The 45,749-nt window shown below is 71.0% G+C and carries 39 protein-coding genes and 1 pseudogene; 26 read left to right on the top strand and 14 right to left on the bottom strand.

Annotated features, from left to right (window positions below):
• From AB0H52_RS25070 to AB0H52_RS25050, 5 genes and pseudogenes are all read right to left on the bottom strand, one after another.
• Positions 1-238, bottom strand: a pseudogene (locus tag AB0H52_RS25070) (hypothetical protein); the annotation flags it as partial.
• Positions 235-1,488, bottom strand: coding sequence for a hypothetical protein (locus tag AB0H52_RS25065; RefSeq protein WP_357950436.1), 1,254 nt, complete (start codon positions 1,486-1,488; stop codon positions 235-237). The gene AB0H52_RS25065 and the pseudogene AB0H52_RS25070, both read right to left, overlap by 4 nt.
• Positions 1,488-2,225, bottom strand: a complete 738-nt coding sequence (locus AB0H52_RS25060; protein WP_357950433.1) for a hypothetical protein — start codon at positions 2,223-2,225, stop codon at positions 1,488-1,490. The genes AB0H52_RS25065 and AB0H52_RS25060 overlap by 1 nt, the downstream gene beginning before the upstream one ends.
• 15 nt (positions 2,226-2,240) lie before the next feature.
• Positions 2,241-2,561, bottom strand: a complete 321-nt coding sequence (locus AB0H52_RS25055) for a hypothetical protein (RefSeq protein ID WP_357950430.1) — start codon at positions 2,559-2,561, stop codon at positions 2,241-2,243.
• A complete protein-coding gene (locus AB0H52_RS25050; RefSeq protein WP_357950427.1) occupies positions 2,558-3,106 on the bottom strand; it encodes a hypothetical protein in 549 nt (182 codons plus the stop codon). The genes AB0H52_RS25055 and AB0H52_RS25050 overlap by 4 nt, the downstream gene beginning before the upstream one ends.
• Before the next feature lie 488 nt (positions 3,107-3,594).
• Between AB0H52_RS25050 and AB0H52_RS25045 the strand changes: the two genes are divergently transcribed.
• Positions 3,595-3,828, top strand: coding sequence for a hypothetical protein (locus AB0H52_RS25045; RefSeq protein ID WP_357950424.1), 234 nt, complete (start codon positions 3,595-3,597; stop codon positions 3,826-3,828).
• Positions 3,825-4,964 (top strand): M23 family metallopeptidase, encoded by a 1,140-nt coding sequence (locus tag AB0H52_RS25040; protein WP_357950421.1) that lies wholly within the window; start codon positions 3,825-3,827, stop codon positions 4,962-4,964. Before AB0H52_RS25045 ends, AB0H52_RS25040 begins: the two co-directional genes overlap by 4 nt.
• A gap of 59 nt (positions 4,965-5,023) precedes the next feature.
• Here the strand turns inward: AB0H52_RS25040 and AB0H52_RS25035 are convergent, their stop codons facing one another.
• Positions 5,024-5,353: a hypothetical protein gene (locus AB0H52_RS25035; RefSeq protein ID WP_357950419.1), complete on the bottom strand. Its 330-nt coding sequence runs from the start codon at positions 5,351-5,353 to the stop codon at positions 5,024-5,026.
• A gap of 412 nt (positions 5,354-5,765) precedes the next feature.
• On the opposite strand from AB0H52_RS25035, the gene AB0H52_RS25030 reads away from it, so the two are divergent.
• From AB0H52_RS25030 to AB0H52_RS25020, 3 genes are read left to right on the top strand one after another with little or no spacing between them, the layout of a single operon-like run.
• Entirely contained in the window at positions 5,766-6,206 is a 441-nt protein-coding gene (locus AB0H52_RS25030; protein ID WP_357950416.1) for a hypothetical protein, read from the top strand.
• On the top strand, positions 6,203-7,696 hold the full coding sequence (locus AB0H52_RS25025) for a relaxase (RefSeq protein WP_357950413.1): 1,494 nt from the start codon (positions 6,203-6,205) through the stop codon (positions 7,694-7,696). Before AB0H52_RS25030 ends, AB0H52_RS25025 begins: the two co-directional genes overlap by 4 nt.
• Positions 7,697-7,712: 16 nt before the next feature.
• On the top strand, positions 7,713-8,951 hold the full coding sequence (locus tag AB0H52_RS25020; RefSeq protein WP_357950410.1) for a hypothetical protein: 1,239 nt from the start codon (positions 7,713-7,715) through the stop codon (positions 8,949-8,951).
• Between the two features lie 276 nt (positions 8,952-9,227).
• Here the strand turns inward: AB0H52_RS25020 and AB0H52_RS25015 are convergent, their stop codons facing one another.
• The 3 genes from AB0H52_RS25015 to AB0H52_RS25005 all read right to left on the bottom strand — a co-directional run bounded on the left by AB0H52_RS25015 (position 9,228) and on the right by AB0H52_RS25005 (position 19,699).
• Complete coding sequence (locus tag AB0H52_RS25015) at positions 9,228-18,824, bottom strand: helicase-related protein (RefSeq protein WP_357950407.1); 9,597 nt, start codon at positions 18,822-18,824, stop codon at positions 9,228-9,230.
• Entirely contained in the window at positions 18,824-19,000 is a 177-nt protein-coding gene (locus tag AB0H52_RS25010; RefSeq protein ID WP_165942569.1) for a hypothetical protein, read from the bottom strand. Before AB0H52_RS25010 ends, AB0H52_RS25015 begins: the two co-directional genes overlap by 1 nt.
• Before the next feature lie 426 nt (positions 19,001-19,426).
• Positions 19,427-19,699: a recombinase family protein gene (locus tag AB0H52_RS25005; protein WP_357950404.1), complete on the bottom strand. Its 273-nt coding sequence runs from the start codon at positions 19,697-19,699 to the stop codon at positions 19,427-19,429.
• 159 nt (positions 19,700-19,858) lie between these two features.
• Here AB0H52_RS25005 and AB0H52_RS25000 point away from each other — a divergent pair, with 159 nt between their 5' ends.
• The 3 genes from AB0H52_RS25000 (at position 19,859) to AB0H52_RS24990 (ending at position 22,160) form a co-directional block, all read left to right on the top strand.
• Complete coding sequence (locus AB0H52_RS25000; RefSeq protein WP_357950402.1) at positions 19,859-20,299, top strand: hypothetical protein; 441 nt, start codon at positions 19,859-19,861, stop codon at positions 20,297-20,299.
• Positions 20,300-20,376: 77 nt separating this feature from the next.
• A complete protein-coding gene (locus AB0H52_RS24995; RefSeq protein WP_357950399.1) occupies positions 20,377-20,997 on the top strand; it encodes a hypothetical protein in 621 nt (206 codons plus the stop codon).
• A 446-nt stretch (positions 20,998-21,443) separates the two neighbouring features.
• A complete protein-coding gene (locus tag AB0H52_RS24990; RefSeq protein ID WP_357950396.1) occupies positions 21,444-22,160 on the top strand; it encodes an Abi family protein in 717 nt (238 codons plus the stop codon).
• Between the two features lie 26 nt (positions 22,161-22,186).
• Here AB0H52_RS24990 and AB0H52_RS24985 read toward each other — a convergent pair whose 3' ends face one another.
• The gene (locus tag AB0H52_RS24985) at positions 22,187-23,005 is read right to left on the bottom strand and encodes a protein phosphatase 2C domain-containing protein (protein WP_357950393.1); all 819 of its coding nucleotides are present in this window, start codon (positions 23,003-23,005) and stop codon (positions 22,187-22,189) included.
• A 7-nt stretch (positions 23,006-23,012) separates the two neighbouring features.
• Positions 23,013-23,783 (bottom strand): GntR family transcriptional regulator, encoded by a 771-nt coding sequence (locus tag AB0H52_RS24980; protein WP_357950390.1) that lies wholly within the window; start codon positions 23,781-23,783, stop codon positions 23,013-23,015.
• 263 nt (positions 23,784-24,046) lie between these two features.
• Between AB0H52_RS24980 and AB0H52_RS24975 the strand changes: the two genes are divergently transcribed.
• The 15 genes from AB0H52_RS24975 (at position 24,047) to AB0H52_RS24905 (ending at position 39,675) form a co-directional block, all read left to right on the top strand.
• On the top strand, positions 24,047-24,613 hold the full coding sequence (locus AB0H52_RS24975) for a sigma-70 family RNA polymerase sigma factor (protein WP_357950387.1): 567 nt from the start codon (positions 24,047-24,049) through the stop codon (positions 24,611-24,613).
• Positions 24,610-25,191: a histone-like nucleoid-structuring protein Lsr2 gene (locus AB0H52_RS24970; protein WP_357950384.1), complete on the top strand. Its 582-nt coding sequence runs from the start codon at positions 24,610-24,612 to the stop codon at positions 25,189-25,191. The genes AB0H52_RS24975 and AB0H52_RS24970 overlap by 4 nt, the downstream gene beginning before the upstream one ends.
• Entirely contained in the window at positions 25,188-25,868 is a 681-nt protein-coding gene (locus AB0H52_RS24965) for a GGDEF domain-containing protein (protein ID WP_357950381.1), read from the top strand. The genes AB0H52_RS24970 and AB0H52_RS24965 overlap by 4 nt, the downstream gene beginning before the upstream one ends.
• Positions 25,865-26,251 carry a hypothetical protein gene (locus tag AB0H52_RS24960; RefSeq protein WP_357950378.1) on the top strand — a complete coding sequence of 129 codons (387 nt, stop codon included), beginning with the start codon at positions 25,865-25,867 and terminating at the stop codon, positions 26,249-26,251. Before AB0H52_RS24965 ends, AB0H52_RS24960 begins: the two co-directional genes overlap by 4 nt.
• Positions 26,251-26,505, top strand: coding sequence for a hypothetical protein (locus AB0H52_RS24955; protein ID WP_357950375.1), 255 nt, complete (start codon positions 26,251-26,253; stop codon positions 26,503-26,505). The genes AB0H52_RS24960 and AB0H52_RS24955 overlap by 1 nt, the downstream gene beginning before the upstream one ends.
• Complete coding sequence (locus AB0H52_RS24950; RefSeq protein ID WP_357950372.1) at positions 26,502-27,791, top strand: hypothetical protein; 1,290 nt, start codon at positions 26,502-26,504, stop codon at positions 27,789-27,791. Before AB0H52_RS24955 ends, AB0H52_RS24950 begins: the two co-directional genes overlap by 4 nt.
• Before the next feature lie 100 nt (positions 27,792-27,891).
• Entirely contained in the window at positions 27,892-28,347 is a 456-nt protein-coding gene (locus AB0H52_RS24945; RefSeq protein WP_357950369.1) for a hypothetical protein, read from the top strand.
• Between the two features lie 10 nt (positions 28,348-28,357).
• The gene (locus AB0H52_RS24940; RefSeq protein ID WP_357950366.1) at positions 28,358-28,816 is read left to right on the top strand and encodes a hypothetical protein; all 459 of its coding nucleotides are present in this window, start codon (positions 28,358-28,360) and stop codon (positions 28,814-28,816) included.
• Positions 28,813-30,810 carry a hypothetical protein gene (locus AB0H52_RS24935; RefSeq protein WP_357950363.1) on the top strand — a complete coding sequence of 666 codons (1,998 nt, stop codon included), beginning with the start codon at positions 28,813-28,815 and terminating at the stop codon, positions 30,808-30,810. Before AB0H52_RS24940 ends, AB0H52_RS24935 begins: the two co-directional genes overlap by 4 nt.
• A 96-nt stretch (positions 30,811-30,906) precedes the next feature.
• Complete coding sequence (locus AB0H52_RS24930; protein ID WP_357950360.1) at positions 30,907-32,838, top strand: ATP-binding protein; 1,932 nt, start codon at positions 30,907-30,909, stop codon at positions 32,836-32,838.
• A 106-nt stretch (positions 32,839-32,944) separates the two neighbouring features.
• The gene (locus AB0H52_RS24925) at positions 32,945-35,374 is read left to right on the top strand and encodes a DNA translocase FtsK (protein WP_357950357.1); all 2,430 of its coding nucleotides are present in this window, start codon (positions 32,945-32,947) and stop codon (positions 35,372-35,374) included.
• 28 nt (positions 35,375-35,402) lie between these two features.
• Positions 35,403-36,047: a hypothetical protein gene (locus AB0H52_RS24920; RefSeq protein ID WP_357950354.1), complete on the top strand. Its 645-nt coding sequence runs from the start codon at positions 35,403-35,405 to the stop codon at positions 36,045-36,047.
• An 85-nt stretch (positions 36,048-36,132) separates the two neighbouring features.
• The gene (locus tag AB0H52_RS24915) at positions 36,133-36,861 is read left to right on the top strand and encodes a Pycsar system effector family protein (protein ID WP_357950351.1); all 729 of its coding nucleotides are present in this window, start codon (positions 36,133-36,135) and stop codon (positions 36,859-36,861) included.
• A 5-nt stretch (positions 36,862-36,866) separates the two neighbouring features.
• Complete coding sequence (locus tag AB0H52_RS24910) at positions 36,867-37,121, top strand: hypothetical protein (protein WP_357950348.1); 255 nt, start codon at positions 36,867-36,869, stop codon at positions 37,119-37,121.
• Positions 37,122-37,698: 577 nt separating this feature from the next.
• Positions 37,699-39,675 carry a hypothetical protein gene (locus AB0H52_RS24905; protein ID WP_357950345.1) on the top strand — a complete coding sequence of 659 codons (1,977 nt, stop codon included), beginning with the start codon at positions 37,699-37,701 and terminating at the stop codon, positions 39,673-39,675.
• Positions 39,676-39,882: 207 nt separating this feature from the next.
• Here AB0H52_RS24905 and AB0H52_RS24900 read toward each other — a convergent pair whose 3' ends face one another.
• Together AB0H52_RS24900 and AB0H52_RS24895 are read right to left on the bottom strand one after the other, a co-directional pair.
• The gene (locus tag AB0H52_RS24900; RefSeq protein ID WP_357950342.1) at positions 39,883-40,782 is read right to left on the bottom strand and encodes a ParB/RepB/Spo0J family partition protein; all 900 of its coding nucleotides are present in this window, start codon (positions 40,780-40,782) and stop codon (positions 39,883-39,885) included.
• Position 40,783: 1 nt separating this feature from the next.
• Positions 40,784-41,527, bottom strand: coding sequence for a ParA family protein (locus AB0H52_RS24895; RefSeq protein ID WP_357950339.1), 744 nt, complete (start codon positions 41,525-41,527; stop codon positions 40,784-40,786).
• 239 nt (positions 41,528-41,766) lie between these two features.
• Between AB0H52_RS24895 and AB0H52_RS24890 the strand changes: the two genes are divergently transcribed.
• The 3 genes from AB0H52_RS24890 (at position 41,767) to AB0H52_RS24880 (ending at position 44,311) form a co-directional block, all read left to right on the top strand.
• The gene (locus AB0H52_RS24890; protein ID WP_357950336.1) at positions 41,767-42,081 is read left to right on the top strand and encodes a winged helix-turn-helix domain-containing protein; all 315 of its coding nucleotides are present in this window, start codon (positions 41,767-41,769) and stop codon (positions 42,079-42,081) included.
• 71 nt (positions 42,082-42,152) lie between these two features.
• Positions 42,153-44,126 (top strand): ParB/RepB/Spo0J family partition protein, encoded by a 1,974-nt coding sequence (locus tag AB0H52_RS24885; RefSeq protein ID WP_357950333.1) that lies wholly within the window; start codon positions 42,153-42,155, stop codon positions 44,124-44,126.
• Complete coding sequence (locus AB0H52_RS24880; RefSeq protein WP_357950330.1) at positions 44,126-44,311, top strand: hypothetical protein; 186 nt, start codon at positions 44,126-44,128, stop codon at positions 44,309-44,311. The genes AB0H52_RS24885 and AB0H52_RS24880 overlap by 1 nt, the downstream gene beginning before the upstream one ends.
• 90 nt (positions 44,312-44,401) lie before the next feature.
• On the opposite strand, the gene AB0H52_RS24875 is transcribed toward AB0H52_RS24880, so the two are convergent.
• Entirely contained in the window at positions 44,402-45,316 is a 915-nt protein-coding gene (locus tag AB0H52_RS24875; protein ID WP_357950327.1) for a recombinase family protein, read from the bottom strand.
• Between the last annotated feature and the right edge of the window lie 433 nt (positions 45,317-45,749).

The following is a 45,749-nucleotide window of genomic DNA, read 5'->3' as shown; positions in this document are numbered from 1 at the left end:
GGAATCCGGTGCGCCCGTTGATCCGGATCGCCAGGGGAGCGAGGACGAGCAGGCCGGTGATGGCGGTGATCAGCGCGGCCGGCGGGGAGACCGTCAGCATCGCGGCGGCGAGCACCATGACCAGGAACGCGGCGATGGTGCCGGCCGGGCCGAGCCCGAACAGCCCGGCGCCGCGACCGAGACGCCAGTTGCCGTAGGTGCGCTGCTCGCTGGTCGGTTCTCGTACTCCGGTGCTCATGAGCCCTCACCGTTCGCTGCTCCGGACGCTGTTCCGCCGATCTTGCGCACCGCCGCCGGGCCGGCCTTCGCCGCCGTGACGCCTGCGGCGGCGGCGAGTCCGGCCGGCCCACCCGCGCCTGCTCCCGCCGCGGTCGTACCGGCACTGCCGGCGGCGGTGGACGCGCCCGCTTGAGTTCCGGACGTGGCTGCACCCGCGCCGCCTGCTCCGGAGGCCGCCGGGGTGCCCGTGGCGGTCTTCGGAGAGCCTGAGCCGCCGCCGGATGGCCGTGAGGGCGGGTACGGGGGGTCGCTGGGGCCTGCCCCGGGCGGGCGTACCTGACCGCCGCCAGACTGACCGCCGCCACCGGGACTGCTGCCGGAGCCGGCCATCCGCACGGCACCGGCGGCGACCTGGCCGAGGGCGGACCCGGCGGCCACCGCGGTTCCCCCCGCGCCGCCGCTGGACAGCGTCGCCACCGCCGGGGCGATGAGCCGCATCAGGGCCGGCAGCGCCACGATGGCCATGCAGAACATCACCATGCCGGTGAGCACGTCGGTCAGGCTCTGGCCCTGGCCGAGCCAGAACACCGTGGCGTAGATCGTGGCCGCGGCCGGCTTGTAGAGCAGCAGGGCGAGCAGCCAGGTCAGGTACCGGTTGCGCACGGAGCCGCCCACGGCGGCGGCGGCCGGGAGCAGCCCGGCCAGCAGGACCAGGCCGGCGTTGCGGGCCAGCAGCAGCAGGAGCTGCACCATCGAGGACAGGAACACCATGATCGAGATTCCGATCACCACGATGGGTGGCATTCCGCCGGTGGCGACGGCGGGGGCGAGTAGAAGGAGCCGTTTGCCGAGGTCTCCGTTGGCGGAGGCGCTGAGGATCCAGTCGGCGTAGGCGTCGCCGACCTCGATGAGGATCTGCACCGCTGGCACACCGGCGCCGGCGATCACGACCAGCATCACCAGGTTCTTGCTGAGGGCGCCGGCTTCTCTGCCGTTGCGTTCCCATGCGATTTTGAGGGCGGCGATCAGGACGGTGCCGACGGCGATCGCCGCGACGGCCCAGTAGGTGTAGGCGCGGAGGTGCTGTACTGCTCCGGCGTTCTGTGACACCACCGGGGTGGGGATGGCCAGCCAGCCGGTGACCAGTGTTTTGAGCATCTCCGCGGCGGCCTGCGACGACTGCTCGGCCACCTCGTCCAGGAACCGGCCGGCGGTGTTGTCGAGGACCTGCCCGGGGATACACAGCGGGCTGACGGGGTTGCAGGCCACTACCGGGCTCCCCATTCGACGACGCCGGTGAGGTCGCTGGTCACTCGGTTGAGCGAGATCCACGCTCCACCCGGAGGGGCTTGCATACGCCAGTCGTCGTCGCGCCAGAGCAGGGTCAGCGTCAGCACGTGATAGCGCGGCATGCCTGCTGACGGAGCACGCAGCACCAGTCCGATCACGGCGGTGTCGGGGGTGTAGGACTGGTACTGGTAACCGGCGATCTGGCTCAGCTCGCCGGGCTCGGACGAGTCGTCGGGGTTGGCGCGCAGCGCGGCCAGGAGCTGCTCTCGGTCAGTGCTGGACACGAACTGGTCTTTGACGGTGGGTTCCCAGCAGTCGCGGCCTGCGGAGGGAGCGGAGCGGATCATGAGCTGCGCCGCCGCGATGAGAGCGCCGTCGGGCGTGTGCGCGTAGCCGGCGGCGGTCCCGCCGGAGACGCGGGTGGGTCCGGCCGTCGAGCTGACCGGTACGGCGGTCTGGCCGACCAGCTCCCACCGCACGCCAGCCGGCGGGGTGGTCGGCACGGTGGTGGGCAACTCCGGCGGCGTCTCGGCTTCCTCGGTGCTGGTGGTCCCCGGCGTACTGGTGGCGTCGGTGTGGTCGTCGCCGCGTGCGGTGATGGCGAGTACCACGGCGGCGATGACGATGATCAGCACGAATGCCGCGGAGGCGATGAAGCCGGGGCGCGTCCACGGCGGACGGTCGGCGAAGTCCTGGGTTGTAGACGAGCGCGGCACGGTCGTTCCTCCTAGCTAGATCAGCGCGGAGACGATCGAGAACGCGCTGCCGATGAGGATGCAGGCGGCGAACACCCAGCCGAGTTGCGAGACGTTGGTGTCGTCGCCGCGGCGGTGCGCCAGCGCCATTTTCCCTGCGCTGTAGAGCACACCGCCGACGCAGGCGGCGGTGGCGAGGTAGGCCACCCACTTCAGGATCGTGAGCACCTTGTCGCCAACGCCAGGGGGAGCTTCACCGACCCCGGGGTCCTGCAGGCCGGGCGGCGCGGAGCTCGGCTCGGGGGCCATGCCTGCCAGGAGGTGCTGGACGTGGTCCATGTAGTCGATCAGCGTCATCGGTTTCCATCCAATCGTGCCGTCTGCCAGATCGCGGTGCGCAGCGTCTCGATGTCCGGGGGAGCGCCGACGTCGCGGGGGTCATCGGCGGCGAGCAGCGCGTCGACCCAGCCGACGCGCCAGACTTGCGGGGCCCAGCCGCGCAACAGGTGCAGTCGTTCGGTAGCGATGCGCGGCGGTCGCCGCGGCGTCGCGGCGACCGCGACGACGCCGAGCAGCGTCATCGAGGCGGGCATGCCCGAGCGGCGGCGCCATTGCTCGATGGCGCCGGTCGCCGCCCAGGTGCCGGCTGCGGATGCGCGGCAGACCAGCACCACCTGGGCCGGTGGCATCGCCGGCGTCAGTGTGGGCCAACCCTTGCCGAAGTCCAGCCCGCCGACCAGTCGGGCGAGGGTGCTGACGCCGGCACCGCCGTGACATCCGACCCACCACAATGGCGGCCAGGATGGCAGGTTCGGCGGAATCAGCGTGAAGGGCAACTCCGGGGCGATCCCGGGACGCGTGCGAGACGCGACGACAGCGGCAGTCTTCACCGCCGATTCCACCGGCGCACGCCGATACTCCCCGTCATCCGATGCCTCCCCCATGTGTCAAGGTCACCGACGAGTAGCCGACAGTAGCACCGAGTTTCCGAATGGATCTATGGTGTTGGCTCTGCCGCGACGGGACGCGATCAGCACCATGGGGGAGGCGTCGAATGGCACGCAGAGCAGGTGAATTTGTGTGCGTCGATCAGGCGCTTCGGTGGGGGTGCGCGGCTGTTGGCGTGATTCTGGCGGGGCTGGTGGTGGCTGGCTGTTCACCGGCCGAGTCGGGCACACCGATGCCGCGACGCAGCGGTCCGGTGTATCCGACGGCGGTCGTGGGTGACGCGTCACCGTCGACGGCGGGGGAGCGGCCCGGGACCGACGACCACGACCATGAGGCGGGTGCGGCGCCAGCGCCAGCGCCGGCAAAGGCAGCGCCGGTCGCGGCGGCGTTCGCTGCCGCGTGGGCGCGACCGGATCTGCCGACGGACGTGTGGTGGGCAGGCGTGGCTGCGACGTGCGACGAGGGTTTTGCTCGCGCGTTGCGCAGCGTGGATCCGGCGCGGGTGCCGGCGGCCCGAGTGACGGGCCGCCCGGTGGCTACGCAGGCGCCGGCCGCCGGGGCGGCGGTGTACGAGGTGGCCACGGATACGGGCACATTGACCGTCACCCTCGCGGCCGTTGACGGCAGGTGGAGGGTCACCGGCAACGACTTCATCCGGGCGGTGAGCCAGCAGTGAACCGCCGACCGGTCGCGCTTGGTGTGGCGGTGCTGGCGGCGGTGATGCTGGTGTGCGGCGCTACGGTCGGGTTGCCGATGGTGATGTTCGGCCAGGCGGACGCGGAAGCCGCAGCGTGTGAGGTGCCATCGTTGCCCGGTTCGTCGCCGGTGCCGGGAGCGGGACGGTGGGACGGCGCCGCGACCACGAACGCGGCGAGCATCGTCGCGGTCGGCCGGCAGCGCCAGGTGCCGCCGCGCGGGTACGTGATCGCGTTGGCGACCGCCATGCAGGAGACCGCGCTGCGCAACCTGGCCAACGCCAACGTGCCCGAGTCGCTGCGCCTGCCGCATGAGGGGGTGGGCCGTGACCACGACTCGGTTGGGCTGTTCCAGCAGCGCCCGGGGTGGGGCAGCGTGCGTGAGCGGATGACGCCCACCTACGCCGCCGGGAAGTTCTACGAGGCGTTGGTCAAGGTCGACGGTTGGCAGCGGATGCGGTTGACCGACGCGGCGCAGGCCGTGCAGCGCTCCGGCCTGCCGGAGGCGTACCAGAAGTGGGAGGGCGACGCCGAGCAGCTCGCCGCGCTCGTGCTCGGCCTGCCGAACATCGACGATATCGGCGGGGGTACGCCGACGGCTCCGTGTGGCGTCGACGACCTCGGTCCGGTGCCGGTCGGTCCGGGTGGCTGGGTTCAGCCGATCCGCGCTGGGATCGTCAGCCCGTTCGGGCCACGGGGAGGCCGGCTGCACGCCGGTGTAGACCTGTCGAAGGCCGACATTCGCGGCGACGCGATCCGCGCGGCGGCGACCGGGGTGGTGGAGCAGGTCAAGTGCAACTGGTACACCACGTGCGACCGGGACGGGAACACCAGTGGGCGCGGCTGCGGCTGGTACGTCGACATCCGCCACCCTGGCAACGTCGTTACTCGTTACTGCCACATGATCCAGCGACCCGAGGTGGCCATCGGCCAGCAGATCACGGCCGGCACGGTCATCGGATTCGTGGGCAGCAGTGGCAGCAGCTCGGGCCCGCACCTGCACTTCGAGGTGCACCTCAATGTGCCGCCAGGGCCGCTTCACGCCACCGACAGCAATGCCGTCGACGCGGCCGTGTTCATGCGCCGCCAGGGCGCGCCTCTGGGGATGGCGACGTGAGCAGGCTCAGCACGACGGCCTCCCCCGCCGCAGCGAAGAAGGCCGCCAACGTGGTCCTGCTACGGCTGGGCGGGCTCACTGGCCATGGTGCCCAGCCCATCGGGCGTGGAGGGTGTCGCCGGTCGCGGTGCACGGCGACGCCGCGCCGGCGCGGGCGATGGCGCGTCCAGACCGAGCTTGGCCAGTTCGCCCTCGGTCCAGCCGCCCTGCACGGCGGCGGTGTACGTGGCCTCGTAGCGAGCCATGGCGTCGACCAGCGCTGCGGCGAGCTGGTCGCGTTCATGCCGCGCGGTGGCCGCGTCACCGACCAGGTTGGCGCGCTCGCGCAGCAGTTGCAGCGCCGCCTTCTCGGTCTCGCCGCGTATCGCCTTGACGCTCTGTTCGGCCATGGAGTCCTCTCCCGGATTACTGCGCTCTGGTGGCTGTGGACGCCGAGCTTAGCTGTCAAGATCGATCTGCGCGGTACCGCCTTTGCACCCCTGCCGCCGGCCGGTGGGGGCGCTATCAGTGCCAGCCGAGGGCGTCGACCAGGGGCAAGGATGAGCCGTAGGCCCATCGCGCAGCGACGTATCGCGTCCTTGACGCGGGGCGGTGGCCGGCTATCGTCGTCGACCCCCACTGGGTGCGCTGTTGGTGCGCACCGTCAGGTGCGCTCGGTTCGTCCAGCGACGCGCGTCGCGCACGCGCGACCATCCTCCTTCGTCGGAGCAAGTTGGAGTAAAAGTCTGACTTTTAGTCAGACGGGCCGCGCGGCGGCCGGCCGGAACGCGGCGGACGGTGCCCGTCGGGAGGGTGGTCGATGTGGCTGATTCGCCGCAGGTCGGCGTGGTCCGCTTCGGTGCCAGTGAGCGCCGGAGGCGTGCCCACAACGACGATGATCCGCGGGTGTACCGGGTGACCGTGCGGCTGTCTGAGGCGGAGCTGGCGGCGGTCGAGGCGAACGCGGCGGTGGCTCGGATGGTCACCTCGGCGTACCTGGCGGAAGCCGGGTCGGCGCCGCTCGTGCCTGCCCCGTCCGGCCCGGACGGGGGCGAGGTGGGTCCGCTGCTGGTCGAGCTGATGGGCGCGCACCGGCAGGTCCGGGGCGCGGCGCACAACCTGAACCAGGCGGTCGCCCGGCTGCATTCCACCGGTGAGCCGGCCGGGGACCTGGCCGCGACGGCGTCGTACCTGGCTCGGGTAGCGGCGCGCGTCGACGAGCTGGTGACGGCGATCGCCGCCGCGCAGACGGGTCGGCGATGATTCCCAAGGTCACCTACGGCAGCCGCGTGCGGGGGCTGCTGGAGTACCTGTGGGGACCGGGGAAAGCTGAGGAGCACCTCGACCCGCACGTGGTAGCTGGGTACGACGACGTGGCGCTGCTCGCTCCCGGCCGGCACGAACGTGACAACCAGCGGTGGTCGCTGGACGAGCTGGCAGCTCGGTTGGACGCGCCGCAGATCGCCGCCGGTGACCGTGGCGTGAAGCAGTACGTGTGGCAGTGCTCGCTGAGCCTGCCTGCGCAGGAAGGCCAGCTCGACGACGCGACGTGGGAGCGCATCGCGGGCCGGTTCGTGCAGGAGATGGGCTTTACCGGCGACGCGGACCGGGCCGGGTGCCGGTGGGTCGCGGTGCGCCACGGGCTGTCGGCGAAGGGCAACGATCACGTGCACCTGGTCGTCACCCTCGCTACCGAGGACGGGGCGCCGGTGTGGTTGCGCCAGGACAAGCGGCGCAGTCAGCAGGTCGCCGATCTCATCGAGGACGAGTTCGGGTTGGGCAAGTGGACACCCGGCCGGGCCGGGGTGACGCGGCGTCCGGAGCTGACCCGCCCGGAGGTCGATCGGGCCCGCCGTGACGACCAGGCGCCGGATCGGGAGCTGCTGCGCCGGCAGGTCCGGGCGGCGCTCGCGGGCGCGAGCAGCGAGGCCGAGTGGGTGGCGCGGATGAAGGGTGCGGGTCTGCTGGTCGGTGCTCGCACTGCGGCGACGGACCGGGACCAGGTGGTCGGGTACGCCGTGGCGCTGCGGCCTTCTGGTGCTGGTGAGCCGCGTTGGTATGCCGGTCGGAGCTTGGACGGCGACCTGAGCTTGGTGCAGGTTCGCACGCGGTGGCCCGATGCGCAGCGGCCATCGGCCGGGCAGTGGAAGGCGGCGGATTCTGCGGAATCGTCGCTGCGCGGTGAGGATCGGATGGCGGTGTGGCGGTCGTCGGCCGCCGCCCTGGAGGCGATCAGCGGGCGGCTGGCGACCGTCGCGCCCGGCTCACCGCAGTGGCCGGCGGTGGCCCGCGCCAGCGCCGAACTGCTGGCGCGGGTCGCGGTGGCCACCGAGCCGTCGGGGCGTGGCCCGGTGGCTCGGGCGGCTGACGCGCTGGCCCGTGCGGCGGCGCCACCGCGTCGCGCGCAGGCGCCGGCGGCGTCGACGATCGCCGCTGATCTCGGCCGGGTCGCCGATGCGCTGATGGTCACCGGGCATGCCCGCGACGGTGGTGAGGCGGCGGTCCTGCTCGCCGTGGTCGTCCAGGCGGCCCGGCTGGTGGTGGCGTTGGCAGAGCTGCGCGCGGCCGAGCAACAGGCGCACGCGGCAGGCGCGGCGGCCAGGGCGGCGGCACACCTGATGCCGCTGCTCGCGCAGAGTGCCCTACCTATCGAGCGGGATGTGCCGGTCCCGCGTGGCGGGCGGGGAGAGCCGGTGACGACGCGGGCGCGGGCCCGCGTTGACCCGGCGGCAGATCAGCAGACGCAGCGGTGAGGAGACGGGAGAGGTAGTGGCCGACAACGAGATAGCCGAGATCCACCAGCGGGCCACCGCGGCGATGACCGCCGCGATCCAGGCGGCCGGCCAACTGGCCCAGGTGCTTATCGACGCCCGCATCGCGCAGCTACACCGCGCCGCGAGGGCCAGCGATGAGCAGGCTCGGCAGATCCGTGCGCAGGCTCGGGCGGCCCAGCAGACCGACGCGGCGCTGTGGCGCCCGGCGATGCGGCCGGGGTGGTGGCGTAGTGCGGGAACGGAGGACATCGCCCGGGTGTGGCGTGCCGCGTCGACGTGGCAGCACGTTGACCCCCGGGCGCGGCAGGCCCGGCAGACGGTCGTCGACCACCTCGCCAAGAAGGCGGGCCGGGCACCGGAGAAGCACGAGCCGGCGCGCGAGCCGGACGATATCGAGGTGCTGTCCGATGCCGTGGATCGGGCTGCCAGCGAGGCTGCCGACCGGTCGCGGCGACCGGCGATGTCCGCCGAGGGGGTGCGGGACAGGCAGGAGCGGATGGCCGCTGAGGTACGCACGGCATGGCCGTCTGGGTCACGGGCCGACAGGGTGCTCGGGTGTGAGGCGTGGGGTGCGTTGGCGTACACGCTGGACCAGGCGCAGCAAGCTGGCCACGATGTGCAGCAGCTCCTGCGCGGGGTGCCCGGCTTCGTGGACCGGGCTCGAACCCCAGGGGCGTATGCGTGCCGGGTGGTGCAGGACCAGCTCGACGGGCGGATCGACCTCGGCACAGTACGTAGGGACCGCGGCCAGGGAAACGTCGAGGAACAGGCGACCCACACCGATCTGTTCGGCCCGGAGGTGCTGGCGGGTGCCCAGCGGGCGGGGGTTCGACACGCTGGTGGTGTCGAGGATGAGCGCCTACGCGCGGCGGCGGTCGCCTACTGGACCGAGCGGATGGCCGCTGCGCAGCAGGCCGACGGCGCATCCGGATCGCTGTGGACGGGCCCGCAGGCCACGTATGCGATCAACCAGCTCGCGTCCTACCGTGACCCGAAGGCAACCATGCGCGCGTTCGGTGGAGAGCGGCCAGCCGATCGTACGGAAATCCTGGCCCGAGTTGACCTACCAACGGAGCGCGCTGCGGCCAGCAGCGCCCCGGCTTCGATGGTCGCTCGGGCTTTTCCCGTCTCCACCCGAGACGCTGTTGTAGCGGCGCAGACCGGCAGCGCCGCAGCCGGGACGGTGCCTGCGGTGAGAGCCGTGGAGGCGGGCCTCGACTCGCCCAGCCGGTAGAGGGCTGCCGCTCACGTCGGCCACGTCAGACCGGTGGCAAGCCGACCCGGACCGCAGCGCCGGTCACGGCGCGAGGACCGGAAGCGGCGCGGCAGCACCTTCCTGAACGTGCCCACTGGCAGTGCCCGGCCCGCGTCGGGACGCTTGTCGAGCTGGTGGCCGGCGACGGTCATCCGGAACTTCTCCCCGCGGATGTCCTGGCGCTGGACGATCGTCTGGTCCAGGGCCTCAATGCGCCGCTCGGCGCGGCAGCAATTTCTCTGGGTGGGGGTTTCGCTAGCGGGCGTTGTCGTGTTCTGGCCGGGTGGGGTGGGTGCCGCGAACAGTAGCTGGTGCAGCGGTGGCTGCTGCGGATGTAGGTGATGCCGTGCTCGGGCTGACGGGGCGGAACGCCTGGGCGACGATGGCCGCGTTGTCGGCGGCAGTCGAGCGGGGTGCAGGCGTGGGTTGCGGGTCGGCGGGCGCAGTGGGCTGTTGGCGCGCGATGTGTTCCTGGATGGCCGTGCGGTATTCGCCCCAGGGTTCGAGGTGGCCGTAGAGCGGTTCGGCTTGGTCGATGATGGCGAACGTGGTGGTGGGGTCGCCGGCTTGGAGGGCCTGCATCGCGCGTTGGGACAGTGCGGTGGAGGCGGCGCGGTCGCGGGCGACGAGTTCGTCGTCGGTGAGGGGCTTACCCTCGCGCACCTGTGGGTGCTGGCGGATGTAGTCGGCGATCCAGTTCCACTCTTCGCGAGCCGCGCCTCCGGGGGCATGGACTTCTGCCACGTAGCGAGCGGGTGAGTTGAGGACTCCGTTGGTGTTGGCGGCGGTGTACCGGGGCGCGTAGTCGGTGATGGCTTTGACGAGCTGCGCGTGGCGGGCGGGGGTCATCCAGTCTGGTCGTGTGCCGTCTGCAACGCGACTGGCCGGGACAGGTGGTTGTGGAGTGGCTTCGGTGATGTCGCTGCTCGGGTCCACCGTGCTGGAGTCCGGTGGCGCGCTGTCTGGCGCGGGATGGTCGCGGTCGAAGTCGTTCAGGTGTTGTATCGCCTGGTCGACCTTGGCTTGCAGAGGTTGGCGTTCGGTGACGCGCCGGGCGATCATCTGCTGGTGTACTTCGGCGGTGGGGTACTTCTCGGGGTCGAGGTCACCGTCGTTGAGCTCGGGGATGGTGTCGCGTTCGGCGATGGTGGCGACCACGTCGTCGAGGAGATTGGCGCGTTGGCGGGCGTGGTCGATGCGGTCGGTGAAGTCCGCGGCTTCCTGCTGTTGCATGAGCAGGGTGATCTCGGTTTCCAGCCCGGGTAGCCGCTGCCGGTCGAGCGATTGGTGGTCTGGGGCCTTCTCCAGCGCGGCGGCGAGTCGTAGCAGCATCGTGCCGCCGATCTTGTCGCCGGTGAGGTCATCGACGGTGTAGATGGCTTCGCTGTGGCGTAGGTCGGGGAAGCCGACCTGAACCTGGAGCTGTCCGTCGTCGGTCATTTCCGGTCGGGCAGCGATCGGTAGTCCACCGAAGCGGCCGAGCGTTCGCCAGGCGCCGGTGCCGGGTGTTTGGTGCTGCATGAGGGTGGCGGTGACCGCGCGGCGCAGGACGGGGCCGGCGTCCTTACGCTGCCCGTACGTGGCGTTTCCGATCTTGATGGTGAAATTGTCACCACGTACGGGCGTGATCAGCGGCATGACGTCCTCGCGTCGGTCGATCGCGGTGCGGGTGGCGGTGGCTTCGACTCGTTTCTGGCCGAGTAGCTCGGCTTGCCGGAGCCGGTCGGCGGCCTGGTTGCGGCGGTCGGCTTCCAGGCCGGCGAGGTGCAGGCGTGCCTTTATGAGTTGCCCCATGTACGGGTTGCCGCCGATCTCGGCCTGCATGGTGGCGTAGTCCCAGTCGGTGTCGCCGATCTCCTGGACGCTGTCGCCGGTGTCGTCGCCGGCTTCGGGTCGTTGGATGTCGCGCAGTCCCTCGGCCTTGGAGGCGAGCAGTCCGGCCTGCCAGGAGTCCATGCTGCCCCGCAGGGCGAAGATGCCGATCTCCACTTCGGTGTTCTGGTTGCCGTAACGGACGATCCGGCCATTGCGCTGCTCGATGCCAGCCGGTGTCCAGTCCAGGTCGATGTGCGCCAGGGCCAGCGCCCGGTTCTGGATGTTGGCACCGGTGCCCATGGTGTCGGTGCTGGCCAGGATGATGGCGACTTCACCTTCGCGGCACTTGCGGAACAGCTCGGCTAGCTGTTCGGGGTTGTGGTTGTGGTCCTGGACGAAGGCGATCTTGTCAGCGGGGACATCACGTGCCACGCACAGGTCACGCAGTTCGCCGTACGCGTTGAAGTTGCCCTTGTTGCTGCCGCCGGGGGTGCCCTGGTTTAGGAAGCCGATTAGTAGAGCACCGGGGATCGGGTGGGGGGTGGGGTCGCTGGTGGAGACCGCGTAGACGCGGTCCTTGTTGGCGTGGTAGAGGGCGGAGAACCAGTCGGCGACCGCGGCGAGTTTCCCGCCGGGCGGGGCTGTCGGGTCCAGGAGGCGCGCGTCGCAGGCGATGCCGCGGCCGGCGTTGGCCACGGCCAGCATGTTGTCCTCGTCGCGGGACACCGCGCCGGCGTGGATGGCCGCGCCCCGGGCGACGAGCTTTTTCAGTCGGGCCTGCTGGTCGGCGTTGGGGTCGATGAGACGGAGCTGGGGGCCGCCGGCTGACACGGTGGGGCGTGTGATGCCGACGTCGTCGGCGGTCTTGGTGTCGGTGGTCAGCCCCCACATGGTCTTCATCGCGCTTTTGCTGATGAAGCGTGAGAACCGCTCGACGACCTTCAGCCCGGAGCCGTCCGGTGCCATCTCGACGCGTTGGACCTTCTGGCCGAAGGTGTCTGCCCACAGGTCCGGACCGGCGACCCCGTACGCCCGAAGCACCCAGGGAGAGATGAGCGCGAGCATCGTGTACTGCTCGGCGATCGAGTTGGTGAGGGGGGTGCCGGTGCCGCCGGTGACGGTCGGTCGGCCACCTTCCTGGTCCGCGCGTTGGTGCATGTGGGTGAGCTTCTGGTGCAGGTCGACCGCGCGGATCTTCGCGGTGTCGCCGCCGGCTTCCTTCGACCGGAAACCCACCCCCTTGAATCGGTGGAGTTCGTCGATGACGGCGTAGTCGAAGCCGAGGTCCTGCCAGTACAGCTCGCCGGGGGTACGCATCGGGGCGGCGTTGCGCCGGAGTCGGGCTTCCAGGGTGGCCAGCCGCTGTTCGAGCTTCATTACGGCGAGACCGTTTTCGGGTACGCCGCGTTCGCGCAGGATCTGCTCGCGCAGGTCGTCGACCTCTTGGAATTCGTACCACTCCTGGAACTCGGGGCTCATCTTCACCGACGTGAATGCGCCCTCGGTGAAGATCGTGAGGTCTGGGGTGTTGGAGCGCAGCCATTCCAGCGTGCGACGACGCTTGTCTCCAGTGAGCAGGTCGCTGGTGATCAGGCGGACGTCGGCGTTGGGGTACAGGAACTGGGCTTCGTCGAGCCACTGCTTGGCGAGGTGGCGCTGCACCACCGCGAAGGGCTTGTGGGTCTGCCCGGATGCCTTGAGTGCCTGGGTGCCCATGATCATGGTGGTGGTCTTGCCGAGCCCGACCTCGTGGGCGAGGATCACGCCCCGCTCGAACTGCATGCGGGCGGCGCCGGCCAGCTGATGGGAGTGCGGCGTGCGTTGGTCGGTGAAGCCGGCGAGGGTGGGGGCCAGGCCGTCGTAGTTGCGTACGACGTGCCCGTTCATCACGCGGTTGTAGGCGTCGGTGAGGGCCTTGACCCGGGTGCTGTCGGCGGTGAGGTACTCCTCGAAAGCCGAGCGCATCGCGTCGGCTTTCTGCCGGGCCGCGCGGCTGGCGTCTTCGTCCACCTCGTGGACGACTTTGTCGCCCCCGGCCACGGCGTTCTCGACGACCAGGGAACCGCGGCCGAGGATCGCGCGGGCGATGTGCACGGCCGAGCGGCGTTCGGTGCCCTTGAGCGCGTTGATGGCGTCGGGCACCTTGCCCGCGTACAGCGACCAGCCGTACCGCTCGTTGTGGTCGACCCGCAGCGTGGGATCGCCCAGGTACTGGCGTAGGAAGCCTTGCACGAGTGGGGCGGGAATCCAGTGCGCGCCGAGCTGGGGGGTGAACTGGCCGATGCGCTTCTCGTGGGGCTGCACCGTTTCCAGCGCGGCCACGTTCACCGCGTGGGCGGGGTCGCTGGCGGCGGCGGCGCGGGCCTCATCCAGCTTGAGGCGGACCGCGCCGGAGAGGTAGATGCCGGCGTGTTCCAGGCGGCCGGTGACGGGATTGTCGAAGACCTCGGTGCCCAGACGACGGCGAGCTTCGTCGGGGGTGGTGCCGAGCAGTTCGGCGATTCGGGTCAGGTCGACCTGGCCGGTGGCGCCCATGACGGCGGTCAGGGCCGTCTTCGGATCGTCGGTGTGTTCCAGCCGGCCGCTACGGGTGCCCGGCCGCCGGGTGAGGACTTCGGAAAGGACCGGCACGTCGTGTTTGCGGTCCCAGGACTCCAACGCGAGCACCGTGGCGGCGTCGGGGTCCTCTCGAAACCAGCCCCACGCGGTGAGGGTGCGTTCGTCCTCGCGGACCTCCCGGCCTTCGGCTCTGGCGCGCTCGCGTACCTCGGCCCCGGCCGACAGGCGGGTCTGGCGGGGCCGGGACAGGGGGCCAAGCGCCGTGGTGTAGGCCTCGTGTAGCTCCCGTAGCCGGGCCCGGAGCTGCTCTGCGCGGTCCGCCTCGTCACCGGTGCGGTCCAGCTCTTTCAGCTCGGCGGCGACGTCGCGCAACTGCATCAGCGCGAGCAACTGCCCGGTGTTGCCGTCGGAGGGGACCGCCGGGGCGGGGTCGTTGCCGTTGATGTGTTGCCAGATCCGGCCGTTCTCGTCGAGGTAGAGGCGACCGGTGTAGTCGTTGGCGTGCTTGTCCCGGGCCGTCTGTAGGTTCAGCGGCTTGCGATCGGGGCCGTCAGGGTGTGGCTCGTAGCCGCGCCCGTCGGCCGTGGCCTGCTCGGCCGCCTGCTGCAACGCGGTCCGCAGGTCGTCGACGGCTTGCGCAGGGTCGCCCTTGACAGTCACCGCAGGCCCGTACGGGCCGGACGCGGCGGTCAGCTCGCCCAGGACGTGCTCCGGGTGCGCGGTGAAGTAGGCGTTGATGGTGTGGGTGCTGCCGTTGAGCTCATGGCTGGGAGCGTCCAGCCAGGCCAGGTCGGCAGCGTCCTGTCCCTCGGGGCGGCGTCGCAGGACCAGGACGTCGACGACGACGCTGGTGCCCGTGTCGGTGAAGACTCCGGCGGGCAGCCGGTACGCGGCGACCATGTCGCCGTAGCGGGCCATCTGGCGGCGCGCGGCGGTGTCCTCGGCGTCGAGCGTCCAGCGGGAGGTTACGGCCACGACCATGCCGCCCGGCCGGACCAGGGCCAGTTCCTTGATGAGGAACCCGTTGTGCAGGCTGTGGCCCGTCGCGCCGTACCGGCGTTCGGTGAAGGGCACCTGCGCGAACGGCACGTTCCCGATCGCCGCGTCGAAGGCACCAGCGGGGGCGTCGGTGTCGGCGAAGGACTCGACCAGCACGTTCGCGTCGGGGTAGATGAACTGGGCGATCCGGGCCGTGACCGGGTCCAGCTCGACGCCGGTCAACCGCACCGTGCCGGCCGGGGCCGTGCCGAAGAAGGTGCCCGACCCGCAGCCGGCCTCCAAGACCTCACCGCCGTCGAAGCCGAAAGCGCGCAGGCCATCCCACATGGCCTGGGCGAGGGCCTGCGGGGTGTAGTGGGCCGACAGGACCGCGCGGGAAGCGGCGGCCCACGCGAACGGATCCAGCAGTTCCCGCAGCTCGTTGCGGACGGGTGAGTATTCCTCCCACCGTGTCAGGTCCTGGGCGTATCGGCCTTCGCGTTGTCCGTCCTGACCATAGACAGGGTTCTTCTCGTCCGGCTGTTCGAGGAACACCACGGGCACCGATCCCCAGCCCGACCAGCGGGCCAGGACCCGCTTGTCGTCGCGGGTGGCACTCGTGCGTGTCTGCTCCAACCGGTTCAGGACCTTGATGGCCTCCAGGTTCGCCGCAGCGCGGGCCAGCGGACCACGAGGGACGTCATCCGGATCGGGCCGGAACGGCTCTACAGCCTGTTCAGGTCCCGGCTGATCTCGTCCAGCTCGCTGCGGACCGTGCTCGGCGGCATCGACGGGTCCTGGTCGTCCTCCGGCGGCGGCAGCAACTGCGCCATCACCTGCTGCTGCGCGGTGGCCCGGATCTGGTTCAGCTGACCCACCCGCGCCTGGTAGTCCGTCTCCGGCTCCAGCGCCTCCTCCAGCGCCTCCTGCGTGTCGATCACCGCTTGCTGGATCTGGGTGCCCATCCGGGCGAAGAACGCCTCCGGGTCCTGCAACCCCGCCAGCTCCCGGGGCCGGAACCTGCTCCAGTGCTCCCGCGCCATCTCGCTGTACTGGCTGACTTTCATCGTCACCTTCCTCGACGCCGTTGTCGACGCTACCGGCCAGCGCCGCGAGTTGGGCCGCCACCTGGCCCTGATCCACCGCCCGCAGATCCGTGGTGATGCCATCGGCGGTGAGCCGGTCACGTAGCCCGATGACGTTGTGCAGGGCGGCGCCCATCGCCGGGATACGACGTTTGGCGGCCTCCCGGTCCTTGCGGGGAAGCTCGGTGTTGGCCGACCGCGTCCGCAGGTCTGCGGTCACCCGTTCCCCGACCCGGGCCAGCTCGCCGAGCAGACCCTGTTCGACCGAGTAGTGGTACGTCTGCATTGTCTCACCGGTCAGCGGGTTTCGGTCCGCCTGCCGGGTCGGCACCAGCCACATGATTTCCATGAGCCGCCGCCATTGCGGGTTGCTGTCTGCGCGGGGCTCCAGCCATTGCAGCAGTTCACCCCGCACGGCGACCGGCAGCGCGACATCACGCGGAACACCCCAGGTCCGCTGAGGGTAGGTGGCGGGGTCCGTGTCGTAGTGGCGAACCAAAGCAGCAACGGCCGCAGCCCGAGACGGGAACTCGCCAAGCCGGGTGGTGTAGTTGACCTTGGCCTGGAAGTGGGATTCGTTCCCAGGCACCGGATCGACGTGGCCGTACGCGTGCGGCATGCCGTCGATCCTCACCGCCCGGCCGCTGCGGCTGCCCTTAAGCTGGACGCGGGCGAGTTCATCGGGAAACCGCTCTGCCTCCCGGCGGTCCATCTCCGTGTCGACGACCGCCAACCGTGCCTGGCGGGCCTGATTGACGTCGCTGCGCTGGAGCAGAGCCTCCGGCTCCCGGAAACCGGAGAGTTCCGCGCTCTCCGCAGCCAGCTCCTCAAGGGCCATGCCGGCGACGTCCGGCCGCTGCTCGTAGTGTCGGATCCGGCGCAGTGCCAGTTCCGTACGCAGATCCTCACCGCGCTGTTCGAGCACGTCATACAGCTGATGGCTGGACTGCATGCGGACCCACAGGCCGTGTGTCTGTCCGTACACCGTGTTGAGGGCTTCGTCGTCCAGGCTCTGGGCAGTCGGACCCGCCAGCAGCACGGTCGCCTCTCGGCGCTGCTGCTCACCCTGAACAGCGTCGCGTCGGGCACGTACGGTCCGCGCGCCGTCTCCAGCCGTGAACGCGTTACGGACGAACGACTCGACCAGCCACCGCTGCTCCGCGGCAAGCTCGTCATCAGTCATACCGGCGGCCTCTGGTGCGTTCTCTACGCGCCGGAGGACCCGGTCCTGCCGCACCTTCTGCAAGGCATCGGCTCGGGCAGCCGCCGCGTCGTCGCGCCGGATGCCGTACCCGACCCGAGCCTCTGCCTCGCGGATGGCCGCAACCAGGTCTTCGTCACTCAACGAGTGCGGGTCGGACGCCGGACGGTCCTGTGGCTGCCGCTCGATGGTGGCTGGTGCAGGACTGGGCGCTTCGCTCTCGGGCTGGCCCGCGCCAGGGGGACGGACCAGGACAGCTCTTTCTTGTCGGGCGAACTCGCTCAGCAGGCGGGCGAGGCTGTCGTCCACGGTGCGTGCGGTCCACTGCCTGCCGCTGACACGCGCCTTTTTCTTGCCAGACCACAGGAACCGGGCGGCTTCCTTGGTGGCACGGTCATCGAGAGGATCGTCCCTGACGGTGCCATGCACCACGATGACGTGACCCGACTTCGCGGTCGGGTCACGCACGATCTCGATCGACACCCGGTCGCGCTGATCCTGAGGCAGGTTGGCGGCCTGGTGCTGGCGGGCCGCGAGTTCGGCGAAGCTACGGGCGCCGTAGATCGCAGCCCCAGTGATGCGAACGCCATCAACCTCGCCGGCCGTGATGCCGCCACCGGTCGACTTCCCGATCGCCACCACCGTGTTGTCGGGTCCGTAGACCGTCGTGACGACGTCGTCTCCACGCGTGTAGTGGTAGCCGTCGACGCCCTCCACCGGGATCGCACCGGCCAGCGGCTCCGGGACCTCTTCCGGCTCATCCGGTGACGGGTCGGGTAGAACCAGGGCGTCGTCATCCGGCGGGGAACTGCCGGCGTCGGGCTCGTCCTGCGGCTCCGGATCGCCCTCAGCGTCGATTCGAGTGGGAGTCGGGTCCGTGTCATGCACAGCCTCCCAGCTGGGGGCCTCGACGCCCACGACCGGAAGGTCAAGATGTAGCTGCTCAGGTGCCTGCTGGACGGTCTGCTCGGCGTCAACGACCGCCTCGTGCTGGACAACGGTGGAATCTGGTGCGGGGTCCGCCGCTGGCGCAGGCAGAAGGTCATCGACGCTCTCCACCGGAGGACCAGTCGTGGCGGCGGCGCCGCTGAGCATTACCGGTGCCGGCGCGTCGGCGGCGGTGTCCGGGGTCGTGGCCGTAGGTGCCGGCGGCGTGGGCATGACGGGCGCACCCAGCCGTTCAGCGGCGTACGAGGCCCACCAGTCGACGAGTTCGGCGGGCTGCCCGTCGAGCATGGCGCGGATGGAGTCGGCGGCCATCGCCCGCCCCTTCGGCGTGACGAACCCTCGGGCGGCCCGGGCGACCCGGCTGGTGACCGCAGCCTCCACCAGGGGGTGGGACTCCACGACGGCGGTGGCGCCGGGGTAGGCGTACCCGAGCGGCCCTGGCCTGCTCGGATGCCGGGCCACGGCAGGGGCGAGCAGTTGGTAGACCCGTTCGGCCTGCCGGTCGTGCTCGTTGTCGAGCACGACGGTGACGCCGGCCGCCGTGTCGGCGTGCGCGGTGAGCGCGGCGACCTGCGAGCCGGTCAGCGTGGGCCCGGCGGGCGCCACCACCAGCGGCGCGTCCTCACCCAGCTCGTCGGCGCGTTCGGCCAAGGCGATGGCCTCCAACGCGGTGCGGGCCACGACGGTACGGCCGGCCCGCTCAGGCTGCTCTGCCAGGCCGATGAGGCAGTCAGCCGGCCGGTAGACCGCCGTGGTCGGGCTGTGCAGCACCGGCGCCGCGTCGGTCGCCGCGCCGGGCGGGGCGTAGCCGACCCACCCGACGACCGGCGCCCCGGCAGCACGGTGGTCTCGCATCCCGACCATCACCCGGTTGCGGAACCGGTCGACCAACTGCCCGCCGCGGCTGGTCGCGGCCAAGCCACTGGCCACGATCTCGGCGTCGGAGAACCCACGCCGCCGCAGCTCGTTGACGACCGCCGCCGGCCGGTCCGGGGCGTATCCCACCGTCCAACGCCCGTCAGTCGGCACGCCCTGCGCGGTCAGCCATCGCGATGGCCCTGGCGCGTCGTCGAGCTGCTGGCGGTAGACCTCGGCGGCGACGGCCTGGGCAGCGAGCAACCGCTGCCGGACAGACTGGTCCACGGGCGGGGCCGGGGTGGGGCCGGCTACCTGCGCCGCCAGGGACTCCGCCCGACTCGCCAGGTCATCGACCAGGTCGACCGACGCGACGATTCGCTCGACCGTCGTGTCACGAGGCTCAGCCATCACCGGTCCTGGCCCGCGCCACCGCCATCTGGCAGCAGCCCTGCCGCACGCAGTGCCTCGAACACCCGCTGGTGATCGCCCAGCACCCGCACGATCGCGTCAATCTGGTCCTGCAACCCGGTCAACGCCGCGTCGACGTCCCGCTCTGGCGTGGCCTGGCTGTGCGGCTCGCTCACGATTCCCCCGCATGATCGTTTGAGCACATCAAGGTAGCCGGCCGGCGCATACGCCGCACCCCCGTTGCCGCGCCGCCGGCGGGCGTACCGGGGCAGCGCCCGCGCGTCGGTGTGGGTCAGTTCCCGCCGGTAGACCGGCGGTAGAACGACGCCTCCGGCGGGGCCTCTCTCGGAGATCCAGTAGGGACCACAGGCGTCAGGTGGGTGAGTGGTCACCCCCAGGGGTGGGATCTCCTCGCGCCGGCCGCCCAGAGGGCTACCAGGCCGGCTCTGGGACGGCCAGGCCAAGCCGCTTCGCGGTCGGCTACGCCGAGCCTGGCCGTCCCAGAGCCGGCCTGGTCGATCGGAGATCGGCCGACACGAGGAGATCCCACCCCACCCCCGGCACCGTGCGCGGGCAAGCCCGCCAACCCCGTCCACAAGGGCCTACACCGATCCCTGCGCCGCGTCGTGCCGGTCGAGCACGTACTTGACGCTGCTCTTGGCCCACTCGCCCTTTCCCGACGGTGTCGGCACCTGCTCGGCGTTCAACGCCACGGCGATCGCGGCCAGCGACAGCCCTTCACCACGCAACTGCACCGCCCGAGCGGCCGAAGGCGGCAACGGTGCCGGCGGCCGACCCAGCCGCACACCCCGGTCCCGGGCCGCCGCCATTCCCGCCGACACCTCGGGCCGGCGCATCTCCGATTCGCTGCTCATACCCCGCAGCGTACGGCAAAAAGGTACAGAAAAAGACCCCCCTGAAGCAGCATTTCCTATACCTTTTCCTGTACGATAGAGAGGTAAGGAACGGTCCGACCAGGTGAGCCACCACCCAGCCGGACCAGGAAGAACAACCCCTCTGCGAAAGGGAGTTCCATGACCCAGCCTACGACGATCCTCCGGGACCGGGAGATTGACCACGACAACGAGTGCATTGGCTGCGGCGCGCACTTCGCCGACCCGTGCCACCCGCTGTGCCCGTTCGAGACCGGCGAGTTCGGTCCGGCGGTCATCCTGCGGGCCGCCAATCGTCGAGTGCTCGACCACCCGGCCGGGGTCGGCTACGACATCGCCGGCGCGATCTTCGCCGCCGCCGTCGACCTGGTCGGCCGCGACCAGGCGCAGGCCCTTACCGACGCTTCTCGGCAGGCGCTGGCCGACTACCTGGTCGGCCAGTGGGGGCCGAAGGCCGAGGCGATCCACAACCAGGTGGTCTACCGGCACGGCCTGTTCGCCCACACCTACGAGATCGCGACCTCGCTGTACGGCGCGGCCGACCAGTACGACGACAACGACGTCGACCCCAACGACCGCTGACACCGGGCCGGGCCGACCTAGTGAGGGCCGGCCCGGCTCTCACCAACCCCAATCAGCACGTCGAAGGGATCGAGACCATGACCAGCATCACCCCCGCCCGGCCCGCCCAACTCGCACCGGTACGCGTCGGACGCGGCACCGCCGTGCACCTGGGCAGCCTGAGCAGCATCACCGGCCCCGACGGCAGCCCCCGCTACGTCGCGGCTTGGTGCGGGGCCAGCGGCAGCGGCGACAACGTCCGCGCCGGCGAGGCCATTACCGAACCCATCACCTGCCGCACCTGCCTGCGCACCCAGCCACGCCCGATCGAGCTGATCAACGCAAGCCTGACCGCCGAGCCCACCACCCTGCCTCACACCGGCCTCGTCGTTCCCCACACCAAGCTGCGCGTCAACAACGTTCGTCGCGTCCCCGGGACCGGCGGAACCCGCGCCCGGCTGATGCTCGGCGAGCACGTCATCGGCTACATCAGCAGCAGCGTGTACTTCCACCAGCCCATCGCCGGAAGCGGGATCGACACCACCGACCTCGCGAGGTACGCGGCAGACTGCCGCACGCCCAACGGACAGACTCTCAACGTTCGCGATGTGCTCAGCATCCTGGTTCGTGAATACGAGGCCGCCCAGCGGCACGCCGTCGCGACTGCGCAGTCCGACCACAACGGGAGCCCAGCCGGCTGTGCCGACCTGCCGCACTGAGGCCAGACCTGTGCCCCGGGCCACCACCGCCCGGGGGCACGGAGCAGCCACGGCGCGGAGTGCGCGACGTCCCACCTGACCAACACGATCACTCTCGTTTCGGCTGGTGGCACCTTCCTTACCAGCACCCCAGCATGCACTGCGGCTGGGTATGCTTGCCCTGAAGACCCCGGTTAGCCTCTGCCTCTTCGGCACGCGGCCGGGGTTTCGACCCACCACGGCGGTGAAGGTAGTAGAATCACCACGAACGCTCTGGGCGCCCTCGGGCCACCAGAGTTCTGGCTCCTAACTTTGGATGGCGCTCACCAACTTCGGTGGGCGCCATTCCGGTTTTTCGGCCCCTTCCCAGCACGTCCGCCGTGGCAGCGGCCATCAGCGCCCTACGCTGTGCTCCGGCGTCCAGCGATCCGGGCGCTGACCCTCGTTTCGGAAGTGGGACGCCGCGCGTGCCTGACGCCACCGCCCAGCTACTGCAGCAGCGATTCTCTCCTGAACGGCTGGGCCCCTACCAGGCGGCTGTCGGCGGTGACCTCGACAAGGCGGTAGCGCTGTACGAGTGGAACGCGAAGATGAGCGGCATCTTCTGGATCACGCTGGGACACGTCGAGGTGCTGATCCGCAACGCGATGCACCAGCAACTCACTAACTGGTCCAGCCAGCAACACCAGGAAACCCGCTGGTACCTCGACCCCGGCAACGTTCTCGACCCCCGGCGCCTAAAAGAGATCGCTGAGGCCCGCAGACGCGCCACCCGCGACGGCCGCCAGGAGACACCCGGCAGAGTCGTAGCCGAACTGAGCTTCGGATTCTGGCGCTACCTGCTCATCAGCTCCTACGACCGGTCCCTCTGGCCCCAACTGCGCAACGCCTGGCCCGGCAAGCTCTTGCGCCGCGAGGTTCAGGAGCCGATCACCGACCTGCACGAGTTCCGCAACCGGCTCGCCCATCACGAGCCGATCTACAATCGGCCGCTCAAGGAGCTGCACACCAAAGCGTTGAACCTTGCCTCCTGGACCTGCCCAGACACCGCGACATGGATCGCATCACGGTGCGAGGTGCTCGCCGTTCTCGATGCTCGGCCCTGGACATCACGCGCCCCGAGCGCGCCCCCGCAGCAAGGTGCCAGGCGCTACCACCCCGCCCGAACCGTGCCCAGACGGTAAGTCGGGTCGCTCACGCGGCGGACGGATCATGCCTCGTCGCCTGCGGTCGCTGTTGCCAGCATCATCCGCGCTACGACCAAGGTCGCGTCATCGTGACGCTTTCCGCGCCAGCGCCGCGGATCGGGATCGTCTCGTTCGGCCTCGCGCACCGCGCGGATGATCGACTCAGGCCCAGCGGTGCCATGCAGAGCAAAGACGTCCTGCCAGGACCATCCGTAGCGCTCTGTCAGCCGGGAGATGCCATCAGAGCAGAGTAGGACCTGATCGACTGTCTGCCGGGGAAGTGTGCCCACCAGCGCCTGGTCGGCTGCGGCGGGGATCGTGCTCAACACCCAGAAGCCGGCCGGTTGGTTTCGCACGGTGGCCACGTAAGCCGGCGAGTAGGTACGCACCTGGCCTTCGACGATCGGCGCGTTGGGAAGCCGGTCCACCCGGTCGTCGATAACGGTCGTGTAGCCGTCCGGCCCCCGATCGATGACCACGGCGCAGTCGCCGACCACCAGCCAGTCGATTCGGTCGTCGCAGAACCGGACGATTGCTCCCGTCGCCCCCGGCGAGAGGGGATCGCTGAGATCGCAGGTTGGACCATGGTCGGCCGCAGTGGCCTCGATTGCAGATCGGACGATCGCGGTGAGCGGCTGTCCAGGTTGCTCGGTCAGATGACTGCTGAGGTGGCTGCTGAGTCGAGCTACTACCCAGGTCACCGGGTGGACGCAGCCGCCTGATTCCCCGGGATACCGCCCAGCGCCGTCCAAAACCAGTGCCCACCCATCGCCCACGGCGAAGTGGTCCTCGTTGCTGCTGCCCGGCGCCGCTGTGGTGGCGGCCGTGTACGTGATGTGCATGGCCGCCCTAGTCGGGGATCTTGAAGCGATACGACATCTCGACCATATCGCCCGCGATGACGGCGAGCATGACTTCTACGGGTCGGCCGGTCGTGTCGAACGTGGTGCGTGCCAGGTCTACGACGGGAGTGCCCGCTGGTAGGCGCAACGCCGCGCTTTCGGGCCCTGTGGGCATGCGGACTGACCAGTCCTCTGCGATCTCGTCCAACTCGACGCCGAGTTCCTCGATGCGCGCGTAGCTGCCACCTGGGCCGGTGTTTTCGTTCTGGATCTGCGTGCCCTTGACCAGGCTCAACTCGAAGTACGAGTCGGCGAGTTGGTTGGGCCTGTCGTCGACGAAAGTTGTTCGCCGTCTGACCCAGACTGAGGTGCCCAGAGGGATCTTGAAACGCTCGGCGACTGCCGCAGGTGCCGGCGTTTCGGCGAGTTCTCGCAGCAGTTGCCCGGCGGTGTGGCCTTGGTCTTCCGCCTCGGCTGTCAAGATCGCCCGGCCTGATCTCCAGCGGGATTTGGCGTACCTGTCGATGCCGTGCCGTCGCGCGGAGGGCCGCTCCCGCACGAAGGTGCCCTTGCCCTGCAGAGTGATGACGAGTCCTTGCTGCTTGAGCAGGTCGATCGCTTTGCGCGCCACGGCGAGGCTGACGAGATTGTCCGCCGCCAGGTCATCGAGCGTGGGCAGTTGGTCACCCGGCCGGTGCACGCCCGTTTCGATCTTGAGTCGGATGTCGTCGGCGACACGAACCTGCATCGGGCGGGCGTCTGTGGGGCCAGTGCTCATGGCCACATCGTAGACGGTTTGAAGGTCTGCATACAGAAGTGCTTGACCTGAGGCCCATTGGAGATTTAACGTAGTCCACACGTTGATAGGTCTGCATGCAGACATGCGGACTATTCCAAAGGTCGGTGACGGCCAATGGAAATGCCTCGGCGGGGTTGCACCCCCGCCGAGGCCCAAGGCATCCAACCCCATCTCTCAAGGAGCAACAGATGCCAGTAATGAGGGTACGTGCTGCCCGGAATCATCCGCAGACTCGGCCTGGATTGACGGGTAGCGACGTCTCTGCGCTGGTGGCGCGGGCTCAGGCCGGTGACGTTGAGGCGTTCGGCTTGGTCTACGACCGCTACGTCGACGAGGTGTTCCGCTTCGTCTCTCGCAGGGTGACCGACCGGCAGATGGCCGAGGACCTGACCTCGGAGACGTTCGTGCGGGCCTTGCGCAACCTGGCCGCGTACCGCCGTCCGGGTGGCGACTTCGGCGCGTGGCTGACCACGATCGCGCGGAACCTGGTGGCCAACCACCACGCGTCGTACCGGCAGCGCATTGAGGTGCCGGTGGCGGACATCCGCGACGCGACCCAGGTCGGGCAGGTGGACGACGCCGCGCAGACGGCCATGGACCGGCTGACCCACGAGGCGCTGCTGGCTAGCGTCGAGCAGCTCGTCGAGCACCAGCGGCAGTGCATCGTCCTGCGGTTCCTGCGGGAGCTGTCGATTGAGGAGACGGCCGAGGTCATGGGCCGCACGCCGGGGGCGATCAAGGCTATCCAGCACAAGGCTCTGCGGGCCCTGCGTGGGCTGCTGCCGATGTCGGCGGTGATGCCGGCATGAGCGCCCCGACGACTACGTCGGTCAACGACATGGGCGCCCTGCGGCGGGCCGCTGCTGGCACCCCGGCACCCGCGCAGCGCGTCCCGATGGGCATCCGGGTCATCACTGGTCCCGGCGTTCCCGCCGGGCCGGCCGGGCACGCCGAGAAGACCCCGGCGCAGGCCCGGCAGCCCCGCACGCTGGAGCAGTTACTGGCCCTGGCCTGCGGCAGCGACGCCGCGCGAACCCGGCACCTGGCAGAGCGCATCGGCGGGTTGGCGGAGGAGCTGACCGGCCGGATCGAGGCCGAACAGACGCGGCGCGAACAGCGGGAGGCCGCCGAGAAGCAGCGCGCCGAGCTCGCCGAGAAGGAGTCCGCACTCGCTGCCCAGCTGGCGAAGGTGCGCCAAGAGTTGCGCAGCACCGGCCGCGATTCCGCGGCATCGCCGCGCCGAGACGCTGACAAGGACAAGTCGGAGCGGGCGGCGATCCGGAAGTGGGCCGTGGCCACCGGGTACGAGGTACGGGACCGCGGCCGGATCTCCCGCGAGATCCGCGAGGCATACGCGGCGGCGACCGGGTCGGAGGTGACCCAGTGAACGCACTGGAGATTCTGCCGCCGGCCGTTGGCGCTTTGTCGCTGGTCGGGCACGTGTGGGCCGCGAAGGCGGTCTGGTCGCAGCGGACCCGGCTGGCCGAGGCCCGTCAGGGCGCGACCACGGATCCGCTGACCGGCCTGGCGAACCGTGCCGGTCTGACCGCCGCGCTCGACGATCTGGACGGCGAGCCCGTCGACCTGGTCCTGGTGGACCTGGACAAGTTCAAGCCAGTCAACGACACCTACGGCCACGCCGCAGGCGACCGGCTGCTGGTCGAGATCGCGGCCCGGCTGCGGGTGCTGGTGGAGGACATCGACGGCGCGGTCGTCGCCCGCGTCGGTGGTGACGAGTTCGTGCTGGCGGCCCCGTCGCCGGCGCCGCTGGCGCAGATCCTCGGCGCGGAGGTCATCCAGGCCCTGGCCGAGCCGATCGAGGTCTCCGACGGCATCACGGTGACGGTGACGGCCAGCGTCGGCGCGGTCCACGCGAGCGCCGGTGAGGACCGGGCTCGGGTCATGGCGGCGGCGGACGCCGCCGCGTACGAGGTCAAAGCGCGCGGCGGGGATGGCCTGGTGGAGCACTGCGTGCTCACCGAGCTGCCGGATGTGGAGCAGCGCCCGTTGCTGCGCCTGCGGGAGCTCGCCGCCGCCATGGCCACGCTGGGGGTGACCGCATGAGCACTGTGGCCACTCCCCCGAGCGGCACCGACCGCCCGATCGTCGCCCAGCTCGTCGAGCTGGCCGACCAGGGCACCGACCCGGCCACCTCCGGTCGCCTGACGCGTGCCGCGATCGTCCTGGTCGCGGCCGGGCCGGCCGCCGCCACGGTGGCTGTCGCTCACCGGTACGCCGAGCACACCGGCGAGGTGCCGGAGCAGCTCGTCTACTCCCCCGTCGTCGCTGTCGGCCTGGTCGGCGTGGTGCTGGCTGGCCGGCGGGTTGTCCGCTGGGTCGGCGAGCGCCGTCACCCTCTCGCGGTCGATGTCGACGAGGCCGACCTCGACTCGTACGGCCGGGAGCTGCTCGCGCAGGTCCGGGCTCGCCGTGGGGCGGTGTCGTGATGGCCGCGCTGCTGGTGGTGCGAGTGCACCTCGACTGGACCGCGCCGGGCCACTACGACCACGACCGGTCGCTGCCCTGCCGGGTCTGCAGCACCACCACCAAGATGCGCGACGCCAAGGGCGCCGCGTGCCACCAGTCGTGCGCCGAGGACGAGATTGCCCGGGAGTTGCTGGGCGCTGGTCGGGCGCTGATCACCGACGAGCGGGTGCCGGCACCGGCACCGGCTCAGAACCTGTTGGAGGTGGCGCGGTGAGCGTCGACCAGGACCACCTGACGTACCCGGCCGCCCCGCCGAAGTGGCGGGCGCTGGGCTGGGACGCGGAGTTCAAGCGCCACGGCGAGCTGCTCGTGCCGGCCGACGCGGTGACTGCCGCCGTCGAGGCGCCCACGGCGTTCGCCCCGGCCGTGGTGCCGGTGCCCGCCCCGGCGATGCCCGAGCCCGACCCGGAGCCGGAGCCCGAGGTGGAGCCGGTGTTCGAGGTGGAGCCGGTGGTGGAGGTGGCTCGCCGCCGCAGGCCGCGCCGGGAGGCCGGGTCGGCCGACGAGCTGCGTGAGCAGTTGGAGGAGGCCCGCGCGGTCATCGACGTGCGGCGTGAGGACGAGCGGGACCGCCGGGAGCAGGACGTCGAGCACCGGGTGGCCCTGGCCCGGGTTCAGGAGCGGGAGCGCACCGAGGCGCGCAAGCGTCGGGAGCGCGACCGGGACGCGACCGAGGAAGTGGAGCTGGCCGAGCTGTACCGGCGGGCGAAGCGCAGCGGGGAACGGGCGCGGATCCGGGCGGAGATCGACGGGTCGGCGGAGATGCGGGCGCTGCGGGTGGCCAAGGTGCGCAAGGTCGCGCTGCTGGCCGGCATCCCGGTGTTGGCCGCGTTCGCCTGGTGGTCGACCACCGGCGTGCAGGCCGGCGTGGTGCGGCTGCTCAACCTCGACGCCGGAACCGCCTCCTGGACGGCGGCATGGGGGGTGGAGCCCGCGCTGATCACCATCGTCGGGCTGATCATCATCGGTCGGGCGGTGCTGCGCGCCTCCGGCGGCAACGTCGACTGGAAGGCGGCCGTCGCCGAGTGGTCCGCGCTGGGCCTGTCGCTGGCGCTGAACATCGTCGGCGGCTGGCACGGCGGCTGGGACGGTCTGCTGACCGCTCTGCCGCACTCCATCGGCCCGCTCGGGTGCGCCGGCACGGCTTTCCTGATCGGGCTGTTCGACTCCTACGTCACCGCGGCCCGTCCGTGGGAGGGCGCGCCGCGGCTGGCCGACCTCAAGATCACGCCGCCGTCGGCGGCGGTCTCCGACGACGTCCGTACGGCGATCAAGCGCGGAAAACGCGGCCCGGCCAACGCCTCGGCGGACGGTCTTCCGGACGACGTCCGGACGCTCCTGACCGACGTGCAGACCGCCATTGAGGACGGCGTGCTCAGCGCCGACCCGTCGGGCTACGCGATCTACAAGCACGTGATGGGCGGCAAGGGCGACCGCGCCCGAGCCTCCAAGGCAGCCGCCCTGATCGCCGGCTGGCGACCCGGACTGCGCGCGGTCTGACCCGCCCGCTCCACCGAGCCGTCCGGGAGCGGCGATGCAGGCCACCGCCGCCCCCGGACCCCACCCGAACCGTCCACTCACACCATCAGGAGGTGATCTGGTGAGCGCCCTACCCGCCGAGAACAACTACCGACCGTCACCGGTGCCGCGAACTCCATTCCGGCGCGAGGCGGAGGTGATTTCTTTGGTTTCGCCGAGGCAGGAGGCCCTTCCGGCCCCTCCCCTACCGGAATCCAACCAGGACGAAACCGCACAAACCGAGCTGCCCTTTTCCGGCCCCAACTCCGGCACCGGAATTACTCTACGTGACATTCCGGGGGACTGGGACAGCGTCACCGCCGTCTGGACCGGCTCCCCCGAGTCGCTGTCCGACCTCGTCGAGCAGGCCACCCAGGCCCGCGAGGGCCAGGACGCCCACGCGATCGCGATGGCCTGCTGGGCCGTCCTGGTCCTCATCCCCCGCGGGCTGCTGCACCTGGCCTCGTGGGTCCTGGCCCACCCCCTGCGCACCGTGGCCGTCGCCGCGGTGGCCGCCGTCTTCATCGCAACCCTGTAAGGAGCCTGTCATGACCAGCGCAGCCCTCGTGCTCCTGGGCGTCGTCTACATCGCCCTGGCGGTGTTCTTCCACTTCACCCCTCGCCTGCGGGTCCTCGCGGGCCTGATGGTCGGTGGACTGCTCGCCGGTTCCATCGTCACGCAGATCAACAAGTGGCTCGCCAGCGGCATCAGCGAGATTGCCGATCCGATCGGCGACTGGATCGGCCAGGACACCAAGCAGGTCGCCGTGGCCATCCCCAGCGCGCTGGGACTCGCCCTCGGGATCATCGTGGTGGTGTTCCTGCGCGGCAAGGGCGGCAAGGCCGGCGGCGCGGGTAAGGGCGCCGCCGGCGGCAAGGGCGCCGCTGGCGGCGGTGGCGGCGGGGGCTTCAAGAAGCACCTGCCGCACGTCGCGCTGGCCTGCGCGCTGCTGCTGCCGATGGTCATCGGCGGTCTCGGCGAGACGATCCGGGACGTGGTCCAGTGATCTATTTCGACATCCTGGTCTACCTCGCGGTGGCGAAGGTCATCGTGCTGCTGTGGGAGGACGCCTCCTACGCCGCACGGGGCAAGCAGTCCCCGCGCCGGCAGGCACGCGCCCGCCAGCAGGCCGCCGCGCAGAAGGCCACCGCAGACGGCCCGGCCGGGGCGAGCGCCCCGGCCGGCGCCGGCCGGACCGGAAGCACCGTCGCCGCTGCGGACGGCTACTTCGCCGGGCTGATCGAGGACGCCACCGAACGGGCTCGGGCCCGCCGCCGCCGCGCGGTGGCCCGCAAACGCGGCACCAAGGCCGTCGACGGGGTCGTGACCGACGCCGACGATGACGGCCGCTGGTACGCCGACTGCGACCACTGCGGGTGGGCCAGCCGCCCGTTCCGGATCGAGGCCAACGCCCAGGGCGCCGGCCGGGAACACACCCGCACCGCGCACCCCGAGCAGTACACCGGTGAGCCCGAGCCCGCCCAGGGCAGTGGTGCCGGCGCTGATTCCGTCGAATCGGCCGACGACGGTGCGGGCGAGCAGACGCCGGGCCGGCCGGTGCTGCGGGTCATCCCCGGTGGCGCCCAGGACGCGGCACCGCCGGCGGGCCAGCAGCCGGCAGCGGCGTCGCAGCCGGCGGCCAGCGCCCCGTTTCCCCCGGCACCGAAGCTGACCACGAAGGAGTGGCCGCAGCGGTTCCACCACACCAAGTGCGACCGGTGCGGGAAGACCAGCGTCACCGCCGAGATGCCGCGCCGCTGCCCGAGCTGCGGCGCTGACGACAGCCGGCTGCAGGCCGTGCCCGACCCCGCTCCGGCACCGGACGTGCCCACATTCCGGTGGCGGTGCCCGACGTGCGACGCCACCGAGACCGGGTTCGCCACCCGCCCCGCCGCCGACGCCGCAGCGGCCAAGCACACCTGCCCTCCGAAGGAGGCCCCCACCTACTACTGGCGATGCCCGAAGTGCCGCGCCTACGGGTCGGGTTTCGCCTCGAAGGCCGGCGCTGAGGCAGCGGGCGCCCAGCACACCTGCGTGACGGCGACCGACACCGCCGCGCCGACCACGCCGGCGGACGCCCCCGCCCCGACCACGCCGGCCGACACCCCCGCGCCGAGCGCCCCGGCCGATCGGGAGCGGCTGCGCACCGAGCTGTACGGCAAGTGCGCCTACCGCGAGGTCCGCGAGGGCCACCCCGACAAGTGGTGCGACAACCCGGTCGACGGCAAGGACCCGTACTGCGGCGAGCACCGCCAGACGACCACGCCGGACCCCGCCGCCACCGAGGCGAGCGCCGCGCCGGCCGCGACCCCACCGGCGGCCGAGGCGGACCAGCCGGTCGAGCAGCACTACACCCGGTGCGCGGCCTGCGGCCTCGTCAACGGGCCGACCCAGAGGTGGCCGTTCCACTGCCCCCGCTGCGGGGCCGGGGACGACCAGCTCCACCCGGCGAACGACCTCGCCGGCGACATCGAGGGCATCCGCACGGGCTTCGAGTTCGAGCTCTGCTCGTCGTGCGGCAAGGACCTCGACGCCCACGACATCGTCGTGGGCCCGTTCGGCCGCCCTCTGGCCATGTGCCGCTCGGAGGGGGTCGACGGCGACCAGGGGACGGGCATCCGGCCCAGCCCCATGACCAACAGCTACACCGATCTGAAGGAGATGACCGTGAATCTGGAAGCCACTGGCCCTGAGGAGATCCGCGCGGCGTTCACCGCGGCCGCCGAGGCCGCCGGGGAGAACGCCGAGACCGTCAGCGGGATCGCCGGGGTCATGACCGAGGCCGCCGACCGCTACGAGGGCCTGGACATGGCCGCGTCGACCGTCGGGCACCTGCGCGACGCCGCCGAGCAGTTCGCCTCCGCGGCGGCGGCGCTGAACAGCGCCCATGAGGAGCTGCAGGCCGCCCTGAGCGACTTCAACAGCAAGGACGGGGCGGTGGCCGAGGTCGTCGCCGACGCCGGCGGCAACGTCGCCAGCAAGGAAGTCCTGGTCGGCTGACCAACACCCCCCGGGCCCCGGGGCGCGCACCGCCCCGGGGCCCACCCCCACCCCCTCGAACCAACCCCCTGCCAGCCCCGCACAGAGGAGCCCGCGATGTCGACCCGGACCGCTGAAGAGATCCGCGCGGACCGCACGGCCGCGCTCGGCCGCGCCCTGACCGCCCTGCTCGCCGTCACCGCCTACGCCCTGGCGTGGATCATCAAGCGCAGCTGGCGGCGGCTGCTGCCGGTCTACTGGGTCGCCGCGGAGCTGGCCCTCGCATGGGTGGCCGGGCCCCTCGGGCTGTCGTGGCAGACCGTCGGGATCGTCGCCCTGGCCATCGCCGCCACCGCCGCCGGCTGGAAGGCCCGCTCCCGTACCGTGCGTGCGTGGCGGGCCGCGATCGCCGTGGTGCTCGGCGGGTGCGCCGTGGCGACCGTCGCTGGGGGCGGCCCGGCCGCGATGGCCGCGCACCCCACGCTGACCATCGCGGTGCCGGCCCTGCTGGGTGCGGTGCTGGGGTGGCCATGGTGGCACCACCTGCGACACCACACCCCGCCGCCCGCGCCCGCGCCGGTGCTGGCCGCCGAGCCCGCCGACGTGATCGACCCGCTGACCGCGCACTGGCAGCGCCGCTGGGAGCGCGAGGTGCTCGCCGCGAAGGTGTGCGAGGGCACGAACCTCATCCAGGCGATCGAGCCGCGCCCGGGTGTCACCGAGGCCCTGGTGCGCCTGACCCCCGGCACGAAGCCCGGCCCGCTGTTCAAGTCCGGCCCGGACGTGGAGGTCGCCCTGGACCTCAACGAGGGCGCGATCGGCTGGCGCTCCACCGGCAAGCGGGCATGGGTGCGGGTGGTCCTGGTCGAGCGGTCCTACATCGAGGGCGGCGTGACGTGGACCGGCCCCACCTACAACGGCGGCCGCTTCGAGATCGCCCGATTCGCCGACGGCTCCCCCGGCAACTGGATCGCGTCCCGGCCCAACTACGGGGTCCTCGGCGGCCTGATCGTCGGCTCCACCGGAGCCGGGAAGTCCCGCGCACTCGGCGCGCTGATCGCGAACCTGCTCGAAGGCGGCGTCCAGGTCGCCGTCGGCGACCCGCAGAACGGCCAGTCCCTGCCCGCGTGGAAGGACGCCGTGGACTACCACCCGGGCGTCGACAAGAGCGCGCTGCTGGGCCGCCGGGTGCACGCCGAGGTGATGCGCCGCGCCCAGCTGCTCGGCGACGCCGGCGTCGAGGCCTTCGACGAGAACGACCCCCGCGTCAAGGCCCTCGGCCTGCGCGCCCTCGTCGTGATTATCGACGAGTGCCAGCTGATCCTGATCCCGAACACCCCGCTGGTGGCGTTGATCGAGCAGGCTGCCGAGACGATGCGCAAGACCGGCGTCGGCATCGTTCTGGCCACCCAGCTGCCGCAGATGAAGTCCCTCGGCGGGTCGGTGCGGCTGCGTGACGCCGTGGTCGCCGGCAACGCCCTGATCCTGCGCCTGTCCAACCGAGGTAGCGGTACCACGATCCTGCCCGACGACTTCGTCGGTGACCCGTTCGCCCTGCAGGCCGAGATCGACGGGAAGACCACCGCCGGCATGGGCTACCTGCGAAACGGCGGCCGCGTCGGCATGCTCTGCCGCGTTCCGCACCTCGACGAGGCCGCCGCCGCCGCTGCCGCCCCCCGTGTGCCGGTGCGGTGGAACGTGCCCGAGGTCGACCCCAAGAGCCCCATCGTGCTGCCCGGGTACCGCGCCCCCGCCAAGACGGCCATGACCACCCCCGGCGGCGGTAGCGCCGTGGACAAGCTGCGCGCCGCGTTCGGCGCCGGCCGCAAGACCAGCACCGCAGTGGTGGAGCAGGAAGCCCCGCAGACCAGCGCCGAGTGGGTCCTGGCGTGCCTGCGCCGCGGACCCGCCTCCGCGCAGGCCCTGCTGGACCGCCCCGACTGCCCGGTCAACCAGTCGCAGCTCTACGCCCTGCTGACCCGGCTCAAGGACGCCGGCCGGATCAGCCCACCCGCCCAGCGCAACGGCCCCTGGACCATCTCGGCCTGACCGCCGCCGTGACAGCCGACCGCACCGGGGTCGGCTCTCGCGGCGGCCGCCAAGCCCACCTGAGCCCTGCCGTGCACCACCCGGTCCGGACAAGGAGAACCCCCCGATGGCCAGCACCGCCCGCCGCCCCCGCAAGAAGCAACCCGAGGTCGACCACGCCGGCGAGTTCGCCCGCTGGTGCGCTGCGGCCACCCGGGCCACCTGGCACGGCACCGCACGCGGCGCCGGCCGGCTCGCCCGCAAACTGCCCAGCCCGCACCGCACCCCCGGTGTCGACCTGCCCGGCCACGACACCGCCGGCCTCGCGCTGCTGATCACCGGCGTCATCACCGCGGCCGCCGTGTGGACCCACCCCGCCGGCCTGCCCGGCCGGATCCTGGGCATCCCGGCCGACATCACCGAGGGGCTGCTCGGCCACCTCGCCATCGCCGCACCGGCACCGCTGATCTGGCTCGCCATCCAGGCCATGCGCCACCCCGCCGGCGCGCACACCGTGCGGATTCTCGCCCAGGCCGCTGGCATCCTGCTGACCGCCACCGGCCTCGCCGGCCTGCTGGACCTGGCCGCCACCGGCGCGGGCGGGCTGCTCGGCCAGATCACCGGCGGCCTCGACGCGGTGGTCAGCGCGTGGGGCGCGATCCCGGTGCTGCTCGGCCTGGTCGCCGCCGGGCTCACCGCCACCACCGGCATCACCCCGGTCGCCGTGGTGGCCACCCTCGCCGCCGCCCGCCGCCGCCCGGCCCCGCCCGCCGACGTCGACGACGACTTCGACCGGTTCGACGACGTCGACCCCGACGACGACCTCGACGTGCCGCCCGCCCCGCGCCCGAGCACCGCAGCGGCGGCGCGACCGGCCCCGGCCCCGGTGGTCAATTCCGCGGAATCCATGCCTCGCCCGCCCCTGCCGCGCCACCAGCCCACCGTGGCCACCACAGCCGCGCCGACGGCCGCCGCAGCGCCCGTGACGACGGGCGGCTACCAACTACCGCCGCTGACCGTCCTGGCCGCCGGCGACCCGCCGCAGCGGCGCACCGTGGCCACCGACACCGTCAAGCAGGACCTGCAGGGCGTCCTGGACGACTTCAAGGTCGCGGCGAAGGTGTCCGGCGCGCGTCGCGGGCCGACCGTCACCCGCTACGAGATCACCATCGGTCCCGGCGTGAAGGTCGAGAAGGTCATCGGCCTGGCGCGCAACTTCGCCTACGTCGTCGGCCAGCCCGAGGTGCGGCTGCTCTCCCCGATCCCCGGCAAGAGTGCCGTCGGCGTGGAGGTACCCAACCCCGACCGCGAGATCGTGACCCTCGGCGACGTCATCCGCTCCCGCGCCGCCCGCGACGGGCACCGCCTGCTCGTCGGCCTGGGCACAGACATCGACGGCAAGGCCGTCACCGCGAACCTGGCGACCATGCCGCACCTGCTCCTGGGCGGCGCCACCGGCGCCGGGAAGTCGGGCTGCCTGAACACCCTGCTCGTGTCGATCCTGACCCGGGCGACGCCCGACGAGGTGCGGCTGCTGCTGATCGACCCCAAGCGCGTCGAGCTGACCGCCTACGCCGGCATCCCCCACCTGGTCACCCCGATCGTCACCAACCCGCGTAAGGCCGCCGAGGCCCTGGACTGGGTCGTGCAGGAGATGGACCTGCGCTACGACGACATGTCCCTCGCCGGCGTACGCAACATCGACGACTTCAACCGCAAAGTCCACGCCGGGCAGATCACCGCCACCGCGCCCAGCGGACGCGCCCTCAAGCCGTACCCGTACCTGGTGGTGGTCGTCGACGAGCTGGCCGACCTGATGATGGTCGCCCCCCGCGACGTCGAGGACGCGGTCGTGCGGATTACCCAGCTCGCCCGCGCCGCCGGCATCCACCTTGTCCTCGCGACCCAGCGCCCTTCGGTGGACGTGGTGACCGGGCTGATCAAGGCCAACGTGCCGTCTCGGCTCGCGTTCGCCACCAGCTCCCTGACCGACTCCCGGGTCATCCTCGACCAGCCCGGCGCGGAGAAGCTGCTCGGCAAGGGCGACGGCCTGTTCCTGCCCATGGGCGCGTCCACGCCGGTCCGGATCCAGGGCGCGTGGGTGTCCGACGCCGAGGTCACCGCCGTCGTCGAGCACTGGCGCGGCCAGGCCGCCCCCGGCGGGCAAACCGCCACGCCGGCCACCGTGGCGCCGCCGGCCGCCGAGGCCCCGGCGGGCCCGGCCGTGGACACCACGGTCATTGGCGGGCTCGACGACGACGAGCGGGCTCTGCTGCGCGAGGCCGCCGAACTGATCGTCACCAGCCAATTCGGCTCGACCTCGATGCTGCAACGCAAGCTGCGCATCGGCTTCGCCAAAGCCGGCCGGCTCATGGACCAGATGGACCAGATGCGCGTGGTCGGCCCCTCCGAAGGCTCCAAGGCCCGCGACGTGCTCGTCGCCGTCGACGAGCTGCCCGACCTGCTCGCCGCCCTCGGCGGCGACTCCCCCACCGACACCACGGACAGCACCGACGCGACGGTGCTGCCCTTCCCCCGCAGCGGCGCCCGCCGCTGATCGGTCCACGAGACGAAGGAGAGCCCCAGTGCACACCCCCACCTCCAGCGAGCAGGACCTCGCCCCCATCGACCACATCCGCGCCACCGAGGCAGGCACCGGCCGCTGGCGGGCACTGACCGACTGGTGGCGCGACAACCGCACCACGCTGTTCATCCGCGACAACTGGCCGCTCGGCGCGGTCGCCCTGGCCGCCCTCGCCCTGCTCAGCGTGCTGCTGTGGGCGATCTGGGTCATCGTCCCCAAGCTCATCGGCGGTATCGACGCCGGCCTCGACGCTACCGGCGCGTGGATTGCCGGCGGGCCGATCACCCACAGCATCTCCGACCCAATGCGCGCCTACCTCGACACCCACACCGCCGGCCTGCCCGCCACCGGCCGCGACCTGTGGATCACCTGGCTGGTCGCCCTCGGCGTGCTCTACCTCGGCGCGCTGACCGGCTCCACCTACGCCCGCATCGGCTGGGCCGCCATCGGCGCGCTCACCGCGGCCGCCGTCTACACCGGCGCACCCGCCGGAGCCGGCCCGGCCGCCGCCGGGCTGACCGCCGCGGTGTGGCTGACGCTGTCCCTGCCCGCCTACGCCGCCAGCAGCGGCCCCTCGCTCGGCGACATCCTGGACAGCCTCACCGACCGGCGGGCCCGCCGCACGGTCGCCGACACCACGTACTGACCCAACACGGCGGGCGGCCCACGCCTCCTACAGCCAGGGCCGCCCGCCAACTCCACATCCGCATCAGACGAAGGAGTTACCCCCTATGGTGCCCGATCCGGGTGACCCGACCTACCTCGGCGCGGCCTACGCCAGCGACCTTCGCGGCCAGCACCGCCACTTCCAGATCCCCACCGCCGGCGCGCACGCCGTGCTCGTGCAGATCTCCACCAGCCTCGCCGACAGCACCTCCCGGTGCACCGGCTGTGGCACCACCGACCGCGACTTCTCCGACCTGGAGATCCTCGCCCGCGCCGGCGCGCACGCCTCAGCGTGCGGCCGGGGCACCGTCACCGCCGCTCTGGACGCCGAGGTCGCCACCGTCCGCGCCGAGCTGGCCCGCATCGACCCCAAAGCCAGCGGCTACCTGCAGATGGCCGGGGTGCTGCTCGGCGCCGGCCTGGCCGTGCTCGGCGGCGCGGGAGCCGGCGGTCACCTCCCCCCGTCCGCGCTGCGGGCCGGCGCGGTCACCGCCGTGGTGGTCCTGGTTGCGGTGGCGCTGCTTCTGCTGGCCAGCCGGCCGCGCTTGGGTGGTGATTTCGGATTCGTGGCCTACGCCGATGCCGACACCGCCCAGGACGTCCTGGCCCGCATCGCGGGCGGCGACGCCGACCAGGTCCCGCAGATGACGCCGCTGACCCGCGCCCGCGAGCTGTGGTGGCTCTCCCGCGCCACACGGGCCAAGTACAACGCGATCGCTCACGCGGTACCGCTGCTGCTTGCCGGATACGTCGGCGCGGCCGTCACCGCCGCCTTGGCGATCTGGGGCCGGTGAACACGATGATCCGCCCACAGTTCGCCACCGCCGTCCTCGGTACCACCGACGAGTACCGGCTCGACATCGTCACCGACCCAGAACCGGACAACCCCCAGGCCGTCAGCTACTTCACCGCCAGCGACCCCGAGACGGCGAGCCGGCAGGCGATGCGGCTACTCGCCGCCGTCGACGGCCCCGCCGACCGTTACGGCGAGTTGTACGCCCACGACGGCGACAGCGGTGCAGTCCACTTCGAAACCATCCATCTTCCTGAATGATCATTCATTGCGCGCGAATAGGCGGCCTGAATCGTCGGGCCGCCTATTCGGCGACATGTAGGCGAATCCTTTTGCCTCATAAGCCCGCCTGGCTTGTGGGAGTATGTCCAGATTTTGACCCCGGGTCCACACAGGACTGTGCGGGTTCGCTGGATTCGAAGCGTGTTGGGGTGCCTGCGGCGGTGAGAGTCACCGTAAGATCCACGGGTCATGCCCCTGAATTGATCTTGAGGGAGCGTCAGCGCTCAACCACCACTAACTCCATAAAAAAACAGAGCCCCAGACCCCGATCGTTTGGCCGCGGGAAGGGTCTGAGGCTCTCAACAAGCTCGGAGGACACCATAGCACCCACCTCCGGGCTGGGTGCACTTTTGTCTCTGAACACGGTTACTGCGTGTCGCGGCGACGCCTGCCTGCGCCCAGTCCCCTCCTCGTTACGTGCCACCACCGGTGACGTCGTCACCCTGCGCGCGCACCACCATTACGCCACGTTGTCCCATGAGCGGCCGAGCCGCCGCCGGACTGCGGCGGATCTTGGCCCGGGACGTAAGCCCGTCGGGTCTGCGACGGTGCCGCGATGATCACGGCAACCCACCGGGCGTTGGACCCGGACCGCGTGGCGGTGCTCGGCTTCTGCCCCGACTGCTATGCCACCAGTGCGGCCGTGCTCGTCGTACCCGGTCAGCACCGCTGCCGGGCGCACCTGGTCGACCAGCGTCTGCTGGTCGAGACCACCGCCGCCGGGCAGGCCCGCCTGGTGGCCCCTCCCGGGGCCCGCCGCCGCCCGGTCTACCCGACCGGTGTTCAGGTGTCGTGTGTGTCCTGTGCCGCTGCCGGCCGGGACAAGCAAGGCCTGCCGCGTGACGGTGCTGGCTCGGATCCGCTGTGCATGTCCTGCTGGCGGGGACGCACCGACCGCCGAGACGCCGCCCAGCGGCACCACCTGATCGCCGCCCTGCGCGATCGCCTCGACGACGTCCAGGACGTCGTCGACACCGGATGCGCCGCCTGCGGTGAGCCCGAGCCGGTGGCGACCTGCTGGCTGTGTGGGTACTCCTACCTGGAGCAGGCCCGCGCCGATCACGCCCACGCGCAGGCGCTGGAGGCCGCCGCCGTCGACGAGCACTTCGCGCAGCTCGCCGAGACGGCGGAAGCCCGCGAGCGGGTCGACGAGCTGACCGCGTGGATCCAGCGCCTGATGGAGACGCTGAGCGCGTTCGACGCCGGCGACAGTTGGGGTCGGCCGGTGTGGATGCTGGCCGACCTACTCGCCCGCGACGCCGCCAGCCGTGCCAGCCGCCGGGGCCGACGATCCGCGTTGGGCCGGGTGGGCGCGGTGCTGGCCGTCGACTCTGACCGCCGCTCCGGCCGCCGCGCCATGCCCGGCCGCGCCCAGACCGCCATGCTCGCCGGCTGCGACTCCACCCGCCCCGTGACGGACGCCTGGCGCCGCGCCGAGGCCCTGGGCTGGCACACCCGCGTTGAGCAGGGCCGCCGCCTCAGCTACGCCGAGCGGTGCGCCACCGGCCGCGCCCAGGCGCGGGCCGTCTTCGACATCACCCCGCTACACCGAGGCGACACCGCCGCCCAGACGGCGCACGTGCCGGCCGCGCTGACCATCCTGGCCGAGCTGCTCGACCACGCCCGCGCGCTGCTCACCGAGGCGCAGGAGTGCGTCGACGAGCTGGACGCCCGCGCCGGCGGATGGGTCGACCACCGCGAGCGCGTGCGCCGTCACCAGATGCGCCAAGCGGTGGCCACCGCCCGCGATCACGCCCGTGACCAGGCCGAGAATTTCCGCACCCCCCACACGGTGTCTCAAGGTATGAGTGTTTACTCCAGCTTGTCTCGGGGTCTGCTGATTCCACCGCCAATCGCCCACTCTCACGTCGTGGCAGGCCGGCGGAGCCGGAGGAAGATTGGCGCTTCGCGCTCACCGATAACGAGTGGGCGAAATTTCGGGGTTGTCGGGTCACGTCCTGTAGGGCGTCCTAGGCCGGTCCAGGTGGTGTCTGAGCGCCGACGACGGTCTCGCCCACGTCCTGAGTGGGCAGAGTGGGCGTACGACCTGGCACGGGCACTACGAGGCCACTGGCGTTGGCTGGCCGACGCTCCCCTGCCGCGTGTGGCTGCCACCCTCGGTGCCGCGCTCAGCCACGAGTGGACTGCCGAGGTGCTGACCACCTGGGCTAGCCGGCAGCGCCCTCGGCCGCTGCTGTCCGCGCCTCGCGATCCGGTCGCCTACCTCAAGGCGATCCTCGAAGACGTCCTCACCGGTCCCGACGCACCACCGAACCCGGCCGCCCGGCACGCCGGCCACCGGCGTGCAGCCGTGGTCACCGACGCCGAGACCCGGCGGGCCGACCGCGCGTCCTGGTGCGGACGCTGCGACCGGCACCGCCGGATCGAGGTCGACGACCATGACCAGGTCGTGCCCTGCCCTCGCTGCTCTGGCGTGGACAATGGCGTCACCGCGGCCCGCGCGGCCGCCGTCGAGCGCGACTGGCCTGAGGTCCCCCAGCCCGGATCAGGCATCATGCCGGAACGTTGCTGACCCGACGCCCAGCGATGCCCGCACCCCCGGCGCGCTGGGCGCTGGGCGCTCAGCGTTGGCGGTGCCACTGACCCGAGGTCGCTCGGCCCTGGACTCCGCCTCACCGGATGGTCAGAAGAGTGGCTTGACTACTTTGCGCGGTCTTCGAATGCGTGTGGCGGCACCCTAAGCTCAGGGTGCCGCCACACGTGTGGGTCGGTTGACGTTCTATGCGTCGGTGTTTGCCGCTGGTCCATGCAGTAGGAGATCAGCCAAGGCTCGCAGGGCGTCTGGCTCCAGTTCTGCTCGCAGAGACTCGGCGATTTTGTCAGGGGTGCCACCAAGGCGTCGGATGGCAGATGCGGCAGGAGACCTTCGCGTAGGCGTGCTGCGCGGGTTGACGTCACCGCCGACTTCAGGCTCGTTAACCGCGGTTAACTCGGGCTCGGTGGTGGGCCGCTGCCGCTGCCGCAACTCATCGAGCTGCTTTTCAGGCGGTAGCTGATGGAGATCTCGCACATCCCGCAACGGCACCTCGCCAGCCCTGAGCATCGACTGAACCTCCAGTGCCAGCTTTAGCAGGTTGAGCCGTTGCGTTACCCAGGCAGGAGTGCGAGAGAGTCGAGCGGCTGCCGCCTTGGCGGTTCCGCACTCCTGCGCCAGTAGCTGTACGGCCCGAGCCTCCTCAATGGGGTCCAGGTTCTCGCGATCGAGGTTCTCGGCAGCAGTGGCGCTGACCCACGCCTCCCTGCTGTCGGCCAAGCCGTTCTTGACCACGATGTCGAGGTTCGGCTGTTCCGCCATCAGGGCCGCTGCGCGACGCCGGCCGCCGGTCACTTGAACCCAGATGGCGCTACCGATCGCCGTTGCGTGTTCGGGGTAGATCCGCAGGAACGCCTCTCGCGCCACTACGGCACATGGCTGGAGCTGGCCGTTCGTCCGCAGGGAGTCCGCGATGCTCTGGATCTTGGCCCGGTCGGAAGCCAGGTCCCGAGTGTTGAGTGGATTCGCAGCGACCTGATGCACGCGAGCGGTACGCGGAGCCGACTCGACAAAGGCCGGCACCCGGGCTTCGGGAAGCACTGGCTCATCCGCGAGGTCCGACAGGTTGACACGCTTGCCCGCCACCTCAGACCTCCTGCAGGTTCGGCACGCCAGGCTGGCTCGGGATCGTCGCCACCCCGCCGTAGCCCATCTCCAGAGCCAGGCGGAAGAAGTCCTCGCGAGCCTCCATCGCGGTCCGGTTCTTGGGATACTGCGTGACTACCAAGCCCTCGGCAGAGGCGCGGGAGTGCAGCTTGTACCGCCTGACAACCGTGTTGCACATCGGCCAGCCCTTGCGCTGGATGAACTGCGCGGTCTGCTGAAGATCGGGAAGCCCGTCCCGCGGATCCCAGCTGTTGACGACCACGCGGTATGGAATCCCGCGCGGCGCGATGACGGACTCGATCGTCCGGGCGGTCGGGTCGTAGCAGAGGGGCTCGGGCACCATCGGCACCAGGACGTCGTCGCCCTCGTCGAGCACGGCTTGAAGGATCCGCTCATCTTCGAGCGAGCCCGGGGTGTCGACGAAGATGTGCTCGTAGTGCAGGTTCCGCAGCTTTCGGAGATCACGGGGATCTTCGATCTGCGCGAAGTCGAACGGCAGGCCACCCTGGCGTTCTACCCGTCGAGACCACCAGACCGAAGAAGCCTGCGGGTCAGTAGACGCAACCATGACCGGACTCTCCGGGTCGCCGATAGCCTCAGCGGTCTTCTGCAGGATCGGCTCGGGATTGACCAGGACGTCGTAGGTCACCGCCCCGAGGTTCACGGCGAGCGTGGTCTTGCCGACGCCGCCTTTCTGGTTGGCGATGACATGCACCTGAGTCATGCGGGGCTCCATTCCGTGTGCTTCCCGGGGCCGGGTATGGCCGCGCGGTACTTCGGATGCCCGTCATGCTAGGGCCGACCTCGCCCTGCTCAGTAGCCCGGTCCAGCTCGTGTCGCTGATTAACCGCGGTTAACCGCCCGAGGTTTCCTCGTCCGGAGGCGACCTGGTTGACCCGCCCCGCAGGCGTCCGCGAGGGACACTGCTTGCCCTTAAGTATCAAGAGTTCTAGAGTGGTTGATGTGAGTCGGTATCTGGAAATTGCAAACGACCTCCGGCGGCGGATCGCCGCAGGGGAGTGGCCCATCGGCGCCCGGCTGCCCGGCATCGCCGAGCTTCAGGACGCCTATGGCGCCGCTCTTAACACCATCCGAGCCGCCGAACAGGTGCTTCGCCAAGAAGGTGTCCTGCGGATCAGCGCGGGTCAGGGAGCCTACGTCCTGGCTCTGCCGCAGGCCGGATCGGAAGCCAACGTGCTCGACGCTCTGTACGCCGCGCGGGACGCGGTCGCCTCTGCCATCAACCTGGTCGAGCGGCAGCAGGAATCCCGCAACTAGATCGCGGGGCGGCCTCAGCCTGGACAGCATCCCGGCCGCCCCGCTTTAACCCCCGAAGGAGCCGCCCCATCATGCCTGATTCCCCGGAATCGACCGATCAGTACCAGCCGCCGGTGGCCGCGGTCGCACCGATGCGCTCACACGCGGTGCCGCTGTCGTCGGTGGTGACCCATCCCGCCAACCCGCGCAAGGTTCTGAACGACCTGGGGGAGCTGGAGACCTCGATTCGCGAGGTCGGCGTGATCCAGCCGCCAGTTGTGCTGCCCGCATCGCGGGTTGCCGCCGCATGGCCGGCCCACGCGGAGAAGCTTGCCAATGCCGCGTGGGTGGTGCTGGTGGGTGCCCGGCGGCGTACGGCGGCCGGCAACGTCTACGGTGACGATCCGGACGCCACCCTGGACGTGTTGGTGCGCGAGGACGCGATCGCCGACGACCCTCTGGCGCAGCTGGACGTGATGACCGCCGAGAACGTGGCCCGGTCGCCGCTGAGTCCGGTGGAGGAGGCCCGAGCCTTCGCCGAGCAGGAGGCCGCCGGCCGCACGCAACGCGACATCGCGGCGAAGGTCGGCTGCTCCCAGTCGCACGTCTCCAAGCGCCTGAAACTGCTCAGGCTGCCCGAAGCGCTGCTGGCCGAGCTCGAAACCGGCCGCGCCCCCGACGACGAGGATCAGGAGCCGGCCGGCCGGGCGAAGAAGAAGCAGCCCCTGCAGATCAAGGACGCGCTCGCGTTCGTCGACGCCGCCGGCGACGACCAGGAGCTGATGCTGGCCGCGTACCGGCTGAGTCAGGACAGCCGATACCACCACTGGTCCGCCGCGAACCTGGTTTCGGAGGTGCGCCGCCAGCAGGAGCGGCAAGCGGTCGTTGACGCCGCGAGTAAGAAACTGGCCGCCGAAGGTGTCCCGGTCATCGACCCGACCCAGCAGTTCGGCAACGACTCCTGGCAGTACCATCTGGAAGGGGCCAAAGCCATCGCGGCGGCCCGCAAGGCCGGTGCCCTGGCCGCCGGGGTCGACTCCTGGGGCAGCGTCACCTACTACTCGACGGCCGGGAAGCCCAAGAAGGCTGACAACCGCAGCGCCGCCGAGCAGCAGCGCATCACCGATGAGCGGGAGCGCCGCAAGGCGATGACCGCCCGTGGTGAGGCCGCCGCCGTGTTGGCCGCCCGCGCCCCGAAGCTGCCCCAGACGGCTGCGGACATCATCGACGCGTGGCTGTGGGCGCCGGGCAGCGAGTGCGCGCAGCTCGCCCACAAGTGGTTGCTCGCCGCCGGCGTCGGCCCGGATCCGACATTGCCGAACTACCAGTGGTGGGAACAGGTCCGTCGCGCTGGATGGACCGTGCGGGTGCACGCCGCGCACGCTCTTGGCCTCGCTCGGCGTGAGGTTCAGGCCCGCGGCACTCATCGGGTGTGGAACGAGGGCGACGCGGCGTGGCTGGCCCGCCTGGTCGAGCAGGCCGGTTACACCCCGAGCGCGTGGGAGCAGGCCCGCCTCGACGCCATTGACCCGCCCGAGAGTGAGCCGGCCGCCCCGGCCGGTCCGCAGCGGATCTCGCTGTCCTTCGACGACGACGACGCGTGCTGCTGGCTGCTGCACTACGACTCGCAGGTTGACGAGCCGGCCGCGTACGCCGAGCACCTCAGCGACCCCGATGGCGTTCACGCCGCCCAGGCGTGGGCGGCCGAGGGCCTGGCCGACCGGTATGGCATCGAGGTCACCGCCTGGGCCGAAGGGCAGCTCCTGCCCGGCCGGCCGGCGTACCTCGCCGTGCACGCCGGCGACCCGACCGCTGCGGCGACGGGCGGGTGTGGGCCGGTGGGGGAGTGGCGGCTGCTGCACGACCCGGTCGACGACGCCTGGCTGCTGTTGGCCGACGACAAGCCCCACGCCGACCACGACGCCCTGGGCGCCGCCGACGTCGACCAGGCGTGCACGTGGGCCACCGGTGTGCTGACCGACGCCGGCGTGACCTGCCACAGCTGGTCCGGCCGGGCCGACGGCGCGACGCTCGAGTACGTGGCCGACCTGACGGGGCAGTGCTGATGATCGTCGAGGCGAGCGGCCCGGATGAGATCCGGGCCGCGTTCGCCGCCGCGATCGAGGCGGCGGGGGAGCGGGTCGACGAGGTCGGCGGGATCGCCGGTGTGCTCGACGAGGCCGCTGATCGGTACGAGTCGCTGGACATGGCCCCGCGCTTGGGTAGCTGTCCCAGCCCGCCAAATATTTGATCTTGGTATGCCCCGGCGCGCCGCGGGGTGACGGCGGAGGAGGGCGTCGTGTTGGCTGACGGCCGGTGGGCCGGGCCGGGTGTGGGCGGGTTACGCGGTGATCTGGCTGGCGAGGCGCAGCCGGTCGTTGTAGATGCGGTACGCCTTGCGGTCGGCGGAGGACGCCCCGTCGGTGTTGAGTGTGGCCGCGGCGGCCAGCATGGCGTGATGGACCTCGGGCAGTGCGGTGACGTGCAGGCTGTAGCCCTGACCGCGCCGGACCGTACGCCCGCGACGCAGGGCGTGTTGCTCGGCTTCGGCGAGGTCGGTGTGGTCGGCGAGGTGCTGGGCAAGCTTGCCGGGAATCTCTACACGGACCGCTTGCGCTGTGGTTGCGGCGGGTGCGGGCTGGTCGGGTTGATTGGGCAGCAGATCGGCGATCGCGGTGCGGATCGCGCCGCGGCTGACGTTGTGCTCGCGGGCCAGGGCGGCGATGCTGGCCCCGTTCCGGTACGCCTGGCGGATCTGGTCGGTTACACCGAGCTGGGCGTGCCGGGGACGCCGGCCGGAGATCGTGCCGCTGGCCCAGGCCGCGGCGAGTCCTTCGCGGGTGAGTTCGTTCTGCAGGTCGCGTTGGAACTGCCCGACGGAGACGAGCACGTTGACCAGCATGGTGGTGGTCGCGTCGGTGGCGGCCAGGTCGGTGATGTTCGACAGGGCGCCGGAGAGCACACGCAATGTCACCTGGTGCTGCTGGCACCAGGCGCGCAGGGCGAGGATGTCGGCCAGGTCGCGGCACAGCCGGTACAGCTCGGAGACGGTGAGCCGGTCCCCGGGCCGGGCATAGCGGGTCAGCTCCCGGAAGCCGGCGCGCTCCAGCGCGGGGATCTTCGAGGAGGTCGCCGGATCGCTGACGATCCGCACCCCCTCGGCGCCGCCGGTGAGTCCGACCGCGTCGAGCAGGTACGTCTGCCGCTGGGTGCTCTGCTCGTCCGTGGAGACCCGCGTATAGACCAGATCCGCCATGACCGCGCTGTCTCCTTGATCCGTCGCTGTCGGCACCCAAGGGTCTACCTGTCAGCAAACCCTGTCGTCAACCCTGATCGGCCCGGATCGGATCAGCGGACCTATTTCCGGTGGTCGCGGCGTGTCCAATGGACGGATCGGACGCCCTATCAGCAAAGGGTCCTTTGCCGACAGGAACGGATCGAGTCGGCCGGGTTCAGTGGTGAGCACGTGAACCTACGGAAGAGACCCTTCGTTGTAAGTGCTGTACATCCATCCACAAAGGAGAAAAGTGACTCAAGATCGACCGCTTGCCCCGGCTCTCCCGGTTTCACATAACCTCGCGGCTATGGCACCCCCAGGGCGTTCGCAAGGTAGAGATATGTCCGTTCTAGGTGATTCCTGGTAGTTGTAGGGATCGGCGTGGGTTTCGGCTGTTCTTTCGTAGGGCTGG

The organism is Micromonospora sp. NPDC050695 (assembly GCF_040654415.1).
Taxonomy (GTDB): Bacteria; Actinomycetota; Actinomycetes; order Mycobacteriales; family Micromonosporaceae; genus Micromonospora.
Note: the sequence above shows the minus strand (reverse complement) of the source record. Positions and strands in the feature narration are given on the sequence as shown.

Bases quoted from the DNA above. Each gene is read 5' to 3' on its own strand.
- AB0H52_RS25055 (WP_357950430.1), bottom strand. From the start codon at position 2,561: ATGACGCTGATCGACTACATGGACCACGTCCAGCACCTCCTGGCAGGC.
- AB0H52_RS25035 (WP_357950419.1), bottom strand. From the start codon at position 5,353: ATGGCCGAACAGAGCGTCAAGGCGATACGCGGCGAGACCGAGAAGGCG.
- AB0H52_RS25025 (WP_357950413.1), top strand. From the start codon at position 6,203: ATGATTCCCAAGGTCACCTACGGCAGCCGCGTGCGGGGGCTGCTGGAG.
- AB0H52_RS25015 (WP_357950407.1), bottom strand. From the start codon at position 18,824: ATGGCTGAGCCTCGTGACACGACGGTCGAGCGAATCGTCGCGTCGGTC.
- AB0H52_RS25005 (WP_357950404.1), bottom strand. From the start codon at position 19,699: ATGAGCAGCGAATCGGAGATGCGCCGGCCCGAGGTGTCGGCGGGAATG.
- AB0H52_RS25000 (WP_357950402.1), top strand. From the start codon at position 19,859: ATGACCCAGCCTACGACGATCCTCCGGGACCGGGAGATTGACCACGAC.
- AB0H52_RS24995 (WP_357950399.1), top strand. From the start codon at position 20,377: ATGACCAGCATCACCCCCGCCCGGCCCGCCCAACTCGCACCGGTACGC.
- AB0H52_RS24985 (WP_357950393.1), bottom strand. From the start codon at position 23,005: ATGCACATCACGTACACGGCCGCCACCACAGCGGCGCCGGGCAGCAGC.
- AB0H52_RS24980 (WP_357950390.1), bottom strand. From the start codon at position 23,783: ATGAGCACTGGCCCCACAGACGCCCGCCCGATGCAGGTTCGTGTCGCC.
- AB0H52_RS24970 (WP_357950384.1), top strand. From the start codon at position 24,610: ATGAGCGCCCCGACGACTACGTCGGTCAACGACATGGGCGCCCTGCGG.
- AB0H52_RS24960 (WP_357950378.1), top strand. From the start codon at position 25,865: ATGAGCACTGTGGCCACTCCCCCGAGCGGCACCGACCGCCCGATCGTC.
- AB0H52_RS24955 (WP_357950375.1), top strand. From the start codon at position 26,251: ATGGCCGCGCTGCTGGTGGTGCGAGTGCACCTCGACTGGACCGCGCCG.
- AB0H52_RS24940 (WP_357950366.1), top strand. From the start codon at position 28,358: ATGACCAGCGCAGCCCTCGTGCTCCTGGGCGTCGTCTACATCGCCCTG.
- AB0H52_RS24930 (WP_357950360.1), top strand. From the start codon at position 30,907: ATGTCGACCCGGACCGCTGAAGAGATCCGCGCGGACCGCACGGCCGCG.
- AB0H52_RS24925 (WP_357950357.1), top strand. From the start codon at position 32,945: ATGGCCAGCACCGCCCGCCGCCCCCGCAAGAAGCAACCCGAGGTCGAC.
- AB0H52_RS24915 (WP_357950351.1), top strand. From the start codon at position 36,133: ATGGTGCCCGATCCGGGTGACCCGACCTACCTCGGCGCGGCCTACGCC.
- AB0H52_RS24910 (WP_357950348.1), top strand. From the start codon at position 36,867: ATGATCCGCCCACAGTTCGCCACCGCCGTCCTCGGTACCACCGACGAG.
- AB0H52_RS24905 (WP_357950345.1), top strand. From the start codon at position 37,699: ATGATCACGGCAACCCACCGGGCGTTGGACCCGGACCGCGTGGCGGTG.
- AB0H52_RS24895 (WP_357950339.1), bottom strand. From the start codon at position 41,527: ATGACTCAGGTGCATGTCATCGCCAACCAGAAAGGCGGCGTCGGCAAG.
- AB0H52_RS24885 (WP_357950333.1), top strand. From the start codon at position 42,153: ATGCCTGATTCCCCGGAATCGACCGATCAGTACCAGCCGCCGGTGGCC.
- AB0H52_RS24880 (WP_357950330.1), top strand. From the start codon at position 44,126: ATGATCGTCGAGGCGAGCGGCCCGGATGAGATCCGGGCCGCGTTCGCC.
- AB0H52_RS24875 (WP_357950327.1), bottom strand. From the start codon at position 45,316: ATGGCGGATCTGGTCTATACGCGGGTCTCCACGGACGAGCAGAGCACC.